The organism is Rufibacter sp. JT3400010, assembly GCF_054956755.1.
In genome coordinates this window covers 1-57,671 of sequence record NZ_JBUDXA010000006.1, presented here as the reverse complement: position 1 = coordinate 57,671, position 57,671 = coordinate 1, and the positions used below count along the sequence as shown (strand labels likewise).

Annotated in this window: 52 protein-coding genes; 23 read left to right on the top strand and 29 right to left on the bottom strand. The window is 49.2% G+C overall.

Features of this window, described 5'->3' with window-relative positions:
• The first annotated feature begins 78 nt into the window (after positions 1-78).
• The gene (locus tag ACY0JR_RS07965) at positions 79-576 is read left to right on the top strand and encodes a DUF4442 domain-containing protein (RefSeq protein ID WP_462633422.1); all 498 of its coding nucleotides are present in this window, start codon (positions 79-81) and stop codon (positions 574-576) included.
• 9 nt (positions 577-585) lie between these two features.
• On the opposite strand, the gene ACY0JR_RS07960 is transcribed toward ACY0JR_RS07965, so the two are convergent.
• Positions 586-1,530 carry an alpha/beta fold hydrolase gene (locus tag ACY0JR_RS07960; RefSeq protein WP_462633421.1) on the bottom strand — a complete coding sequence of 315 codons (945 nt, stop codon included), beginning with the start codon at positions 1,528-1,530 and terminating at the stop codon, positions 586-588.
• Positions 1,531-1,754: 224 nt separating this feature from the next.
• Between ACY0JR_RS07960 and ACY0JR_RS07955 the strand changes: the two genes are divergently transcribed.
• From ACY0JR_RS07955 to ACY0JR_RS07910, 10 genes are all read left to right on the top strand, one after another.
• Positions 1,755-2,315: an RNA polymerase sigma factor gene (locus tag ACY0JR_RS07955; protein WP_462633419.1), complete on the top strand. Its 561-nt coding sequence runs from the start codon at positions 1,755-1,757 to the stop codon at positions 2,313-2,315.
• Between the two features lie 43 nt (positions 2,316-2,358).
• Positions 2,359-2,946 (top strand): hypothetical protein, encoded by a 588-nt coding sequence (locus ACY0JR_RS07950; RefSeq protein WP_462633417.1) that lies wholly within the window; start codon positions 2,359-2,361, stop codon positions 2,944-2,946.
• Complete coding sequence (locus ACY0JR_RS07945; protein WP_462633416.1) at positions 2,927-4,282, top strand: hypothetical protein; 1,356 nt, start codon at positions 2,927-2,929, stop codon at positions 4,280-4,282. Before ACY0JR_RS07950 ends, ACY0JR_RS07945 begins: the two co-directional genes overlap by 20 nt.
• Before the next feature lie 111 nt (positions 4,283-4,393).
• Positions 4,394-4,819 carry a RidA family protein gene (locus tag ACY0JR_RS07940; protein WP_462633415.1) on the top strand — a complete coding sequence of 142 codons (426 nt, stop codon included), beginning with the start codon at positions 4,394-4,396 and terminating at the stop codon, positions 4,817-4,819.
• A gap of 412 nt (positions 4,820-5,231) precedes the next feature.
• Entirely contained in the window at positions 5,232-7,034 is a 1,803-nt protein-coding gene (locus ACY0JR_RS07935; RefSeq protein WP_462633414.1) for a MutS-related protein, read from the top strand.
• Between the two features lie 203 nt (positions 7,035-7,237).
• Complete coding sequence (locus tag ACY0JR_RS07930; RefSeq protein WP_462633413.1) at positions 7,238-7,483, top strand: hypothetical protein; 246 nt, start codon at positions 7,238-7,240, stop codon at positions 7,481-7,483.
• Positions 7,484-7,660: 177 nt separating this feature from the next.
• On the top strand, positions 7,661-8,095 hold the full coding sequence (locus ACY0JR_RS07925; RefSeq protein WP_462633412.1) for a hypothetical protein: 435 nt from the start codon (positions 7,661-7,663) through the stop codon (positions 8,093-8,095).
• A 277-nt stretch (positions 8,096-8,372) separates the two neighbouring features.
• Positions 8,373-9,245, top strand: coding sequence for an alpha/beta hydrolase (locus ACY0JR_RS07920; protein WP_462633411.1), 873 nt, complete (start codon positions 8,373-8,375; stop codon positions 9,243-9,245).
• A gap of 220 nt (positions 9,246-9,465) precedes the next feature.
• Positions 9,466-10,812: an NAD(P)/FAD-dependent oxidoreductase gene (locus ACY0JR_RS07915; protein ID WP_462633410.1), complete on the top strand. Its 1,347-nt coding sequence runs from the start codon at positions 9,466-9,468 to the stop codon at positions 10,810-10,812.
• Positions 10,813-11,536: 724 nt separating this feature from the next.
• The gene (locus tag ACY0JR_RS07910; protein ID WP_462633409.1) at positions 11,537-11,689 is read left to right on the top strand and encodes a hypothetical protein; all 153 of its coding nucleotides are present in this window, start codon (positions 11,537-11,539) and stop codon (positions 11,687-11,689) included.
• Positions 11,690-12,077: 388 nt separating this feature from the next.
• On the opposite strand, the gene tsf is transcribed toward ACY0JR_RS07910, so the two are convergent.
• The 11 genes from tsf to recA form a co-directional block, all read right to left on the bottom strand.
• Positions 12,078-12,911, bottom strand: coding sequence for a translation elongation factor Ts (tsf, locus tag ACY0JR_RS07905; RefSeq protein ID WP_462633408.1), 834 nt, complete (start codon positions 12,909-12,911; stop codon positions 12,078-12,080).
• A 152-nt stretch (positions 12,912-13,063) separates the two neighbouring features.
• Entirely contained in the window at positions 13,064-13,825 is a 762-nt protein-coding gene (rpsB, locus tag ACY0JR_RS07900) for a 30S ribosomal protein S2 (protein WP_462633407.1), read from the bottom strand.
• 24 nt (positions 13,826-13,849) lie between these two features.
• Positions 13,850-14,236, bottom strand: coding sequence for a 30S ribosomal protein S9 (rpsI, locus tag ACY0JR_RS07895; RefSeq protein WP_462633406.1), 387 nt, complete (start codon positions 14,234-14,236; stop codon positions 13,850-13,852).
• Between the two features lie 14 nt (positions 14,237-14,250).
• Complete coding sequence (rplM, locus tag ACY0JR_RS07890; protein ID WP_462633405.1) at positions 14,251-14,700, bottom strand: 50S ribosomal protein L13; 450 nt, start codon at positions 14,698-14,700, stop codon at positions 14,251-14,253.
• Between the two features lie 846 nt (positions 14,701-15,546).
• Positions 15,547-16,260: an RluA family pseudouridine synthase gene (locus tag ACY0JR_RS07885; protein ID WP_462633404.1), complete on the bottom strand. Its 714-nt coding sequence runs from the start codon at positions 16,258-16,260 to the stop codon at positions 15,547-15,549.
• Between the two features lie 211 nt (positions 16,261-16,471).
• Positions 16,472-17,119 (bottom strand): hypothetical protein, encoded by a 648-nt coding sequence (locus ACY0JR_RS07880; RefSeq protein WP_462633403.1) that lies wholly within the window; start codon positions 17,117-17,119, stop codon positions 16,472-16,474.
• A 137-nt stretch (positions 17,120-17,256) separates the two neighbouring features.
• Positions 17,257-18,375 carry a sensor histidine kinase gene (locus ACY0JR_RS07875; RefSeq protein WP_462633402.1) on the bottom strand — a complete coding sequence of 373 codons (1,119 nt, stop codon included), beginning with the start codon at positions 18,373-18,375 and terminating at the stop codon, positions 17,257-17,259.
• Positions 18,350-19,042 carry a response regulator transcription factor gene (locus ACY0JR_RS07870; protein ID WP_462633401.1) on the bottom strand — a complete coding sequence of 231 codons (693 nt, stop codon included), beginning with the start codon at positions 19,040-19,042 and terminating at the stop codon, positions 18,350-18,352. Before ACY0JR_RS07870 ends, ACY0JR_RS07875 begins: the two co-directional genes overlap by 26 nt.
• A gap of 291 nt (positions 19,043-19,333) precedes the next feature.
• On the bottom strand, positions 19,334-19,777 hold the full coding sequence (locus tag ACY0JR_RS07865) for a hypothetical protein (protein WP_462633400.1): 444 nt from the start codon (positions 19,775-19,777) through the stop codon (positions 19,334-19,336).
• A 53-nt stretch (positions 19,778-19,830) separates the two neighbouring features.
• Positions 19,831-20,640: a DUF3108 domain-containing protein gene (locus tag ACY0JR_RS07860; protein ID WP_462633399.1), complete on the bottom strand. Its 810-nt coding sequence runs from the start codon at positions 20,638-20,640 to the stop codon at positions 19,831-19,833.
• A 152-nt stretch (positions 20,641-20,792) separates the two neighbouring features.
• Positions 20,793-21,830 (bottom strand): recombinase RecA, encoded by a 1,038-nt coding sequence (gene recA, locus ACY0JR_RS07855; RefSeq protein ID WP_462633398.1) that lies wholly within the window; start codon positions 21,828-21,830, stop codon positions 20,793-20,795.
• 535 nt (positions 21,831-22,365) lie between these two features.
• Between recA and ACY0JR_RS07850 the strand changes: the two genes are divergently transcribed.
• The gene (locus ACY0JR_RS07850; protein ID WP_462633397.1) at positions 22,366-23,535 is read left to right on the top strand and encodes a hypothetical protein; all 1,170 of its coding nucleotides are present in this window, start codon (positions 22,366-22,368) and stop codon (positions 23,533-23,535) included.
• A 45-nt stretch (positions 23,536-23,580) separates the two neighbouring features.
• Here ACY0JR_RS07850 and ACY0JR_RS07845 read toward each other — a convergent pair whose 3' ends face one another.
• The 10 genes from ACY0JR_RS07845 to ACY0JR_RS07800 form a co-directional block, all read right to left on the bottom strand.
• The gene (locus ACY0JR_RS07845; RefSeq protein WP_462633396.1) at positions 23,581-24,177 is read right to left on the bottom strand and encodes a GNAT family N-acetyltransferase; all 597 of its coding nucleotides are present in this window, start codon (positions 24,175-24,177) and stop codon (positions 23,581-23,583) included.
• Between the two features lie 448 nt (positions 24,178-24,625).
• On the bottom strand, positions 24,626-25,054 hold the full coding sequence (locus ACY0JR_RS07840) for a hypothetical protein (protein WP_462633395.1): 429 nt from the start codon (positions 25,052-25,054) through the stop codon (positions 24,626-24,628).
• 528 nt (positions 25,055-25,582) lie between these two features.
• Positions 25,583-26,548 carry an AAA family ATPase gene (locus ACY0JR_RS07835; RefSeq protein WP_462633394.1) on the bottom strand — a complete coding sequence of 322 codons (966 nt, stop codon included), beginning with the start codon at positions 26,546-26,548 and terminating at the stop codon, positions 25,583-25,585.
• Between the two features lie 11 nt (positions 26,549-26,559).
• Entirely contained in the window at positions 26,560-27,906 is a 1,347-nt protein-coding gene (locus ACY0JR_RS07830) for a peptidylprolyl isomerase (RefSeq protein ID WP_462633393.1), read from the bottom strand.
• Positions 27,907-28,181: 275 nt separating this feature from the next.
• Positions 28,182-30,467: a peptidylprolyl isomerase gene (locus ACY0JR_RS07825; RefSeq protein WP_462633392.1), complete on the bottom strand. Its 2,286-nt coding sequence runs from the start codon at positions 30,465-30,467 to the stop codon at positions 28,182-28,184.
• A gap of 213 nt (positions 30,468-30,680) precedes the next feature.
• Positions 30,681-31,091, bottom strand: coding sequence for an ATP-binding protein (locus ACY0JR_RS07820; protein WP_462633391.1), 411 nt, complete (start codon positions 31,089-31,091; stop codon positions 30,681-30,683).
• Positions 31,084-31,422, bottom strand: a complete 339-nt coding sequence (locus ACY0JR_RS07815; protein WP_462633390.1) for an STAS domain-containing protein — start codon at positions 31,420-31,422, stop codon at positions 31,084-31,086. The genes ACY0JR_RS07820 and ACY0JR_RS07815 overlap by 8 nt, the downstream gene beginning before the upstream one ends.
• A 20-nt stretch (positions 31,423-31,442) precedes the next feature.
• Positions 31,443-33,539: a PP2C family protein-serine/threonine phosphatase gene (locus ACY0JR_RS07810; RefSeq protein ID WP_462633389.1), complete on the bottom strand. Its 2,097-nt coding sequence runs from the start codon at positions 33,537-33,539 to the stop codon at positions 31,443-31,445.
• Between the two features lie 727 nt (positions 33,540-34,266).
• Positions 34,267-35,736 (bottom strand): IMP dehydrogenase, encoded by a 1,470-nt coding sequence (guaB, locus tag ACY0JR_RS07805; RefSeq protein ID WP_462633388.1) that lies wholly within the window; start codon positions 35,734-35,736, stop codon positions 34,267-34,269.
• Positions 35,737-36,589: 853 nt separating this feature from the next.
• Entirely contained in the window at positions 36,590-36,910 is a 321-nt protein-coding gene (locus ACY0JR_RS07800; RefSeq protein ID WP_462633387.1) for a rhodanese-like domain-containing protein, read from the bottom strand.
• 158 nt (positions 36,911-37,068) lie between these two features.
• Between ACY0JR_RS07800 and pnuC the strand changes: the two genes are divergently transcribed.
• Positions 37,069-37,686: a nicotinamide riboside transporter PnuC gene (gene pnuC / locus ACY0JR_RS07795; protein WP_462633386.1), complete on the top strand. Its 618-nt coding sequence runs from the start codon at positions 37,069-37,071 to the stop codon at positions 37,684-37,686.
• A gap of 252 nt (positions 37,687-37,938) precedes the next feature.
• On the opposite strand, the gene ACY0JR_RS07790 is transcribed toward pnuC, so the two are convergent.
• Both ACY0JR_RS07790 and ACY0JR_RS07785 read right to left on the bottom strand, forming a co-directional pair.
• The gene (locus ACY0JR_RS07790) at positions 37,939-39,207 is read right to left on the bottom strand and encodes a sensor histidine kinase (protein WP_462633385.1); all 1,269 of its coding nucleotides are present in this window, start codon (positions 39,205-39,207) and stop codon (positions 37,939-37,941) included.
• Positions 39,204-39,881: a response regulator transcription factor gene (locus ACY0JR_RS07785; protein WP_462633384.1), complete on the bottom strand. Its 678-nt coding sequence runs from the start codon at positions 39,879-39,881 to the stop codon at positions 39,204-39,206. Before ACY0JR_RS07785 ends, ACY0JR_RS07790 begins: the two co-directional genes overlap by 4 nt.
• 392 nt (positions 39,882-40,273) lie before the next feature.
• Between ACY0JR_RS07785 and cmoA the strand changes: the two genes are divergently transcribed.
• From cmoA to ACY0JR_RS07750, 7 genes are all read left to right on the top strand, one after another.
• Entirely contained in the window at positions 40,274-41,035 is a 762-nt protein-coding gene (cmoA, locus tag ACY0JR_RS07780) for a carboxy-S-adenosyl-L-methionine synthase CmoA (protein WP_462633383.1), read from the top strand.
• Complete coding sequence (locus ACY0JR_RS07775) at positions 41,036-41,758, top strand: methyltransferase family protein (RefSeq protein WP_462633382.1); 723 nt, start codon at positions 41,036-41,038, stop codon at positions 41,756-41,758. It abuts the gene before it with no gap.
• Positions 41,759-41,961: 203 nt separating this feature from the next.
• Positions 41,962-42,825, top strand: coding sequence for a phosphatase PAP2 family protein (locus ACY0JR_RS07770; protein WP_462633381.1), 864 nt, complete (start codon positions 41,962-41,964; stop codon positions 42,823-42,825).
• Between the two features lie 205 nt (positions 42,826-43,030).
• On the top strand, positions 43,031-43,792 hold the full coding sequence (locus ACY0JR_RS07765; RefSeq protein ID WP_462633380.1) for a DUF2490 domain-containing protein: 762 nt from the start codon (positions 43,031-43,033) through the stop codon (positions 43,790-43,792).
• A 90-nt stretch (positions 43,793-43,882) separates the two neighbouring features.
• Positions 43,883-44,398, top strand: coding sequence for an AAA family ATPase (locus tag ACY0JR_RS07760; protein WP_462633379.1), 516 nt, complete (start codon positions 43,883-43,885; stop codon positions 44,396-44,398).
• Positions 44,399-44,406: 8 nt separating this feature from the next.
• Positions 44,407-45,288, top strand: a complete 882-nt coding sequence (locus ACY0JR_RS07755) for an aldose 1-epimerase family protein (RefSeq protein WP_462633378.1) — start codon at positions 44,407-44,409, stop codon at positions 45,286-45,288.
• A 118-nt stretch (positions 45,289-45,406) separates the two neighbouring features.
• Positions 45,407-45,616, top strand: coding sequence for an alkylphosphonate utilization protein (locus ACY0JR_RS07750; protein ID WP_462633377.1), 210 nt, complete (start codon positions 45,407-45,409; stop codon positions 45,614-45,616).
• Between the two features lie 283 nt (positions 45,617-45,899).
• Here the strand turns inward: ACY0JR_RS07750 and ACY0JR_RS07745 are convergent, their stop codons facing one another.
• Entirely contained in the window at positions 45,900-46,706 is an 807-nt protein-coding gene (locus ACY0JR_RS07745) for a penicillin-binding transpeptidase domain-containing protein (protein ID WP_462633376.1), read from the bottom strand.
• Positions 46,707-46,991: 285 nt separating this feature from the next.
• Between ACY0JR_RS07745 and ACY0JR_RS07740 the strand changes: the two genes are divergently transcribed.
• Positions 46,992-47,414, top strand: coding sequence for a hypothetical protein (locus ACY0JR_RS07740; RefSeq protein WP_462633375.1), 423 nt, complete (start codon positions 46,992-46,994; stop codon positions 47,412-47,414).
• A 164-nt stretch (positions 47,415-47,578) separates the two neighbouring features.
• Here the strand turns inward: ACY0JR_RS07740 and ACY0JR_RS07735 are convergent, their stop codons facing one another.
• From ACY0JR_RS07735 to ACY0JR_RS07720, 4 genes are all read right to left on the bottom strand, one after another.
• Positions 47,579-48,964: a hypothetical protein gene (locus ACY0JR_RS07735; protein ID WP_462633374.1), complete on the bottom strand. Its 1,386-nt coding sequence runs from the start codon at positions 48,962-48,964 to the stop codon at positions 47,579-47,581.
• 75 nt (positions 48,965-49,039) lie between these two features.
• Complete coding sequence (locus ACY0JR_RS07730; RefSeq protein ID WP_462633373.1) at positions 49,040-49,561, bottom strand: nuclear transport factor 2 family protein; 522 nt, start codon at positions 49,559-49,561, stop codon at positions 49,040-49,042.
• Positions 49,562-49,631: 70 nt separating this feature from the next.
• Positions 49,632-50,231 carry a hypothetical protein gene (locus ACY0JR_RS07725; protein ID WP_462633372.1) on the bottom strand — a complete coding sequence of 200 codons (600 nt, stop codon included), beginning with the start codon at positions 50,229-50,231 and terminating at the stop codon, positions 49,632-49,634.
• Between the two features lie 833 nt (positions 50,232-51,064).
• Positions 51,065-53,344 carry a T9SS type A sorting domain-containing protein gene (locus ACY0JR_RS07720; protein ID WP_462633371.1) on the bottom strand — a complete coding sequence of 760 codons (2,280 nt, stop codon included), beginning with the start codon at positions 53,342-53,344 and terminating at the stop codon, positions 51,065-51,067.
• A 406-nt stretch (positions 53,345-53,750) separates the two neighbouring features.
• Between ACY0JR_RS07720 and ACY0JR_RS07715 the strand changes: the two genes are divergently transcribed.
• Together ACY0JR_RS07715 and ACY0JR_RS07710 are read left to right on the top strand one after the other, a co-directional pair.
• A complete protein-coding gene (locus tag ACY0JR_RS07715) occupies positions 53,751-54,875 on the top strand; it encodes an N-acetylmuramoyl-L-alanine amidase (RefSeq protein ID WP_462633370.1) in 1,125 nt (374 codons plus the stop codon).
• Positions 54,876-55,300: 425 nt separating this feature from the next.
• Positions 55,301-57,671, top strand: a 2,371-nt coding sequence (locus ACY0JR_RS07710; protein WP_462633369.1) for a penicillin-binding protein 1A, incomplete at its 3' end; no start/stop codon positions are given.

The following is a 57,671-nucleotide window of genomic DNA, read 5'->3' as shown; positions in this document are numbered from 1 at the left end:
AACCCTAAGGTTTGCGCTTCATGGGTTTCATACCTCATGCAGAATGGCTATCTTTTCTAACTAACGCACCTCGGGCTTATGACAACTGTTTCTACCACCGCTTTCCGGCAATTGATTACCAACCCGGTAAAGCTGAAGCTTTTTCTGTTAAAGAACCTGCCTATGGCGTATCTGGCGGGCATCAGAATCAGGCATTTGTCTGACCAAGAGGCCAGGGTGGTGATCAGATACAAGTACCTCACCAAGAATCCGTTCAGGTCCATTTACTTTGCCTGCCTAGCCATGGCCGCCGAGATGGCTTCTGGGGTGCTGAGCATGATGTATCTGTACAAAGCGCAGCCTTCGGTGTCTATGTTGGTGGTGGGCATGGAGGCCGAGTTCAGCAAGAAAGCGGTGGGCACCATCACGTTTACCTGTTCAGACGGGGAGGCCATTGCGGCAGCGGTACAGGAAACCCAACGTACCGGACAGGGCAGTAGTCTCCAAACTCTCAGCATTGGACGGGACGAGAAAGGAGAAGAAGTGGCCCGTTTCCGGATTACCTGGTCCTACAAGGCCAGAGTTATGAAAGGCTAGATTCGCTTACTAGTTTTTTTTCATGAATTCTTTCACCACCTTCTGGAACCGGGCATTCTGCTCCAGATAGATCACGTGGCCGCCCGGCATTGACGTAGTAGTCTGGTTAGGGAATTTAAAGCTTTTGTAGTGGTCGGGTCCTACGGAGAAATCCTGCAGACCAGAAATTACCAGCACGGGCATCTTCAAATGCCGGCTGACCTCGGTGAAATCCTGAAAGTACTCTGGGTAGTTAGACCAGGACTGCCCAAAGCTATAGTTTGGCGGGCGTTTGGCATCTTCCTCGTCCATTTTCTTCAATCCCTCCGTAGTCGTGTACATCAATTGGTGGTATTGATTCTTTTCGTTTAGGGCCTGAATGATCATCATAAACCGGTCTATCACAGGCTTGCTCTGGTCCAGGAAAGGAGCGGGGTTTTCGGGTTTCAGAATCTCCAGCCCTTTATCTATCTGCACCTGAGCCGAGTAGTTAAGGTTTAAGGTGGCGCTCAGCAGAATCATGCGTGAGATGGTTTTTGGAAAGTAATAGGCATACTCGGTGGCTAGGATTCCGCCGAAGGAGTGGGCGAGTACGGTCCATTGTGCAATCTTCAACTGCTGACGAATTTCGTCAAAATCTTGGGCTACGCGCTGCAGGCTGTAATTGCCATCGGGCGCTTTGCCGGAACGGCCGCTGCCGCGCTGGTCTACATAAATCATCTGCAAAGAATCTTCCAGGGTATTGATGCCCAGAACTTCAAACGAATGACTCCAGGCACCGGGGCCGCCGTGAATGAAAAGGCATGGACGACCCTTGCCAGAGACTTTTACATAGAGTTCGGTGCCGTCGCTCACGGTGAGGCGCATCTCGTGCGGAGCAGTGATGGAAGTGTTGGCTAGTTTGGTGTGCGCCACGGCATTGGAAAGACTGATACCCAGCAGGCCAATCAGAATGAGAAGTACAAAGGGTTTCATGGTGGATGATTTTTGCGCAAAAATGGAAAATAATTTGAATAAATTCAGGAAGTGAAAAACACAGGATTTTTTTGGAGCAGGATGCAACCATGAGACTTTTGCCTAGTCTTTAGAGTAGAAGTTTGGAACAGAAGAGAGCCAAGAGGCTCAGCGAAAAGGGTGGGTGTTGTTCCGGGTTGCTGTTACTTAGATTACCGTCATGATGAGCACTAAAAGGTAACAATTTGGAAACGCTGGAATACACCGACGTAAACGCGCACGTGGTGGCCCGCTGTAAGGAGGGCGACCGGAAGGCGCAATATGAGCTGTACAAACTTTACAGTAAGTCCATGTTCAACGTGAGCATGCGCATTACCAATGACTATACGGAGGCCGAGGATGTCTTGCAGGAAGCATTTCTGAGCGCGTTCAGAGAGCTGCATGCCTTCAAGGGAGACTCTACCTTTGGCAGTTGGTTAAAGCGCATTGTCATCAATAAGTCCATCACCAAGGTGCGCAGCCGGCGGCTACAGGTGGTGCCCATGGAAGACCATCAGGATTTCATAGACGAAGGCCCCGAGGTAGACCAGGAGGAGATGGAATACAAAGTGGAGAGCATCAAGAAAGCCATTCAGTCCTTACCTGACGGCTACCGCGTGGTGCTCACGCTTTACTTACTGGAAGGATATGACCACGGCGAGATTGCGGAGATACTAAGCATCAGTGAAGCCACGTCAAAGTCACAGTACAGCCGGGCCCGCAAAAAATTGCTGAGCCTCATGCAGGAGCAGTCGTTCTTAAGCTGAAAAGGGAAAAAGAACTTAAAAACGAGTACAAGGAGCCAAAGCCATGAAAGATAGATTAAAAGATTTTGTACAAACCCACCGAGACGAGTTTGACTCTTTCACGCCCCGACCGGACCTGTGGCAAGACATTGCCGCCGAGTTGCAGACCGAGGAAAAGGAACGGTCCATTCCCGTTGCACCAGCACAGGAAGCCAAGATTATTTCCCTCAACTGGCACCACGCCTGGAAGTACGCCGCCGCCATTGCCTTGCTGGTGATGGTCGCGTTTTCGGCCCGCTACTACATGACGGCACAACCTGCGGGTACGCTGGCAAGCACCAAGTCGCCCGTGCCGCTGGAGAAAATAGCGCCTGAGGTACGCCAGATTGAAACCAAGTACGTGCAGGTAATTGAGAAAAAAGAATCTGAACTGAAAGCTCTGGGTGCCGGGAATGTGCAGTTTGCAGAGCTGGACTCGGCCTACAACGCTCTCAAAAAAGAACTGTACACCACCCCTAACAAAGAAGTGCTTCTGCAGGCCATGAGCGACAACCTGAAAATGAGGATTGCGCTGCTAAACCAGCAGTTAGAAGTACTGGAAAATAGAAGTAACGTAAAAAACCGCTCGCGTCATGAAACTACCAATATCTAAGCTGCTCACTTTTCTTTGCTTCTCTCTGGCGTGGTCTGCCGCGCAGGGGCAATCTGTCCCCTCTACCGGGCTCTGTAAGGAAACGTTGAAAGAAGAGATAAGAATTGAGATAACTGATCAGATTGTCAACGCACTGTCTTCTTTGAAAAGCCTGAAAGCAATAGAAGGAGCATCCTCCAACGGTGCCTGTGAAGCCTTAGCCCGTCTAGAGCATCTGGATTTGCCTTCGCTGCCCGCGCTGGACTTGCCCCCCCTGCCTAACCTGGGCCTGATCCTGGACACGCCTTCGGCCCCGCAACCAGACCCCATGGTAACAGACATACAGGGCGTTCCTTTCGCCTATACCAAGGTGAAAAAGATTGACCGCTCCTTTAAAGTAGACCGCTCAGACAAACTGAACATTGAAAACCAGTTTGGCCGGGTAGACGTGCAAACCTGGGCGAAGAACGAGATAGCTGTGGAGGTGACCATCATATCCCGCGCCATCTCTGAAGCCAAAGCGCAGGAGATCTTAGACAAAATACAGGTTAGAATAAACGAAGACCGGGCCAATAACCTGCTCTCCTTCGTAACCGAGCGCGAGCCCATGCAGATTAGAAGCAGCAGCGAGAAAGCGTTCGAGATTAATTACCTGGTACGCATGCCCAAAAGTAATCCGCTGCGAGTGAGCAACAAATACGGCCCAGTGCAGATACCAGATTTTGACGGACCTACTGAGTTAGACGTGAAATACGGGGTACTTAACGCCGGAAGTCTGAATAATGTGAAGAACAGTATTTCCGTAAGCTATAGCGGCGGGGAATGCCAACTGGCCTACGTGAAAGCCGGGGACCTCCTGTTCAAGTACTCCAACCTGCATCTGACCGCCGCAGATAACATCAACACGGTAACCGGTTACAGCAACATTGGCATTGGTAAAGTAGGGATGCTGACCATGGCTAGTAGGTATGATTCCAAGTTCCACATCGGCAGCGCCGGGCAAATCTCCGGTACCGGAAGTTACTCCGGTATTAAAATAGGAAGCCTGCGCGAATCTGCCAGCTTGGTAGTGAAGTATTGCTCCGGGTTTGAGATCAGCAACGTGTCTTCCAACTTCCGGAAACTGGAACTCACCGGCGGTTATACCGGTATGGCGGTTAGCTTCGCTGATAACTCAGCCTTCAACTTTGAGGTAGACACGCAATACGGAAACTTCAAACTAGACCAAGATTTGGCCAACTTCAGCTTCAAAGAAGTACGCAACACCTCCAGTACTTACAAAGGAAGTTACGGAAAAGCATCGCCCAAAGCCACGGTGAACGTGACCAGCAGATACGGCAGCATCGCGTTCCGCTAAGAATTTCCCGAACATGACTATTGATGAGGAGCGGACCTATAATAGGTCCGCTTCTTTTTTGCCCGGTTTTTACCTTATTTTAAGCAAAACACCGGTAAAACCCCGCGCACCATGGACAAAACACCGCCAGAAGTAACACACGCCTCCCAAGCCCCCGAACCCGTAGGCCTGTACCCGCACGCCCGACGCGTAGGAAACCTGTTATTTCTCTCGGGCGTGGGCCCACGGGAGAAAGGCACGAAACAGATTCCGGGCGTGACTTTAGACGAAGCCGGAAAAATCATTTCCTATGACATTGAAGCCCAGTGCCATTCGGTCTTCAAAAACGTAAAAACCATCTTAGAAGAGGCGGGTTCCAGTTGGCAGAACCTGGTAGATGTGACCGTGTTCCTCACCAACATGTCCGCCGATTTTCAGACCTACAACCGTCTGTACGCCCACTACTTCCAAGACTGCCAGCCCTGCCGCACCACGGTAGAAGTGAACGCCTTGCCCACACCCATCGCCATTGAGTTGAAATGCATTGCTACCATTTAGGTCTGCTTTCTGCATGATTTCTGTAAAACATTCCATAAACAAGGTTGCAAACGCTGGCGCGAGCCTCCGGCTCGTGTCCGCACGCATTCCCGGTCCTCTTTTGCCCTCCAATTAGAAAAAAAGCAACAATAGGTACGGACACGAGCCGGAGGCTCGCGCCAGCGTTCTGGTAAATAAATTAGAATAAACTCAATCCTTCTAGTAAAATGTAGCTTTGCAGAGGCAATATTCCAGGTGGGTTTTCCTTTTGAGAGAAGCGGGGCTTTAAGGCTAGTTTCACAAAAACGGACTCAAAACAAAGATTAATACCTGTTGTTTCCTATTTTGTGCCAAGGCCAGCAATAAACTCGGTCTGGCAAGAGAGCCTTGCGTTGAAACCCGCGGGTTCTTACGTGAACTGAATTCTTTTTTAATGATACAAACCTCTCCAGAAGCAGCGTTCGCAGAACGGGAACAACGCTTTTTCGCCGCCGAAGAGCGGCAAGCCACCAGGTACCGTTGGGTTGGCTGGCTACGCTTGGCTTTTTTTGTGGGTTCTGTGCTGGGCTGCGTGCTGCTGTTCTATTACGGGCGCAACGGGGCTGGCCTAAGTTTACTCATAAGCGGCTACTTTATTTTCACGGCGCTGATTTACTGGCACAACAAGATTGAATACGCCCGCAAGCACCAGCTCTACCTGGGCCTGATCAATAGAAGAGAAAACGAGCGCCTGCGTGGTGAGTTAAAGGAATTTCCTGGGGGCGAGGCGTTTCAGGAGCCTAATCATTACTATAGCGCAGACCTGGACGTTTTCGGGCAGAATTCCCTTTTTCAGCTCCTAAACCGAGGCGTAACGTTGCTGGGGCAACAGCGGCTAGCCGAGTGGTTAAAATCTCCGGCCCCGGCTGAGGAAATCATTGCCCGGCAAGAAACCGTGGCCGAATTGCTGCCCGATCTGGAGTGGCGGCAGAACCTTGAAGCCCGGGCCATGCACCACCACCGCAAAACCCAGCAATTACCGCAGCCCTTTTTGTTGTGGCTCAGAAGTCCCAATTTCTTCCAGGGCAAAAGTTGGCTGGTGGTATTAACCTTCTTGTTGCCAGTGCTCACTATTGCTGCCGGGGTCTACTGGGCGCAGGGGAATACGCATTATCCTTTTATTGGTCTGATCTTAGTACAGTTCCTGATCGCCTACAAATTCCAGCGTCAGCGCGATGAATACTATGAAGAAAGCACCGGTATGTATGAGACCTTGCGCAGCTACACAGATTTACTCGTGCATATTGAAGGCCGAACGTTCCAAAGCAAAAAAGCCCAGTCCCTGCAACAGCAATTGAAGATAGACGAGCGGCAAGCCTCTGAGCACGTGCGTAAGTTGGCCTCCATCATCCAGTTCTTATCGGCGCGGCTCAATACGTACCTCAATTTTATTCTGAACCACGCGCTCATGTGGGACTTTATCTGGATGTGGCGCCTGGAGAGTTGGAAGAAGACCATGTCGGGCAATATTGGGCAGGTGTTGGATGCCGCCGCCGAGTTTGAGGCGCTGTCCAGTCTGGCGGCTTTTCAGTACGCCAACCCCACGTACGCCGTGCCGCACATCAGCGCCAAGCCATTTGAGTTTGATGCCGAAGAACTGAGCCATCCGCTTATTTTTAGTCCCAGCCGCACGGCCAACAGCATTGCTTTTCAGGGGGCCGGGCACACGGCGCTTATCACGGGTTCCAACATGTCTGGCAAGAGTACGTTTCTGCGGGCGGTGGGTGTGAACATGGTGCTGGCGTTCACCGGCACGGCCGTCTGCGCGAAGCGGCTCTCCGTTTTTCCGGCCCAGGTGTACACCAGCATGCGCACCGAAGACAACCTAGCCGAGAACACTTCCTCGTTCTACGCAGAATTGAAACGCCTCAAAATCCTGCTGGATTTAACGCAGACCGGCCAACCCGTGTACTTCTTCCTGGACGAGATTCTGAAAGGCACCAACTCCCATGACCGCCACCAAGGTGCCATGGCTTTGATAAGGCAATTGCACCAGCGGCAGGCGGCAGGCTTTGTTTCTACCCATGACCTGGAACTGGGCAACATGGAACAGGAGTTGCCGGGATCGGTGCAGAACTTCAGCTTCAACAGTTATTTTGAAGACGGTCAGCTGCGTTTTGATTACACGCTGCGTCCCGGCATCTGCCAGAGCTTCAACGCCAGCCAACTCATGCGACAGATGGGAATTGAGCTGTAGTTTTGTGTAATTCTGAGAAAATCAGCCTGTAAACCTCCATTCCTGCTTTTTTCTGAAAAATACTATCTGTTAAGCCCTTCTTCCGCTTTTTAAAGCGGAAGAAGCCTGAATTGTTAAAGGTGCGGTAACAATGGAGAAATCCTGCCGGTTACCTTTGCGTACAGTACTTTTGAACTGAATGTATTATTTTTTACTTTTTGCCCATGCGCGTTGTAGCTGACATTCCTCATCCCGATATCAAGATTACCTTACTGGCCTGGAACGGGAAGTACTTGCTTAAGTTGGAGTTAGGCCCATTTGAGCAAACCTATAAAGTGAGCGAAATGGATGTGACCGGCGGCGACGAAGAAATCAAAAGCTGGTTAGATGAGCCATTTCTGCAAAACAGCATAGAACTATTTCTTTCTATGCGTAAAAACCTGCACGAAGCTCGTAGTCGTCACGAGTAGTAGGAATATTCTTCGTATTTCTACTTGTTTTTTGCAATATTCGGGCAAAATGTTAAGTGAGGCTTGCAATTGCCAAAAGCTTCTCCTATTTTCAATTCAAGACAGACGACAATTAACTAAGAATGAATTAGTTTAAACCAAAGCGCCACAAAATAGCGTGTAAGTCCCCCTTGCGCCATGAAGATAGGATTTAGCAAACATATTAAGATTTCCTATCGGGCAGATATGCAGACGGTTATTATCCGTTGGCAGCAGCCTGTCACTTTCACTGAGTTCAAGATGAACTGCCTGGCCCTTCTCTCCGTGGCCAAAGAAAACCCCTCCGCCTCCTGGCTTATTGACTGTCGTTCTAAAGGCGAAATGACCCAGAACGAGAATGATTGGCTTAACAATGAGTTTTACCCTAAAGTGCTGGAGCAAGTAGCTTCGCACGTGTTAGTGGCCTGGTTGCTGGCCCCCCGGCAAATGCAACGGCTTCAGGAAGGAGCAACCCTATCTGCCATTTCCTCAGACAACTCAGACGTACAACGGAAAGCATTCCTCACCGAGCACGAGGCGGTAAAATGGTTAGAAGAGTCTGTGGCGCACCTGGAGCACCGCAACAACCAATAACTTCTTCGTCTTTCCCATTTTCAACTCATTATCCTAAAATCTCACTGCAAATTAGCGAAGAAGGCTAGAAGAACTGCCGTCTACAGGAGATTGCACTAGTGCTATCATAAGCATTGAAAACCGGCGTTCAGGTTCTTCCACCTATTAAAATGTAATTGAATCCATCCGGTTTGTTGCCACTGCAAATAGCGGAAATCCGGCAGAAAGACACTATACTTGGAGCATGTAAACGACGGCCACAGATGCCGGAGCCTTTCCTTACCCCAAGAAACGTGTTATGCGCAAACTTCTCTTTTCTCTTTTCCTGCTGCTTTCCTGGCAGGCCATGGCCCAACAAGGTACGTTGAAAGAAAGCCTGAAAGCCAAAAGCAAAATTCTTGACCAAGACGTCAACTATTCCATCTATCTCCCCGCTGACTACGAGAAATCTAACCGTCGCTACCCGGTATTGTACCTGCTGCACGGTTACACCGATGACGAAACTGGCTGGTCCCAGTTTGGAGAGGCCCACCTCATTGCCGACCGCTTGATGCAGGCTGGCCAGATTCCACCCATGCTCATTGTCATGCCAGACGCGGGGGTGACCTGGTACGTGAACAGTGCCGATGGAAAGGTGAAGTTTGAGGATTTCTTCGTAAAAGAATTTATTCCCTATGTAGACAAAGTATACCGGACCCGCAGCAGCAAAGAATCCAGAGCCGTAGCTGGTCTTTCTATGGGTGGCTATGGCACACTTATCATGGCCATGAAACACCCTGAGTTGTTTTCAGCTGCCGCTCCCTTGAGTTCGGCCGTCTTCACCAATGAAGAATTCCAGAACATGGCGGATGATAATTACAATAGAACCTTCGCCAGTATCTACGGGCAACACCCCAAAGGCCCAGAACGCCTGAGTGCTCACTGGAACCAGAACTCCATCCTGAAAATAGTGGAAACAGCCTCAGCAGACTCGCTCAAAAAAGTAAAGTACTACATTGACTGCGGTGATGACGACTTTCTCATCAAAGGGAACATGGCCCTGCATGCCGCTATGCTGGACCGCCGAATTCCGCATGAATTCAGAGTACGGGATGGCGGACATACCTGGACTTACTGGCGTACGGCATTGCCAGAGGTGTTAAAGTTTGTGGGTGATAGCTTCCATAGATAAGCGTTAAAGCACAAATCTTATCTGCTAGGGCGTTTAGAGGTTGTTTTATCTAAAACAGCCTCTAAACGCCTTTTGGTTTTCAGGAACAAACTAAAAGCGTCTGGTTCTAAACTTCTCCCTAAATAGAAAATCTTATATACTGGAAATGGAGTATAAGTCTATTGATAAAACAAGGCTTCAAAGCGTTACTCAGCTTTGAATAAACTTCTACTGATGGACTATGCTTCATATAAACGAGCTTTCACTTAATATTCCAGACACCAGAAAACCACGTGTGGTCATCATTGGGGGCGGATTTGGAGGCGTGAATCTGGCGAAGAAACTCTCTGGGAAAGAGTTTCAGATTGTCATGTTTGACCGGCAGAATTACCACGGTTTCTGGCCGTTGTTGTACCAGGTAGCCACCGCCGGTCTGGAGCCAGATGCCATTGCCGAGCCGCTCCGCAAGATGTTTGATGAAGATTACGAAGACTTCCACTTCCGGCAGGTGAAGGTGACCGGCATTAACCCCGCCACTAAAACTGTTTCTACCCTGGTGGGGGAACTGCCCTATGATTTTGTGGTCATTGCCACGGGAACCAAGTCCAACTACTTCGGGAACGAGCAAATCAAAAAGTACTCTTTCCCGCTCAAGCAGGTGCCAGACGCGCTTAATCTGCGCAGCCAGCTTCTGCAGTCTTTTGAGCAGGCCAACATGATCAAAGACCCGGTAGTGCGGCAAAGCCTCCTCAACATTGTGATTGTGGGTGGTGGTCCCACAGGCGTGGAACTAGCCGGTGCATTAGCCGAGATGCGGAAACACGTCCTTCCGGGCGATTACCCAGGTATGGACTTCCGGCAGATGAATATCTATCTGGTGGAAGGACTGGACCGTGTCTTACCACCCATGTCACCCGAGTCTAGTGCCACCACTAAGCGCTACCTGGAAGATGTAGGCATCAACATCAAATTGAACACGCTGGTAGAGTCTTATGACGGACAGGTGGTAACCTTTAAAGGCGGAGAGCAGATCAGAACCCAAACTTTGATCTGGGCGGCTGGGGTATCTGGTGCTCAGATTGCAGGGCTGCCGCCCGAAGTAAGCGATAGAGGGCGTTATCTGGTGAACACCTTTAATCAGGTAAACGGCTTTAAAGATATCTTTGCCATAGGCGATATCGCTTTCATGAAGACCGAAAAATACCCCAGAGGGCACCCGGGCGTAGCGCAACCAGCTATTCAGCAAGGACAACACCTGGCCAAAAACCTTCGTCATATTATCCGAAATGAGCCTTTGGTTCCCTTTGAGTATTTTGACAAAGGCTCTCTGGCCATTATAGGTAGAAACCGGGCAGTAGCTGATTTGCCCAAAAACATGCACCTGAAAGGTTTTATTGCCTGGATGGCTTGGCTCTTCGTGCACATCTATTACCTGATCGGGTTTAGAAATAAGCTGATTGTCTTAGCCAACTGGGTGTACAAGTTCTTTACTTATGAGAACGGTACACGTCTGATCATCAGGCCATTCATCCGTAAAGAAGATATTGCCGGGCAGGAGTTTGTGAGAAAGCAAGCTGATTTAGACTAAAGGTTTTTTATTGTTCAGAGAGCTTACTGCTTCTCAGTAAAGGCCTGCGTAAGAGCAGGCCTTTACTGTTTTCTGATCATTTAGCTGCTCAAAATATCTGGTTTGTGAAGGCAGCTTGCAAAACTGTTTAGTAGACGTTCTTCAGCCTACTTTCCCAGGTTGATGGTATTGCGCCATGAACGACCTAAGGAGTGGAATAGAAGTATTTTCTACATCTAACTATAACTACTGTAGTGTAACTATATTGGTCTTTTCTTTACTGTTCCACAATTTAAGACTTAAAACAAAGGTAAGAAAGCACCAGAAGTATGATGGCTAGATGTTAGATACTATCACTATTTTAATTATAAAGTTACTTACTTTTAAGTATTATCCATAAATTTATGGAAATTTGTAAAGAATGTTTTGGAGACTCTGATTTTTGCATTATATTCGAAGAACAAAACGACATCTAAAACGCAGGTTTGTGGAAGGTGCACGAACTAAGGGGCTGAGGATATTGCACTTAAGCTCTACTATATAGTTTGTGTGAAGTAAATAGGTTATATTTTTTATAATATTTTTTCTATTCCTGTGAACGTTTAGCTGTTTCTTTCAGTTACGTAAAAAAATGAAAGGAAAACAGGTTGGCTTTAGCAGGTCAGGCGTTACAGGCTGTTATTGGGGTTTGTACCATATTTTATCTAAAAGTTATATAATTTTTCAAAACAGAAACCTTTAAATTATGAAAGCAAAAGCTACCTTTTTGAGCTACATCTCTGCTGAAAAGAGATTGAGAAAAGAGCAATTAAAATCAAATAGTGCTAAAAACGGCAATGCCTCTGGAGAGCAGTCTTCTCAACTTGAGAAAAGAGCGGTATTATCTTCGGCTAATTAAGAGCCTTAGAACAGCAGAAAACAGGTTATAAAATCATAAGAATAGTTTTATCAAATATTATAATTATACGCTATAGCTAAAATCTATACCATCTAAGTTAGAGTTTTACTTTTCAATTGTAAGTGCAAAAGCTATGCTTGAAAGGTACTCTTATATTCCATTCAATATTCTAAAGACTTATAATGGAGAAGCCCCGCAGATAGTATCAGTGGGGCTTTCATTTTGTATAGTAGTGTGAGAACAACGGCTGCTAAGATAGTATCCTGCAAGAGATGTTGCCATCTAGATCTAAATAACTGTAGCTTCCATAACAATAGAGAGTATAAAAGAAAAGGCCCACTGGTATGTACCAGTGGGCCTTTTCTTTTAATGAGCGTGTACGCAGCTATTATCCGATGGCAACGCGTTTGAATTCAGTAACAGTCATGCCTTTAGAGGTGTTATCCAATAATTTGGCGATGGTAACAGAAGGGTCTTTCACAAACTCCTGGTTCAGCAATGTGCTTTCTTTGTAGAATTTGTTCAGTTTACCTTGGGCAATTTTCTCCAGCATTTCTTCTGGTTTGCCTTCGGCACGGGCCTGCTCTTTTCCAATTTCAATTTCACGTTGGATAGTAGCGGCATCAACACCGTCTTTGTCTACTGCGATAGGACGCATAGCGGCAATTTGCATGGCTACGTCTTTTCCAATCTCAGTTACTTCGTTACCACCAGTGTTGGTTAAGCCAACCAATACACCTAATTTACCATTAGAGTGGTTGTAGGCAACTACTTTCTCAGCAGAAACAGTCTCGTAAGAAACTACGTCAATTTTCTCGCCAATTTTACCCATCAGATCTGTGATGTGGTCTTGCAGAGAACGGCCATCGGCCTGTGGGGTAGCTAACAAATCTTCTTTGGTGCCAGAAGTGTTAGAAACGGCAGCTGCCAATACAGTTTGGGCCAGGTTTTTGAAATCTTCTACTTTGGAAACTGGCTCAGTCTCGCAAGCCAATGCGATTACGGTACCTACAGTGCCTTCAGCGTTTACCTGAGTCAATACTGCTCCTTCAGAAGTAGCGTTGTCAGCGCGTTTGCTGGCAATTTTCTGACCTTGTTTGCGAAGGATATCTTTGGCTGTTTCAAAATCGCCGTTGGCTTCTGTCAACGCTTTTTTGCAGTCCATCATACCTGCGCCAGTTTCCTGACGAAGTCTGTTTACATCTTGTGCTGTAATAGCCATTGTTCTTTTATTAAGAAATACGGTTAATAAGTTTTACTAGAAGGAGGGAGCCCTAGAGAAAGGCACCCAATTGGTTAAAAAGAAACTGAACATCAGTGGCTACGCTTCCTAATGTTCAGTTTCTTTTACACGTTTATAAAGAGATCAGAAGCTTATTCAGCGTCAATTTTCTCCTGGATACCTTCGTCTTCGGTACGTTTCTTCTCCGTCTCGTCTTTGTCAACTTTGCGCTCAGAAAGACCTTCTTCAATGGCACGTCCAATCAGGGAAGTGATCAAAGAGATAGACTTAGAGGCGTCATCATTGGCTGGGATTGGGAAGTCTACAATCTCTGGGTTAGAGTTAGTATCTACAATCGCGAATACTGGCAAGTTCAGTTTCTGCGCTTCTTTGATGGCAATGCCTTCACGCTTCACGTCTACAATGAACAACGCGGCTGGGAGACGTGACAAGTCAGCGATACCGCCCAATACACGGTCCAGTTTCTCGCGCTCACGAGACAACATCAAACGCTCACGTTTCGCCATAGCAGCGTACGCCGTGTTTTCTTTCACCATTTTGTCAATGGTAGACATTTTCTTCAAAGACTTACGAACAGTCTGGAAGTTAGTCAACATACCACCTAACCAACGGTCAGTCACATACGGCATTTTCAGGCGTTTTGCCTCTTCTGCTACTATGTCCTGCGCTTGTTTCTTGGTAGCGACAAACAAAATCTTGCGTCCTGATTTAGCAATCTGCTTGATAGCGTTGGTTGCCTCATCAAGAGCCACTAAGGTTTTGTTCAGGTCAATGATGTGGATGCCGTTTTTCTCCATGAAAATGTACGGAGCCATTTTAGGATCCCATTTTCTGGTAAGGTGACCAAAGTGGACACCAGCGTCCAATAAATCTTTATATGTGGTATTAGCCATGATATTGTTACAGCTGATGATATATTAACGTTTAGAGAACTGGAAGGAACGACGGGCTTTACGCTTACCGAATTTCTTACGCTCCACCATACGTGGGTCACGAGTTAAGAATCCTTCTTTTTTCAGGGCTGGACGGGTCTCAGCGTTTTCATCTACCAATGCTTTGGTAATGGCCAAACGAAGGGCTTCTGCCTGACCGGCAACGCCACCGCCTTTGATATTCGCCTTGATGTCGTATTTGCCAACCGCGTCAATCAGCGACAATGGCTGCTGCACGATGGTTTGCAATACTTCACTAGGAAAATATTCCTTAATATCTCTATCGTTAATAGTGATATTCCCTTGCCCTGACGTCATGTAGATGCGCGCCACCGAGGTTTTTCTTCTACCAGATGTATTGAGAATTTCCATTAAATATGACTAGGTTATTTTGTAAGTTTTACTGTAACAGGCTGTTGTGCTTCATGCGGATGCTCTGCACCGGCGTACACAAACAGGTTTCTGAATTGCTCACGGCCCAAACGGGTTCTAGGCAACATACCTTTCACGGCGCGCTCTACCAACAGAGTAGAAGATTTAGCCTTCAACTCACGGGGAGTGAACGTGCGCTGACCACCTGGGTACCCAGTGTGTGTCACGAAAGTTTTCTTGTCCCACTTCTTACCGGTCATACGAACTTTATCCGCATTGATCACGATCACGCTATCACCGCAGTCAGCGTTAGGAGTGAAAGAAGGTTTGTTTTTGCCGCGAAGGATCATCGCGATTTGAGAGGCCACACGGCCAAGAGTTGAGTCTCCGGCGTCTATCACTACCCAGCCTTTGTTCGCGGCCGCCTTATTAACTGATAGCGTCTTATAACTTAAATGGTCCATTGTAAATGGTTAACGAGTGAAAAAATATTCTGCTTTTTCTTGAAAATGGTCACAAAGATACAAGCTTTCTTTTTGGCATGCAACTGTCGCTCAGTTTATTCCCTTGAAAATCAATGTAATTTGTCCAAGAAAGCACAGTTAAGCGGTAGGGATGAAGGGGTTAGCGAAAATGGAGACTATCGTTTTACATCTGTTTCAGGTAAAGTAAGCCTGAAATGATCTCGGTTGAAAGTCTTTCTACTGTGTTATTGTGCGGAATTCTCATTAAGACTAGCCAAGCGCTGAAATGAGCTATGGTGCGGAAGTTACTTCTGAGTCTTGTGGAATCAACCTATTAACAAGGGCACGGAAGTAACTTCCGCACCATAGAGGGCATAGAAAACATGGATAATCAGCATCCTCAATTTCGCTGCTCTGCAGCGAGGATAGTCAGAGACTATCCCACATCAGTAGGCACGAGTCAGAGACTCGCGCCAGCGGCTCTTTAGTTCTTTCAAACCTGCTTCTAACTTATTGACAAATTATAGAAAAGGTCAAAGAACCGCTTTCCTGCTACTTTCCCCAGTTCCAGTCTTTCCTACGAGCGCCTCGCTTTTGGCCTCAGACAGGCAGAACTAAGGGAGACAAACGGTGCAGGCCGAAAGGGCAGTGTGAGAGGGGAAGACGGGGCCTCGCGGCCGTGAGCGCTTAGCGGAACAAATGAAACAATACAGCACTTGCACCCACGCAGAAGGCAGACAATCCAAGGGAACAGCGTAAGGCATGCACATCAACCTACATCAAATTTCTAAACGTACTCAACTGGAGAAACTCATCATTACTGTAAAGGCCTGCCTTAAACCTTCCCTATCCATTCTTGCGAAGCAACTTCAACAACACGTCAAAGTCTTTGGGGTACTCTGCGGTTACCGTAATAGCCTCACCATTCAGCAGAGTAAAGCCTAACTGGTAAGAGTGCAGCGCGAACCGTTTGATCACCGGCTGTTCCTCCGTGTCTTTCGCCAGGTTGAATTTGCGTTTAAGGCTGGAGAGGTAAAGCGGCTCACCGCCGTAGAGCTCATCCTGCACAATAGAGGCTTTCAAAAAAGCCAGGTGCAAACGAATCTGGTGCATACGGCCCGTAATGGGTTTACATTCCACCAACGTATGACGACCAAATTTCTCTAACGTGGTGAAATACGTTTGCGCGGGCTTGCCCTTGAACGCCAACTTGGCAATTCCTTTCAGGCCCGGCTGAATGGCACGGTCCACCAACAGATTGTCAAACTCATGGCTTCCCCAGGCTACCGCGTGGTAGGTTTTCTGGACTTGCCGGTTCTCAAACTGCATGGAAAGATGGCGGTACGCTTCAGGGTTTTTGGCGATGGCCAGACAGCCCGAAGTTTCCTTGTCCAGGCGGTGGCAGGCCTGGGCATCGTCGTGGTACTGGCGGGCCAGGGTAAGTAAGTTGGTGGCGTTGAAAGACCGGTCCTCCAGCGTAGATAGAAACGGTGGTTTGTTGACAATGATGAAATCGTCGTTCTCAAATATGATAAGATCGCGGAAAGCGGGTAACTTCATAGAAATGGGTGTGTGGTGGCAGGCCGAGGCGTTTTCTGGTCTGCTTTTACGAAAACAAGGCAAAAACGGCGTCTACTGCTCTAAAGCCACAAAGGTACCTATAATTTCCGTCTTCAGGATTGCTCTGTTTAGAGCTTGATTTCAGAAAAATAACCTTGAAATACAGGACGGTTACTGCTTTGTCCTGAAGTACCTGAAGTAATGAAAGAGGTTACAGGCAACTCTCCAGCAGCTTCTTCACGCCTTTGGTCATCGCTTTCTGAATAGCCATAGAGACGGTGGAAAGATTGACCGAGTGGAGGTCGCCGTCATTCTCAGCAATGGGCAAGGTGCGCATCTCGGTTTTGGTCACGAGGGTGTAGACCAATCTTCGTTCATCAGTGGTGTACAACGAAAACGTCAGTTGTGCTTTGGTAACGTCATCGTCTTTGCTGAAGCTGGCGGGAAGAGGAGAAGCCTCGGCTTCCCTTCTTTCTTCTGCAGAGGTGTGGGTATAGCTTTCCGTGGCTTCTTTGCCGGCTACCTGCACGCGCAGATAATAGGCGTACCCCAGTTTCTGCAACGCGGCCAGGCTGGCGGTATCTGCGGTAGGCTTTACCTGGTGCAAGCGTAAGTCCATTTCCTGTTCTGCCGCGTAAGCGGGCGTTACACCAGCTGCAAGGGCTTCTTTCTCCAGAATCTGGTACAACGCCGCTGACTCATACGAAGAAGAACCCGGCACTTCGGCCATCAGCAGTTTTTCGCCCGCTTTCAGGTTGACCAGACAGCCGCCCAACGGAGTGGTATGTTTGGTGCTGACACAACTGGTAAGCAAAGCCAAAGCGATCATGACAAAACCAGATACAGAAGAAGAGCGCATGGCAGAAACTAGACTTTAAAAGAAGTAAGATGAAGGGAAAACATCCCCTTCCACGGGAAATTGGACCCATGTTTCTCAAAGATATCAAACGCGCTTGTTTTAAAGCTATTTTCAGGAAACCGGGCTCTAAATACAGATTACTCCAGCTTGGCTTTGGTGAGTTTGAAGTGCAGCGTGGTGCCCTGGCCTATTTCACTGAACACCGCAATGGTGGATTTGTGCGCTTCCACAATGTGTTTGGAAATGGCCAGACCCAGGCCGGAACCTCCGCCGCCCGAGGTATCTCTGGTGCGGCTTTTGTCTATGCGGTAGAAACGTTCAAAAATGCGGACGTGGTGCTGTTTGGACATGCCGGGTCCGTCATCGCGCACGGTGACCAGTGTTTTTTTCTTGCCATCCTGAAAAGAAAGCCAGATGTTGCCGTTCTCCAGCCCGTATTTGATGGCGTTGTCCATGAGGTTGATGAGCACTTGCTTGATGCGGCCTCGGTCGCCTATGACCATGAAGATTTCCTCGGGGGCGTTCAGCAGGTGAATGGTGATGTTCTTGGCTTTGGCCTTGCTTTCCAGTTGCTCCCATACTTCCTGGCCCAGTTCATTCAGGTCGAAGGTTTTTTTCTTCATCTGAATCACCCCTTTCTCTAGCTGCGAAATGGTGATGAGGTCCTGCACCAGCGTGTCTAGCCCGTCTAAGCTTTTGGCGGCTTTCTGGAGGAATTTGTCGCGTACGCGCTCATCATCCATGGCCCCGTCCAGCAGGGTATGAATAAAGCCCTGCGCGGCGAAAATGGGGGTTTTGAGTTCGTGCGAAACATCGGCTAAGAACTCGCGGCGCATGGCTTGCAGGCGTTTCAGTTCCTCAATCTCCTTCTGGTTACGCTCCGCCAAATGGTAAATCTCATCTTTGATGCGCTGCAAGGGATCTGGCCTAAAGAGGAATTTGGTGCTCATCTGCTTGAACTCCTTGCGCTTGAACTTCTCCAGACTGGCGTAAATGTTGTTGATTTCCCGGAAAATGAGCGCCTCATAGGAGAAATACACCAGCAAAAAGCAAGCGGAAAAGGTCAATGCCAGCGCCAACACCCGCTGTTTGAATTCCAGGTACGGCGAGATGCCCAGATAAATGGTGATGATGCCTGCTACCAGCACCGAGATGAGGATGGCAATTCGCTGCGAACTCAGCTTTGGCCCCTTTTTAGGGGAAGGCGGAATAGGGGCAGGAGTAGTGGAATTAGTCGGTGTTGAATTTGTAGCCAACGCCTTTAATGGTTTTAATCTGGTCTTCGCCTATCTTCTCCCGCACTTTCCTGATGTGCACATCTACGGTGCGGGCAATCACAAACACATCGTTCCCCCAAACGTTATTCAACAGTTCATCACGGCTGAATACTTTGTTGGGCGTAGTCGCCAGGAAAGCCAGCAGCTCGAATTCCTTTTTGGGTAACGTGATTTTCTGCTCGCCTTTGTGCACGATAAAGCTGGTACGGTCAATCTTGAACTCGCCAATCTCTATGACCTGAACCTGTTCTGTTCCCTGACTGGTATCGCGGCGCTTGTAGGCCGCCAACCGGCTGATGAGGGCCCGCGGCTTGATGGGTTTCACAATAAAATCATCGGCCCCGGCGTCAAAAGCGGCTACCTCAGAGAATTCCTCAGAGCGGGCGGTCAGGAACAGGATGTGCGTGTCTTTGAACTTCGGGTTGTCGCGGAGTTGGCGGCAGGTGGTGATTCCGTCCATGACGGGCATCATGACGTCCAGCAGAATGATGTCTGGGGCAAATTTCCGGGCCACTTCCAGCGCCACTTGGCCATTGGGGGCTTGCCCTACTTCGTAGCCTTCTTTTTCCAGGTTGTACTGCAACAGTTCTATGATGTCTGGATCATCATCTACTACTAGAATCTTGTATTTAGCCGGCGTTTGCATAGGATGCGGTTAGTGGAACCAAAGCTATCTCCCAGGAAGGTCAGAGGAGTGACATAGCGCGTAAGATGCAGTTGCCCTACTCTGAATTTCTATACAAATATAAGGATAAGTAATTGCTTGTGTTTTTTTTAACCAGCTTAGATGGATTGGTAACAATTTGATAATATCTGGGCAGATGGTGAGTCGCTTACATAAGCTGTTTCCTGCGTGTTTTTTGGAAAACAGGCCGAAAAACAGGAAAGTCCCTTTATATGCCATTGGCCAATAAAGGGACTTTAAAGAAGCGTAGGGCTATCGGTCTTTAATGCTTTCAATGTTACCAGTATTGAACCGATAAGAAATTTCTGTCTGACCTATTTTGATTACCCTGCCAGAAAGATCATAGTCTATCTCATCCTGGCCTATTTTATCTATCCGGCCATGAATGTCATAGGAAATTTCCGTTTTACCAATCTCATCAATCCTGTCATGGATATCATATGAAATCTCCATCTTCCCAATTTGGTCAATCCGGTTGTGAATATCATAAGAAATCTCACCGCTTGCATTGATGGAAAGATTGGTGATCTGGCCTTTCTGAGAAAGCAAAACGGAAACGTTAGATTTTGTTATCGTGAACGCTACCTTCCCGTCATTTGACAAGATGGTGGAGATTTGGCTCTGAGCGCGTAAATCTATACCTAAGAATAGAAAGCTTACCAGTAGGGCAAAGGCAAAAAAGTATCTGGTTTTCATATAGGTTAGGTGGTTAGAGACAGTTGCTGCAGGATCTAAAACAATCTCTAATACTACCTTACCACATTCAATCTACTTTGCAGTCCGTTGTATTTGTAAAGATCCACCTTCACAGAACCCACAAACATTTCGGCCTGGAACATGACCGGGATTTTGTTTTCATCATCAGAAAAGAAGACAGAAATGGCGTCTTCGCCGCTGAATAGCTTGTTTTTAGGCATTTTAGGCACTAAACGGTGCGCCCGTATCTTTCCGGCTTTAGTTTCTACAGTGGTTTTGCCACGGTACGTGACGGTCATGTCAAATACTTCATCGCCTAGGAACCCCTGCATTCTGATGGTCTGCCCCGGCTTAAAACTGCTGAGATCAAGCGTGCGCAGGTAGTAGAAACCACTGATCATGTCTTGGGCGTTGTCTGGCACCTTGAAGACCTGGTTTTTCTTCTCGTCGCGGCTGTCGTTCACTACCACGGTGTTGTTGGCGTGGTTGAAATCGGTGGTTTCTTTGCGGCGGTAACGGCCTTCTTCTATGTTGCGGTGAAACCGCATAGGCAGCATGGAGGAGGTGTCAATGAAAGACGTCCATGTATCGCGTACGCGGTGGAAGAAGTCAAAAGAACCAATGGTTTTGCCGCTTACCGTAGTCTGGTAACACGGACGGTTGTTAATGCGCTGAATAGTGGGAGCCACGTTGATGGTAGCCTCGCCGGCATTGATAACTCCGTAGTGGACTTTGTATTGCAGGTTTTCGCCGGGGGCGAAAGAGTCATTTTTCACGGTACGCATGGTGTCATTCAAAGCGAAGCCACTCAAAACTAAGCCCAACAGCGGCACGATAAGTAGTAGTTGATGTTTTACACGCATAAGCCAATCTTTCCTGTATGCCTGAAGCTATTCAAATGTCGTACCAAACCGCAACGAGTTCAATGGTAGACAAAGGTATATATTTTCAGATGCAAACCATTTAAACAGAAACGGCACCTAAAAAGGTGCCGTTTTGTGAAGAATATAAGAAATTATTCAGGAGTGTCTGCTAAGGCCGCCGCCACTTTCTCGGGCTCGCCTTTTACAATCGCTCTGATTTTGCCTTCTATGTCCTGCATCAGCTCTTCGTTGTCTAACAAGAACTGCTTCACGGCGTCGCGGCCCTGGCCTAAGCGGTCGCCGTTGTAAGAGAACCAGGAACCTGATTTCTGTACCACGCTCAGCTCAACCCCTAAGTCAAGGATCTCGCCTACTTTGGAAATACCTTCGCCGTACATGATGTCAAACTCCACTACTTTGAACGGAGGTGCCACCTTGTTTTTCACCACTTTCACCTTGGTGCGGTTACCGGTAATATTGTCTGGACCTTCTTTGATCTGACCAATACGACGGATATCCAGACGTACCGAGGCGTAGAACTTCAGGGCGTTACCACCAGTAGTGGTCTCGGGGTTCCCGAACATCACGCCAATCTTCTCACGCAACTGGTTAATGAAGATACAGCAGCAGCCAGTTTTGTTGATGGTACCAGTCAGCTTTCTTAAGGCTTGGGACATCAAACGCGCCTGAAGGCCCATTTTGCTGTCACCCATGTCGCCTTCCAGTTCGCCTTTAGGCACCAGAGCGGCCACAGAGTCAATAACAATGATATCAATAGCACCGGAGCTAATCAAGTGGTCGGCAATCTCCAGGGCCTGCTCACCGTTGTCTGGCTGCGCAATGAGGAGGTTTTCGGTGTCAATGCCTAGCTTCTCGGCGTATGCTTTGTCAAAAGCGTGCTCAGCGTCAATAAACGCGGCAATACCACCTTTTTTCTGCGCTTCTGCAATGCAGTGCATGGTGAGGGTAGTTTTACCGGACGATTCTGGCCCGTAAATCTCTACCACCCTTCCGCGCGGAAGACCACCAATTCCCAAGGCAATGTCTAAGCCCAGTGAGCCGGTAGAAATAGCTGGGATGTCCTCCACCTGGGTATCGTTCAGCTTCATAACCGTACCTTTCCCGTAGGTTTTGTCCAGCTTGTCGATGGTGAGTTGGAGCGCTTTTAATTTCTCGCTTTGTACACTCATGTTTGTGTTTTCTATGCTTAAGTTTTGATGAATTTACAACTTCCTGAGGCAATCTGCAAACGCTAGCCGCGGCGTTTTCCTGCTTTCCAGACATATTCCGGAGGTGTATAAAGGAAACACCCAAAGTACCGGATTTGTGCCAAGATTTACTACTTTTTTTAGTTATTTTTTATAGCGTTTTGCTATTTAAAATAGCAAACAGCAACTCACAAAGCACCAGAGACTTAGCGAGCAAGGCTAAAGTTAGTGCTTTCTCTGGCTTCTTTGAAACAACTGTACCCGCATTTTAGTTACAGGCAGAGCAGTAATTTTAAGGGTAAAACCTGAAAGAAGAGCGGAGAGGGTAAGGTCTTGTTTTCTGCCCGTTTAGCAGAAAGTAGCCCAGAATCTAGCCGTTGAAAGGAATACCGGCGTAACCTTTCTGATTCTGTTTCTTCAAGTTTTTAAGTACCTTTCAGGGGGAGGGTAGAGCAGTGGTGGTAGTGGGTTCCTGGCCTGTTTTGTTTTTGCATGTACCTCGCGTAACCGTATTCTTATGTCTCACAAATGGCTTCTAGTAGCCGCCGCTGCTGTTTTAGCAGGTCAAACCGCCTTTGCGCAGCTAAACAACAAAGCCCTTGAGTTCAGGCAACCTGTTAAACCAGATCAGGCCGGTGAGCTGCAGTTGGGCATCAATGCCTTTGGCTACCAGAAGAACAATGAGTATTTCAATGACATCGCCGAAGGTTACACGCTCTTCGGTTACCATCTGAACCCGCGGTTCATTTACTTTCCGTCTTCTAACGTGCGCATAGACGCGGGCGTGCAGGTGCAGAAAGATTTCGGCTCGCGCCGATATTCCCTGTTGCAGCCTACCTTCACCATCCGGTACGAGGAAAACGGCATGGCCCTGCTGTTAGGGACGCTGGAGGGAAACCTGAACCACGGCTACATAGAACCTCTCTATGACTTTGAGCGCGTCATCACCAACCGCCTGGAGAACGGCCTGCAGTTCCTGCTAAACAAACCCGGCGTTAAGCTGGACGTCTGGATTGACTGGCAACGCTACCTCAGACGCATGGACCCGTTTCAGGAAGAAGTGGCCGGAGGAGCCTCGGCGGAACTCACGCTTTACCGAACCCCGGTTCCCGTGGATTCTCCGGAAAACACCCCTGGATCGGAAACTTACATCGGCTTGCCGCTCCAGTTCACGGCTCAGCACCGGGGCGGGCAGATTGACGTCACCGATTTACCTTTGGTGACCTTAACCAACGTGGCGGCGGGTTTGGTCATCAGGAAAAACTATGATAAGAAAGTTCTGAAGGCGCTGCATTTTCAGCCGTACGTGGTAGGCTGGAAAGATTTCTCCAATACCAAGGAACAGCCGTTTGAGCAGGGCGGCGGCATGTACCTGAATGCGGGGGTAGATACCAAATACCAGAACGTGATGCTGAGTTACTGGCGGGGCAGCGGGTATTACTCTGAACTGGGCGGTAAGCTGTTTCCTTCGGTCTCCTCCAACTTCAAAACGCCAGACTTTACGCAAAAGAACCGGCAACTTTTGATTGTGCGCTTCATGCATGACCTGGAACTCACCGAGGGGCTCACCCTAACCCTGCGGTTGGAGCCGTACATTGACTTTGATTACCCTAAACTGGAGTTCTCCAACAGCCTGTACCTGCACTTTAATTCTGACTTCTTTCTGGCTAAACTCAAGAAAAGATAAGTGCCGTTTTAAGTTCTGTTTTCTGAAAACAAGCCCAAAAAGAGGTTACCACAGCAGCGCAGCGTTTGTGTCATTTTTATGCAGGCGGTACACGTGAATGGGTGAAGCTGGTTTGTCTCCTGAATCTTGCAGTACCGGCGTATAGGTTTTGAGATAGGTGAAGCCGCTCCGTTCGGCTACCCGTTTGCTGCGTTCATTGTCTACGGTGCAGCGCAGGTTGATGCTCTCCATTCTAAGGTCCTGGAACGCATAACGAGCAATGCCCTGGAGCGCCTCCGTGGCATAACCGCGGCCTTCAGCCTGGTCGCTCAGATAATAACCCACCTCGGCATACGGTTTCCCGCGCGACAACCGGCGCAGGGTAATGTCGCCCAAGCATTCGCCGGTTTCTTTACTCCAAATCCCAAAGCTGTATAAATCACCAACCTTGTGCTGTGACATAAACACCCTGATTCGGTTTTGGGCATCTGAAAGAGTAACCACGGCCGAGGTCCGATCCGGGAAGTCGGGCATAAGACGGGCTCGGTTCTGGTCCAGCAGCTTCCAGAAGGCAGGCGCCATCTCCAGCGTGTACGGCAGCAGCCGAAGCCTTTCGGTGGAAAGCGCGACGCTTGTATCAGAAGTGGTGCTGGGTGACTGCATGGAAAGTGCCTAGTTTTGTTTGGTGTACGAGACTGCTTTTCTGCAGATTCCAAAAAGCAGAACTTTGTAAGGAATTGATGGTTGGCGGCTGTTTTACCACTCAGAATTTAGAGTGACTTCAGGCATAAAAATAGAGACAACCCACTTTCTCCTCTGTATCCTATACACGCATTCCGTCCCCCCTTCGAAGGGGGTAGGGGGATGACAAGGACGGAAGAAGAACCTTTGGCAACAGCCATAAACGATTCATAATGAATCTCGGCAAAGCCATCATCAGCACGAGTACTCATTCCCTAACTCCTTCAAAGGGGGGACGGAATGCGTGCCACCTCCTTAAACCTGAACTGCCTGGTAAGTTCATCTCAATAGAGACAGACTTGCCAGGCAGTTTGTGTTGTGTTTTTATAAAAGTGAAGGTAATCCGGTGAACCGGAATGCTCCCGTTTATTTATTGGTTCAGGAAAGGATAGTTGTATTGCAGCGGGCTGCCTAATTGCTGCAGGCGCGCAATCACTTCCATGGAGTGGGCAATCTCGTTGAAATACTCTAAACGCCTGATGAGTTGCTCTTTCAATAACACCGTGCCGTCTGGCGTGCGGATGTACGCGCGTTTGTCTTCCAATATGCGGTGCATCACATCTGAAATGCGCTGGCCTTCCTGCATGTACAAGTCATGGAACTCAATTAACGCCTCAAAACCGTCTTTAGTCACGCGGCAGGGGAAACCGGCGTTGGTCAAAACATCGCACAGCAGGTTCAACTCTAAGGGCATAGAGATGTTGTAGGGTGTGGTGCGGACATCCAGACCTCTCTTAAGGTAGGAGAAGATCGTTTCCAGGTTATTTTCAAAGCGTTCGTAAAGAGCAGCTGCTTCCATGCGGAGTTAAGTTTATGAATCTGGGCAAAAGTACACAATGCGTTACTCTTTTTCACCACTTCCTGTTGCCTCACCTTTGGGCAAATTCTGTTTTGACACTGTTTTCTGAAAAGGAGCTGGAATTGAAGTATCCCTGTGGTTAGTTTCTGTCTTATTGGTATTTGGCTAGAATTAGCTGCTTTTGTATAGGTACACACATTGGTGGTTTAATGCGGTGCCCTTATGCTTTGTTGTTGCATGGTTTCTCTCCGTGCGCTCACGGCCGCGAGGCCCCGTCTTCCCCTCGCGCACTGCCCTTTCGGCCTGAGGTGTCCTTTGCGCTTAGTTTTGCCTTTCCAGGGCCAAAAGCGAGGCGCGCTCGGGAAAGACTGGAAAGGGGGAAAGTAGCGAATATTGTAATCAGATAATGTAGAGAGCAGGCACTGCCTTGTCTCTGCCACGCATTGCTTGTATGCCGCGGGAAGGTAAGAAAAGGAAAGGAACGAACTTCTGATTTAGGTTTTCTTTTCAGAAAACAGACCTAAAACACTATAGCAGACCCTTGATGATTTGTTCCACGGTAATGCCTTCTGCTTCGGCTTTGAAGTTACGAACCAGGCGGTGACGCAGAATAGGAACGGCTACAGCCTGCACGTCCTCAATGTCTGGCGAGTATTTTCCTCTGATGAGGGCGTTGCATTTAGCGCCCATGATGAGGTGCTGTGAGGCGCGCGGACCGGCACCCCATTCCAGGTACTGGTCGGTTTGGGCTCCGGCTAATGAGGTGTTGGGACGGGTTTTGTGCACCAGCTTCACGGCGTATTCCACCACGTTGTCGGTGACCGGAACGCGGCGCACCAGTTGCTGGAAAGCGGTGATTTCATCGGCGTGCAAAATTACGTTGGGCGTGTGCTTGCGGTCACCGGTGGTATTTTTGACAATCTGCAGTTCGGCCTCGTAGCTGGGGTAGGCGAGGGCTATGTGGAACATGAAACGGTCTAGCTGTGCCTCTGGCAAGGGGTACGTTCCTTCCTGCTCAATGGGGTTCTGGGTGGCCAACACGAAGAACGGACGGGGCAGGTTGTAATGGTGGCCTGCTACGGTCACCGAGTATTCCTGCATGGCCTCCAGCAACGCGGCCTGGGTTTTAGGCGGCGTCCGGTTAATCTCATCTGCCAGTACAATGTTGGCAAACACCGGGCCTTTCACAAACTGAAATTGCCGGTTATTGTCCAAAGTCTCGGAACCCAGAATATCTGAGGGCATCAAATCTGGGGTAAACTGCACCCGGTTAAACGACAAATCCAGGGAATTGGAAATAGTCTGAATCAGCAAGGTTTTAGCCAGGCCCGGTACTCCCACCAAAAGACAATGCCCCTGACAAAAAACGGCAGTCAGCACCAGTTTCACCACTTCTTCCTGACCAATGATGGTTTGGGATATTTCAGCGGTCAGACGTTTATAGGCATGGTGAAGCGCATCTGCAGCTTCTTTGTCAGAGGCAAAGGGAGGCATAGAAGGGGAGGTTAGTCGTCTAAACTACAGGTTTTGAATTCTGGTACGATGTCTACAAACACCGTGTCTTTGTTTTTTTCGAACCACTCAGAAATGGCCCGGTTGCGTTTGTCGGCGAGGGCCGCAGCGGCAATTTTCTGGTAATCTTCCCGCATGTTGGCTTGGTGCGGAGCTGCTTTAGATTTAAGGTAAAGAATGCGCATGGCTTCTTTGCCGTCTTCGGTACGGTACGGAAGCGGAGCACTTACGGAACCTACTTGCATGGTATCAATCACGAAGAAGATGGAAGGGTCTACCTTGTCAACGGGAATGTAGGTGGTGGGACTGCCGGGCATTGTGATCATACCGCCGTTTCCTTTGGTAGCCATATCATCTGAAAAGTCTTTGGCCGCTTTGGCAAACGAAACGCTGTCATTCTGCACCAACGTACGGATGCTGTCCAGCAGGTGCGCTGTTTGCTGCATGTCTGCCTGAGCCGTGGCTGGCTTGATGAGGATGTGGCGGGTGTTGAACTCTTCGCCGCGGCGCTCCAATAACTGAATAATGTGGAAACCGAACATAGACTCAATGACCGGTGAGGTTTCGCCGGGCTGCAGTTTTAGGGCGGCTGCTTCGTATTCGGGCACCAGTTCACGTTTCTTGAAGAAGCCCAGCTCTCCGCCTGCGGCCCCAGAACCAGGGTCTTGCGAATATTGACGGGCCAGCGCTGCGAAGTCTTCGCCCGCTATAATGCGCTTGCGTATTCCCTCCAATTGCTCACGGGCAGCCTGTTTCTGGGCGGTACCAATCTGCGCAATTTTTACAATCTGACCTACTTCCACCTCCGTAGAGAAATACGGTAAGCTGTCTTTGGGAATGCGGTTAAAGTATTGCTGCACCTCTTTGGGAGTCACTTTAATCTTACCGGAAATTTCCCGTTCCATTTGCTGTATGGTCAACTGCTCTTTGATGCTGCGGCGCAGATCACTTCTGATCTCACTCATAGACTTGTTGAAGTAGCTTTCCAGTTTCTCGGCTCCGCCAATCTGGGAAATCATGGTATTAAGTCTACCGTCCAGTTCACCGGTAATCCGGCTGTCTTCCACAATCACAGAATCTACTTCGGCGCGGGCCAGCAATAGTTTGTTCTGTACCAATGACTGTAAAATCTGGCATTTTAGATCTGGGGTTTTGTAGCCTTGGGAAACGGCGTTGGCGTGCTGGAACTCCAGTTCAGAGCGTAAGATAATATGACCTCCTACCTTGGCTACTATGTTATCTACCAATGTGGCTTGCTGAGCTTCGGCGCGAGGCGCCATAGCACCCAAAACACAGAGTAGGAGAAGGCTTTTAAAGAAAGAAGAAATTCTGATTTTCATGGTATTCTGTATAGCGGTTGCTTTCTATAGAACCGCTTCTCTTGCAAAATAGTATAGTGGGAAACAAACAAAGCTAGGCAAACGGCTTCATTAAAAGAAACTTCGGGCCTGCTTAGAGCATGTTTAAATTTGAGTTTTGCGCTGCAAATGCCCATAGAGAGTACCTGCGTTCACCTTTTTCTCGCTCCGTAGCGCTGCTACGCTGCTCAAAAAATGCTTCCTCAGAACCTTTCTCTGGTCATTTTCGCCTGCAAACCTCAAATTCAAGCAAGCTCTTACTTCTTAATAAGCTTCTGCACCTCTGTCTGGTTCACACTTACCGGGTATTTCTGGCGAAGTTCTTTGATCCACTCCTGTTCCAGATACGTCTGGTAATCTGAGATAGCCACGCCTCTGGTTTCATTGAGTTTTTTGGGAGCAGGAGCTTCTACCCGGTCAATCTTGATCCAGATGGAACGGCCGTCTTGCGTCACGTTGTACGTGCCCGGCTTCCAGGTTACGCCATCTAATACCTTGTTGTCACCGCGCTGGAACTTACGGGAGGTCACTTGTAGGGCCAGAGGGTTACCTTGGTTCAGTTGCTCGGCTATGGCTTGCACATCTGAGGTGTACACGCGCAATGATGCCCGGCGGGTGCCAATAGATTCACTGGTGGCTGGCACCAGTTTGATGTTCTCTCCGGTAACACCTTTCTTTTGCAGGTAATTCTTAACGGCTGTGGTACGGCGGGCGGGCAAGGTTGAGTTCTTGCGGTTTGCGCTTTCACGAGCATCTTGGTAGCCAGTCAACTCTAAGGACAAAGTGGTGTCTGCTACCAGCGCGGCGGCCAGTTGGTCTAGTTGCGTTGTGGCGGCTTTGGAAAGAGTTGTACTGTTTGACGTGAAAAGCACATCTACGGGTTTGATTCTGGCAGACGGATATTTACCGGCCCTCAGCAATGACTGAGCCTCGGCTAAAACGGTTGGGTTGGCGGCGCTCAGGATAGTGGCCTGTGCACGCTCTCCCCACATGTACTTGTCCTGGTTGGCGGCAAAGAAAGCTTTCAGCCCTACGGTGTCTTCTACGGCTTTGGCCCATACTTTCTCTTCCATGAGCTGGAACAGCAAAATACCGTCATGGTACTCGTTTACCAGCATTTTGTAGTCGGGGTGCTTTTCTTCCAGGTGTTCACGCTCATAGTCCAACAGGCTGGTCTCCACGAACTTGTCATACAGCAGGTTCATGGCGTGGGCCGGGGACACATTCTGTCTGGGGCGTTGGTTCGCATCAATGTACGTGGCGAAATTACCCACCGTGTACGGCTGGCTGTTGATGGTGAAAAGCGTGGCCGTTGGTAAGTTCTTCGGCTCTGCCGGAACATTGAACTGCCATTTGCCCGTGAGTAGGGTAGAGTCAGCCAGACGCAGAGTTGCTTCCTTAATGGCTGAATTCTCCTGGAATTTGTTTTCGGTTTTGATGCGGCGCAGGAACGCGGCCTTGTTCAGCTCTGAACGGGAGTCTTTGGCAATACGGTTACGAAGCGACGTTTCCATCTCTTCATACGTAGGCAGTTCTTTGCGCTCTAGCAATTTAATGATGTGCCACCCGTAAACGGTTTGCACCGGAGGTGTAATGGCCCCCGGCTGGGCCAGAGCAAAAGCAGCTTCTTCAAACGAAGGAATCATGCGGCCCGTCCCGAACCACGGCAACTCGCCCCCATTATCCGCGGAAGCGGCGTCTTCTGAGAACTGGGAGGTGAGTTTGTTCCAGTCTTCTTTGCGCAGTACGCGGCTGTAAATCTCGTCTATCTTCTTTTTGGCGGCCAGTGAATCTGCTTTAGGCAGGCCCTGCTGCGCCCGCACCATGATGTGCGCCACTTTGATCTCGCCCTGGGCCGGGCGTACCTCGTTCACTTTGATGAGATGGTACCCGAAACGGGTTCTTACCGGTTGCGAGATCTGGCCTACTGGCGTGTTGAAGGCGGCGTTCTCAAACGGGTACACCATCTGCAAGGCCGTGAAATAACCCAGATTACCGCCGTTCTCCCTAGCCGATGGGTCTTCTGAGAAGCGTTGGGCTAAGGACTCAAACGGCGTGCCGTTTACCGCCTGGTTTCGCAAATCCATGATCTTTTGGTAAGCCGCCAGCGTATCTTTGGGGTCGGCCTCCATGTCAACGGTAATGAGCAGGTGCGTGGCGTTTACTTCTTTCTTCAGGCGCTCATAGGCTTCGCGTACTAATTGGTCGGTCACGCTTTTCTCGGTGAGAAAAGGTTGGGCTAACTGCTCTTTATATCCGCCCAGTTCTGTCTTAAACGCCTGCGTAGTGTCTAGACCCCGGCTTTTGGCCTCGGCCACTTTCAGTTTGAAGTTGGTATACAGATTCAGGTACTCGTTGACACTGGCGCTGGAAAAGGCGCTGTCTGAGCTGGTATTGTTTTTCTCATACACATAGGCGAACTCAGAAACCGGGACGGTCTCCGGGCCAATGGTGAGTAAAACAGGTTCAGCTGCCTTTTTAGGGGAAGTACACTGGAAAAGGAGCAGGGCACCCAGGCCCACATACAAAGAAGAAACTCGCATAGATGTCAGCAAAATGCGGAAGGTCTGGCAGATAGGCTTCCCTTCCATTATGCAATTTTACTCATTTTTTTGGAGAGAACAGGCTAGTATTGAAAAACATAGTGCCAACGGAGCAGGTAAGGGGAAAACCTGCTCCGTTTCTGGCATCTTTTGCTCAAAACATGCCAGAAACGGTTTTTATTGTATGCAGGAGAAAAATTATACGGTAGTAGTTTACGCAATGCGTTTGTGCAGGCGGCAAAGGTTGGTAGAGCCCTTTACGCTGTATTCTACTTTGTCCATGATTCTATTTACCAGTGCCACGCCCACGCCTCCTTTTTTGCCTTCCTTGATGTTGCCATGGATGTCAGGCTCTTTGTAATCAGCCTTTACAAAGGGAGTACCGGTATCTTCCAGCTCAAAAATGATTTCCCGGTTGTCATACTTAATGGTAAGACAAAGGTTCTTCTGGCTGTCTTCCTTGTTGGAGTGGATGATCAGGTTGGCGCAGATCTCGTCTACGGCCAAAATGATCTGGTTTAACATGATCTCAGACAAATGGACAGGCAATAAAGTCTCCGTCACAAACGCGCGGATAACTTTCAGATTTTTCCTGTCACAACTGACCCGGATCTTGTTAGTCATTGGCAATGGTCACAGCTTCTTCATAGGAAGAGACAATGGTCATGAGCAGATCCAGCCCCAGAATCTCAAATACATTGCGCACTTTCTCTTGCATGTTGAAGAAAATAAGCTTGATCTGGGCGTCTTCAAAGCGTTGCAAATGCGAGATGAATACGCCTAAACCCGCTGAGGAAATGTAGTTGAGGTTCTTGCAGTCAACCAAGATCTTTCCAAACATCATAATGCTGGGGTTGGAGAGTTCTTCATCCAGCAGCACAGAAGAGCTGGCGTCTAATTCACCATCTAAACTGATGGTGATGGTGTTGTCGGTTACGGTCTGTTTTATTTTCATCGTGCTTCTTTACGAATCCTCTATTTGTTAGGTTGGCGGTGTTTGAACTTGATCACGAGCAAGGTTTGGTCATCATGCAGAATGTCACTGCTGAAATTATTGACATCATTGATGATCGCGCTTTTGATATCCTCGGCCTCTAAGTGATAGGTTTGGGAAAGCATGTATTTCAAACGATCCTCGCCGTACTCGTCCTGCCGGGTGTTACGGGCTTCCACAATCCCATCGGTGTAAATGACCATCACATCATTGGGGTTGTAGTCATAGTGCAGCCGGTGAATGCGCTTGGCGTAAGACGGGTCCCGTACAATGCCCAAACCTAGTCCCTCTGTCTGGAAATAGAACGTATCTTCCATCATAGAGTTATAGTAAAGTGTATGGCAATGGCCCGCCCGGGCAAAAGAAACCCCTTGCATCTCATAGTCAATGATGTACAGGGCCGAGGTGATGAAAGACGTGCGTTCCAGACACCGGCTGAGGGCACTGTTGGCCTGTACCATGAAGGCATCTGGCATCAAATCCTGCTGCATAAGCCCATGGAAAATGCCTTTCATCTGTGCCATGTGAAAAGCCGCCGAAATCCCTTTCCCAGACACATCGCCTATAATAATGGCAATGCGCGACTTGCTTAGTTGCAAGTAATCATAAAAATCGCCGCCCACTTCTTTGGCCGCCTGCGAGTAGGTACTGATGTCAAACCAGGTATCTGTGGGGAAGGTTTTAGGGTTGAGGCGATCCTGTACCAGCGTCGCGATCTTGAGTTCCTCTTTGTAGCGCTCGTTCTGCAAAGATTCCTGCATGAGCCGCAGGTTTTCAATGGTAAGCACCGTCTGGTTCACGAAAGACTGCACCACACTAATGGTATCAGCGTCAAATCCTTGCTCTATCTCCAGCAGCAGGTACAGGTAACCGTAGCGGCGCTTGGCAGAAACCAGCGGCACCAGCAGAAGCGAGTTAAAAGGGCTATGGTGATTTTTAAACTCGGGAAGCAGACCCAGATCGCCGTTCACGTACACGTTGTTCAACAGGGACTTATCCTGCTCCTGCACCTGTTTTACCAGCGCCTTCACCAAGGCCTGGGTTTCTGCATCAATTGGGCTGCCGGTAGTCTGGGACGTATCTACGTGCGTGGTCTCTGCCACTTCCAGCCAGGCGGCATCTGCCCCCGTGGCTTTGATGGCACTTTCAAACAATATGTTGTAGACTTCCTCTTCGCTTTGCCCCTGCTGAATGGAATGGCTTAAACGCTGGAAACTCAGAAGATCGGCGTTCCGCTGCTCAAAAACCCGGGTAGTAGGCAAACTGAAAAGCGCTACCAGTAAAGAAGCCAGCGCGTAAATAAGCACAAAGCTCAAGGCCAGCAGAATGAACGGGTTGTCTGTGTAATCTATCTTCAGTTCAGGAGAATCATGGTAGATATACAGGAAATTAGCAAACAGCACGCCCGAGGCCATGACCGCCGTAAGCAGGAAAATACAGCCCCACTTTTTGTCCAGCGTCAAAAATGCAATCCAGCGCTGGTGCACACTCATGTAAAGGCCATACAAGAACAAAAGGCCTAGGTCCAGGAGAATGAAAAAATGTTCTGTGTAGTTGGGCTTCTGCGAAAGCAAAGGCACTAACAAAGGCACCAACAAAGGAAGGGACATCAGAATCTCAAACCATTTCCACTGATTCTGAATGTCTTTGGTTTTATGGTACAGAATGAGCTGTCGCCACGAGTAGAACGCCTTGGCCAAAAAGTAAATCAATAACCCGAAAAGAACCTGATAGGCAATATCCAGCAGATATGGACTGTTGAGGGCATTCTTGCTCAGGTTGGGGTAGCTTAAGTGAAAAACCAACCAGGCATACGCTCCCAGGCCGCCTTTTACAAAAAGGCCCCAAAGGGGAGAGGTGAACTCGGCGCTGCGCTGAATGGGAACATAGTGCCGCTGGTAAATGAACACCGAAAGGATGAACACCACAGACAGCAGGTTGCTCAGGTACGGGAAAGCGGCATTGGCTTCGCCTAGCTGCTCTTGGCGGGCCAGAAACAAAACGTTCACCAATAGCAGCACCCAGCTCACACTTCCGGTTAGTAGGCTTATCTGTTTGATGGTTTTGTCTTGGGGCATTGGAGCGATTGCCTGCGGTGGTTGGTTAGGTGATAGATGTGGGTGAATACGAGAATTTCTTAAAAGTAATTAAAAAAAAGTTATGTTCTTCAAACCAGACCCTGCTGGCGGCCCTTGCGGGTTGCTAAGTTATTTGACTTGTGAACGATAGCTCTCCTTATTAAAAAGGAGGCCCTTCGTAATAGAAGAGGTCTATATAGAAAACGCGAAATCTTTTACAATGATTCATAGAAAACAGCTTAAAAGCACGTGAATGCCTTATGAAAAAACCTGGAGGAAGCTAAGTATTTGTAACAAAGCTATTTATCCGGAATCCGCATCAAGGAGAAGTGAGCTATCCCAAACCGTAAAACGATCTTTCATAAAGGCCAGGGAGAACCCCGCAGATGCGTTTAAAGGCTGTTTTGTGGAGAATGAGCTTGGAACGGCATCGGCACAGACGTTACGAGGACTTTGGAACGGGCGGTATTGCGGACGCAAGCAGTTCTAAAAATCAACTGGCGCGAGACTACAGTCTCGTGACTGAGGATGAAGCGAGTCTCCAGACTCGCCGGGAACCACCGGCAGAATTGCGTAGCGTCCGTATTTCGTCTCCATGGTTGGTTGGTGTTATTTTGCAGGTACTTTAAAGAAATACCCCTAAAACGAATTTTGCTCTGCCCAAGACCTTCCTTGAGCAGAGCAAAACAGAATGGCAATAGAAAACGACAGTCTTCTTAATTTACTATTAACGGCTGTAGTTAGGCGCCTCACGGGTAATCTGTACGTCATGCGGATGGCTCTCGCGCAAACCTGCCCCGGTTATTTTTACCATTTTGGCTTTCTTGAGGGTGTCAATATCCGGGGCGCCGCAGTAGCCCATGCCGGCTTTGAGGCCACCTACCAGTTGGTACAGCACTTCGCCGGCCAGGCCTTTGTAGGGCACGCGGCCCACAATGCCTTCAGGCACCAGTTTCTTTACATCATCCTCTGCATCCTGGAAATAGCGGTCTTTAGAACCTTCGCCCATGGCTTCAATGGAGCCCATGCCGCGGTAGGTCTTAAATTTACGGCCTTCGTAGATCTGCATGTCGCCGGGAGCTTCCTCGGTACCGGCCAGCAGAGAACCGATCATGATGGTGCTGGCGCCACCCGCGATGGCTTTCACCAGGTCACCGGAGAATTTGATTCCGCCATCGGCGATCACCGGTACGCCGGTTCCTTCCAGCCCTTTCACCGCTTCAATTACAGCCGACAACTGCGGAACGCCAATACCGGCAATAATACGGGTGGTACAGATAGAGCCCGGACCTACGCCTACTTTCACGGCATCGGCCCCGGAGTCTGCCAGTGCTTTGGCCCCTTCGGCGGTAGCCACGTTTCCGGCAATCAGGTCCACGTTAGGGAACGCAGTCTTAATTCTGCGCACCGCGTCCATCACGCCTTTGGAATGTCCGTGGGCAGTGTCTACGCTGATTACGTCTACACCGGCTTCCACCAACGCACCTACACGGTCCAGCACATCGGGCGTTACGCCCACGGCGGCTCCTACACGCAAACGCCCGAACTCGTCTTTGCAGGCGTATGGGCGGTGTTTTCTTTTGAGAATGTCTTTGTAGGTAATCAATCCGGCCAGCACACCGTTTTCGTCAATGACCGGTAGTTTCTCGATTTTGTATTCCTGGAGAATGTCTTCGGCCTTGTCTAACTCAATGCCTTTGGGGGCGGTGATGAGCCGGTCTTTGGTCATGATCTCCGACACTTTCACCGAGAAGTTTTTCTCGAACCGAAGGTCGCGGTTGGTGATGATGCCCACCAGTTTCTTGTCAGAGGACACCACCGGAATTCCCCCGATTTTGTGTTCCTTCATGATCTGGATGGCCTCGCCCAGTGTGGCGTGCTCATCTAACGTAACCGGGTCCAGGATCATGCCACTCTCAGAGCGTTTCACCTTGCGCACCTGTTCGGCTTGCTGCTTGATGCTCATGTTTTTGTGGATGAACCCCAGGCCACCTTCCTGCGCCATGGCAATGGCCATGTCTGCCTCGGTCACAGTGTCCATGGCCGCCGACACGATAGGAATGTTCACCCGAATGTTGCGGGTTAGTTGGGTAGATGTATTTGTATCTTTGGGAAGTACCTCTGAATAGGCGGGTAATAGCAGAACGTCGTCGTAAGTCAGGGCTTCGAACAACAGATTGGGAGCGTGAGACTGCATAGCAAATAGCGTATATGGTATTTGCCACGTAAAGTTAAGGGAAAAGTTGAGTATCCTAGTGTTTGCGGGAAAACTTTTTCAGGATAGAACTCCGTTTTAGAGGAGCTTTTGAAAAACGGGCTTGGAAGGCTTTGCCTTCTTTCAAAAGTCATCCTGAGCGCAGTTGAAGGATATACCGGAGATTGCTTTCTGTGCATGCAGTTTGCTGTTGCCTTAGTTTGGGTGCTGTTGCATGGGTAGAAGTAGGGGAATGCCTTTTGCCTGTTGCTGGCGTGGCGGGTGGTGGATGCGGTGCCCTTATGCTGGGCTGTTGCATGGTTACCCTCCGTGCGCTCACGGCCGCGAGGCCCCGTCTTCCCCTCGCGCACTGCCCTTCCGGCCTGCCTTGTCCTTTGCGTTTAGCTAGAGCCTTTCCAGGGCCAAAAGCGAGGCGCGCTCGGGAAAGACTGGAAAGGGAAAGTTGCAGAAGACGTTATCAGGTATCGTAGAGACCAGGCACTGCCTTGTCTTTAGTACGCATTGCTATCTCTTGTGGAGAAATACCTCTCTAAAGCGAAGACTCCCCCTTTGAAGGGGGCGAAGGGGGATGTTTACACCTGCTGGTCACACGCATTTCTTTCTCTACCAAAACGTGTTCTCTTTTAACAAAAAGGCTGATTTATTCCCAAGAAAATCATGGTAGGTTCAAGTCTGTGACTTGGACCTACCATGATTGGAAGTTTGCAAATCCGTGAGGCGAGAGCCTCAAATTGATATTGCTGCATTATGGATTGCGTTCCTAACCCGTTTTCTGCAAAATAGCGCCAAAGGCCTCGTAGTGCGCGCAACTCCTACGAGTGTCTGCGCCAGGGAATCAATACACCGGAAACGCGGGGTCTACCTCTTGGGCCCAGGCGTGCACGCCGCCTTTGAGGTTGAGCAGGTGGGTAAAGCCATGGCGTTGTTGTAGGAACATTAAGGCTTGGGCGCTTCTGAAACCGTGGTGGCAGATGAGGACGGTGGTTTTTTCTTTGTCCAGGTCGGCGGCTTTTTTGGGGAGTTCAGAGAGCGGGATCAGTTCGCCGCCCAGGTTACAGATGGCCCATTCCTGGGGTTCGCGCACGTCAATGAGTTGCAGCGGTTCGTGGGCGTCTAGGCGTTCTTTGAGTTGGGCGGGCGTGATTTCTGGCAGCATGCGGCAAAGATAATCCAAAAATTTGGCCGAAACGGTGACAGTAGCGCACAAGCTGTGTAGAAGCTTCTATTTTTGTGGCGTTTACGTGCGCGCTTTTCCGTTTAGGGGCCGTTTTCTGAGGAATGGCTCTGAAACGATAAAACGCCAACTTCTGCTCTATGGATTTACTTTCCCCCGGCCAATGGAATTTGGCTACCGTCACCGAGGTGGTGGGCGTGATTACCGGTTTGCTGTGCGTCTGGCTGGCGGCCAGACAGAATATCTGGACGTTCCCCATCGCGCTCATCAGCGTGTTGCTGTACATCATCATTTTTTATGACGCCCGCCTTTACGCCGACATGGGCCTGCAGGTCATGTTCGCCGGGCTCAACTTCTACGGTTGGTACATGTGGCTACACAAAGGAAACCAGCGCGTAGAGCGGCCCGTCTCCAGAATGACCTCTCAACAATGGGTCTGGCTGCTGGCGTTTGTGCCGCTTTTTACCGTGGCATTAGGCACCTACCTGCACCACAATACAGATGCCGATCTTGCCTATTGGGACGCGGCCACCACTGCCGTAAGTTTAGGGGCGCAATGGCTCATGAGCCGAAAAAAACTGGAAAACTGGCTTATCTGGCTTGTGGTAGATGCCGTGTACGTACCCATTTATATCTACAAGGGACTTTACCCAACGGCAGTTCTGTACTTCCTGTACCTCGCGCTGGCGTGGTGGGGATATGTTGACTGGAAGAAGAGCCTGCAACAGAACCAGCAAAGCCAACCCGTTGTGGTGTAGAAGAGTTATGCATTGATGTTACGCAATCCTACCGGTGGTCCCCGGCGAGTCTGGAGACTCGCTTCATCCCTAGTCACGAGACTGGAGTCTCGCGCTAGTACTTTTTATACCTGCGAGGGCTTAGAGACCTCACAGGTTTTCGCGTTTCTAGCCTGTTTTCAGTAATACCGCCCGCTCTAAAGACCTCATAGAGTGCGCAGCTCCTAAGCGTGTCTTCGCCAATGCTGTTTATTCTGGCAAACAAAACCTGAACTACGCCAGTTGAGTCGCCCCGGCAAAATTGATCTCCAGCGTGTGTTGCTCTTTTTCGACCTGATATTGGACCTGCCAGTTGTAGAGGTGGCAGATAGTGCGCACAATGGCTAGGCCCAACCCCAAAGACGAGGAGGAGGCATCTGCTTTGCTGAAACGCTCAAACAGAAAGGCCGGAGAAGAAGACAGGGGCTTTCCTGAGTTGCTTACCTGTAAGGTGTTTTGTTTTACCGCAATGGAGATGAACCCTTTAGGCACGTTGTGCTTAATGGCGTTGCTGAGTAGGTTGGTGAGCAGCGCGTCTACCAGCGCCGGATTGGCAGATACCTCCACACTTTCAGGCTTTTGAAAGGTCACGTCCAGTTCTTTTTCCTGAATGAAGTCTTCCAGTTCGGCTACTTGTTTACGGACCAGTTCTGGAATGTTAAGCTGCTGGGTGTAAATAAACTGCCGGTTTTCAATCTTAGTCAATAGTAACAGGGTCTGGTTCAGCTTAGAGAGTTTCTGAACAGCGGTGCCGGCGGTTTGAATGTGCCTGGCCTGGGTCTCTGTTAAGGCAGGGTCTTGCAGAAGTTCGTCTAGTTTGGTTTGCACCACCGCTAAAGGGGTCTGCATCTCATGCGAGGCGTTTTCAGAAAACTCTTTGAGGGCCATGAAATCTGTGCGCGCCTTTTCAGTGAGACGGCGCAGGGCCGCGTTCATTTCCTTGAATTCTATGATGCTGGTGTCTTGCAAGGACAAAGGACTTGGCTGGTGCAGGGAAAAATTCTTAAGCGCATCCAGGGTTTGGTAATATGGATTCCAGACAGTGCGGTAAATGCTTCGGTTCATGAGGGACAGGCAGATGAGCAGACATCCCATGATCAAGGCCAATACGCCGCCAATGGTGATCACGTAATCAGCGTGTTCCACAATCATTTGCCGGAGCACAATGGAGTAGGAGTGACCGTTTATGTTTCTGATGGAAGTCACTTGCCTAAATGTTTCTTCTTCGCCCTCCACATTGTCAAACATGACGGTATCTGTCACCCAGAGACGTTCAGGTAGGTGCGTAGGCAGTTGGGTAACCTCCAGCACCGGCGGAATTTTAGCCGGGGTTTGGCCGCGCTCCAGTTGTTTGGCAATTCTGCGTTCGGTGTTTAAAAGCTGCTCATTGGCTTCATGGTCAATGTTGGCGGTCATGAAGAAGTAAAGCAGTACGCCCGCCGCCAAAAACAGCAAAGAAGAGAAAATAATATAGGTTCGGCTGGTTTTCTGGAGGAGTCTCATGGTGCCGCAAATTTATAACCTACGCCGTACACGGTCTGTAAATAATCTGTACCCCCGGCTTGCAAGATCTTGCGGCGCAGGTTCTTGATGTGGGTGTAAATAAAGTCGAAGTTATCGGCGGAGCCGGAGTGGTCACCCCAGATGTGTTCGGCAATGTTCTCGCGGGAAAGGACGCGTTGTTTGTTCGTGATAAAGTAGAGTAGCAGGTCGTATTCCTTCTTGGTGAGGTCCAGGGGTTGGCCATGCACCTGGGCCAGCATGGCATGCGGCACCACTTCAATCTCCTGAAAAACCACTGAGGTATTGCCGTTGAATTTCCTTCGGCGCAGAATGGCGTTTATTCTGGAGTTCAGTTCAGCCAGAAAGAAAGGCTTCGTCAGGTAATCATCGGCACCCAGGTCCAGGCCGTTCAGTTTGTCGTCTAGAGAATTTTTGGCCGAGATAATGAGAATACCAGTGTCTGGTTGCTGCTTTTTGAGCGTGTGCACCAACTGCAGGCCGTTGCCGTCTGGCAGGGTAATGTCTAAGATAACCAGATCATACTGGAACAACACTATTTTCTCCTCCGCCTCTTTGTAGGTTGGCGCTTCTTCACACACAAAGCCTTCTTTTTGTAGGTAGCTGGAAGTAGTGCTCAGTAAGTTGGCTTCGTCTTCTACTAGAAGTATTTTCATGGTGCGTCAAAGTAACGAACTATATTCCACATCAGAGGTACTCCTGGCGTTGGGCGCTTCCGCCGTTTTGCCCTGTTTTTCAGATTTCGGGGTGAAAATAAGATAAGTGCGACTAAAGTCTTGCCTCAGAAGCCTGCGTATTTAAAGGCTTCAGACAAAACACGTTAAAACATGAGCAGATGTGCAACTTTGCTGAATGTTTATTGCTATATTTTGTAAATATCAGATGGTACTATGTGAGGAAGGCGGGAGTACAGGATTTCTACAGAATTTGTTTCTTCCTTTAACCTTTAGGGTTTATTGCCTTAGCCAGGAGTACCCCGCTCTGCTAGGTTTTCTACCTGTTTTGCCAAGGGGTATGTGTGTAGGATCAATTAAAAGAGAAGTAGAAAATGGACTATTTAGAAAAAGCTGGCACGGCCGAAGAGAACCGGGACGAAGTTTTCAAAGATGACATCAAAGAGGCCTCTGATTTTGCTTTCAGCTCTAAAGTAGCGAAAGTGTTTGATGACATGGTGAGCCGCTCAGTGCCGTTTTACGGCGAGATGCAACGCATGATTGCCGAACTAGCCGCCGACCACGCCCAGCCTAACACCAACGTCTATGACCTGGGTTGTTCCACCGGTACCACCATGATTGGCATGGACACCATGATGGCCCCAGACATAAGGTTTGTGGGCGTAGACGATTCCGCCGATATGCTCACCAAGTGCGATGCCAAGTTGAAAGAAGCCGGTGTGGTGCGCCCGTATTCCCTGGAACTGGCCAACCTGCAGGAGCAGGTAGAAATCAAGAATGCCTCTGTGGTGGTGCTTTGCCTCACGTTGCAGTTCATACGGCCTATTCACCGCGAGAAACTGCTGAAAAAGATAGTAGACGGACTGGTACCCAATGGCGTGCTCATTCTGGTGGAGAAAATCCTGACGGAAGACAGCGTGTACAACCGTGACTTCATTAAGTACTACTACAACTACAAACGCCGCAACCAGTACAGTGAGATGGAAATCTCCCAAAAGCGCGAAGCTCTGGAAAACGTGCTCATTCCTTATAAACTAAGCGAAAACATCATGCTGCTACGCGAGGCGGGCCTTGAGCAGTGTGAAGTGTTTTTCAAGTGGTACAATTTCTCTGGGCTTATCGCAATTAAGAAGTAGATGATTTCTATTGGTAATTTCTTTTTCAAGTACAGAAATGTACTTTTCATTTTTCTCTATTTAGCGCTTTTTATTCCCTCACCAGATATCTTCAGACCAGAGCAGTTTGGAGAGAAGTATTACCTCTGGCCCATTGTGCTGGGGCTGGTGGTGACCATTACCGGGCAGGCCATCAGGGGGGCTACTATTGGGTTGGCCTACATTATCAGGGGCGGCAAAGACAAGAAAGTGTACGCCGAGGAACTAGTGACCCAGGGCATTTTCAACCATTGCCGCAACCCCTTGTACGTGGGCAATATTCTCATGCTGGTAGGCGTGGGTATTCTCTCCAACTCTTTGCTGTACATGGCGGTACTCATTCCATTGTTTCTGTTCATTTACCAGGCCATTGTACTAGCCGAGGAGAATTTTCTCAGGGGTAAGTTTGGGGCTTCTTTTGACGCGTACTGTGCCCGTGTGAACCGTTGGCTCATTAATCCCAGCGGCTTAGGGGAGACCTTCCAGAGCATGGAGTTCAAGCCCAAACGGTGGATTTTGAAAGAGTACAACACGCAGTTTGTGTGGCTGGCCGGTATCACGCTCATCCTGTTGTTGTACTATCCGCAACTCACGCATCATGATGGCCAACTCAGAAATATGCTACTTGTCTCTATCATTCTAATGCTGGCTGTGATTTACTTTACGGTGCGTTATCTGAAGAAATCTGGCAAGTGGGTAGCCTAGTGAAGCAAGAAAAGCAAACTTTTAAAGTAAGCGTTTCTCAATCCTGAAGCAATTCTGAAGGTGGGGCACATTGGTAGGGGTAAGAACCTGTTTTAACGCAAAATCAGCCATAAACTGAAAAAAAAGAGGATATAGGGGCAACCCTTTACTTTTTTTTAACGATTAAGCAGATACTACTTTCTCACCTACTAATTGTCGGTTTTATGAAAAACATAGTACGTATCTGGTTTGTTCTTACTTTCTGTTTTGGAATCTGCACTCCAGAACTTAGAGCACAGGAAGCAGACTCTCTTAAAAAGTACCAGGAACCCGTTGCGGTAGATACCTTAAAAAAGTACCAGGATTCCGTTGTAACGCCAACCAAAGCTCCGTTTTTTAAATCGAAGGCATTCAAGGCCACCATCATTCCTGCTATTTTGATAGGGTATGGCTTAAGCACCATTGGTGACCGCGGTATTTACAGTAGCAAAGATGCCCAACGCGATATCCAAAAACATTTTCCTAATTTCCATACCTCCATTGACAACCCGTTGCTCATAGCGCCCTATGTAGAGTTAGCGGCGGCCAACCTCTTCAATATAAAGTCAAACAATGACTTCCTGAACACGTCCATCTTGATAGTAAAAGCCGAGGCCATTTTTGCCGTCACGGTATTTGGGATAAAAAGCGTGTCAAACCAGTTGCGGCCAAACGGAGAGAACTATGAATCTATGCCCTCTGGCCATACGGCCCAGGCGTTCCTGGCGGCGTCTATCCTCAACTCAGAGCTGAAACACAAAAGCCCCTGGTACGGCATTGGCGCTTATACCATTGCCACCAGCGTGGGCGCGTTCAGGATGCTGAACAACAAGCACTGGCAGTCTGATGTGTTTGTGGGCGCAGGTATTGGCATGCTGTCTTCCCACTTAGCCTACCTGTCGCACCGGAATCGTTGGGGACGTAAGCCATCTTTTGTTATGTCACCTACTTATATCTACGGAGTGCCGGGTTTTGCCCTGTCCGTAAACCTGGATGATCACCGTAACCGGAAGAAGAACCCCATTTATTACCAGACGGCCCTGAACTAACCATCTGCATAGACTCTCTGCTTGAAAATATGTTTCTAACCCGCAGCTTCGGCTGCGGGTTTTTGGTTTGTGGGTGGTTCTGGTGTGTAGGACACGTTTTTAGAAAAAGAAGCATAAAACAGGCAGTTTCAAGTTGGGCTTGCTATTTTTGGCATTCCTGCTGCGCTGGTGGCGTAACAGGAACGCCATCTCCAACTTCTCACCTATGAAAAAACTTTTTCTTTTGTGCCTCCTGCTGACTGATTTCGTCTTGCCCGAGGAAGTGAAAGCGCAGAACAACCGGCGGCATGATTCCAATTTCAACGGCTGGTACATGTACTTCGGGACGCACCGCTTCACTGATAAGTGGAGTCTACACACCGAGTTCCAGTTGCGCCGCTACAAAGTAATCACAGAGCCGCAGCAGTTTATGCCCCGTGTGGCAGCCGTCTACAATCTCTCAGACCGGGCCTCTTTAGCGGCAGGCTACGCCTACGTACACACCTACCCCTACGGCGACAACCCCGCCAGCGAAGATTTTCCCGAGCAGCGTACCTACCAGCAACTACAGTTCAGAGACAACCAAGGCCGGTTTATTTTGCAACACCGGTTTAGGCTGGAGCAGCGCTGGGTTCAATTTGCCGGGACAGAAAACTACACGTATCTCAACCGCGCCCGCTACCAGTTCAGAACCACCCTGCCGCTGCAAGGCGCTACCCTGGAAGACCAAGAGTTTTACCTAGGGCTCTATGACGAGGTGTTCGTGAACTTCGGGTCTAACGTGACCAACAACATCTTTGACCAGAACCGCGCCTATGCCGCCGTGGGCTACCGTTTCCACAAAGACGCTGCGCTGGAGGTGGGGTACCTGCACCAGCACGTGGCCCAGCGCAACGGCACCTGGTTTGAAAGCAACCACACCCTGCAGGTGGGGCTCACCTATAACCTGGACTTCCGGAAGAAAACGGCCGCCGTTCCCGCTCCGTAAATTTGAGTACCTTGCCCTTGCAACCCACCTGTTTCGGGACCGATTCCCAAAAAACGGCCCCGAAACAGGCAAGCCCTAAACGTCAATCTTTTGCTTAAAATAGCGATCACTGGCCCTGAGAGTACCGGAAAGTCTACCTTGGCGGCAGCGCTGGCCCAGCACTACGGCGCGCCCTGGGTGCCGGAATACGCCCGCACGTTTCTGGACGGCTTAGGTCGGCCGTACGAAGCCCCCGATCTGGAAACCATTGCCAAAGGGCAACTGGCGCTCTGGCAAGCCGAAGCCGACAAGAACCCTCCGCTACTTTTTCTGGACACTGAACTGCTGGTGCTCAAAATCTGGTCTGAACACGCGTACGGCTTCTGCTCAGATTTCATCCTGTCCCAACTCAGGAAACAGAACTGCGACCTGTACTTGCTCCTGAACGTAGACTTACCTTGGCAGCCTGACCCGCAGCGCGAGCATCCGCATTTGCGGCAGTTTTTCTATGACTGGTACAAGCGCGAACTGGAACAGATGGGCGTGCCCTTCGTAGAGATTTCCGGCTCCGCTGAAACAAGATTCCGCAACGCGGTGCAGGCCGTGGAGCAAGTGCGTCAACGTTAATATGTGATATGAAAGCAACTTACCTAGAGAATGAATACGTGCGCGTAGGCGTGAAAAGCGCCGGTGCCGAACTGTGCAGTTTCCTCAAAAAAGAGGGCAACCGCGAGTACCTTTGGCAAGCCGATGGCACTTTCTGGAACCGCCACGCGCCGGTGCTGTTCCCCATTGTAGGCCGTTTGCCCCAGGACCAGTACCTGCACCAGGGGCAAACCTACTCGCTGCCGCAGCATGGCTTCGCCCGAGATAAGGAATTTGAACTGGTGGAAGAGCAGGAAAACCGTCTGGTTTTTGAACTGAAAGCCACGGAGGAAACCAGAAAGATTTATCCGTTTGAATTCGCGCTGCGCATCATCTATATCTTGCAGGGCCAGACGCTGGAGGTGACTTGGCAGGTGCAGCACTTGGGCGAAGGCGAGATGCTGTTTTCCATTGGCGCACATCCGGCTTTCAACGTGCCTATGCAGCCCGGCGGCAAATTTGAAGACTATTATCTGGAGTTCTCCCAACCCGAAACCCTGTCGCGCTACCTGCTGGAAGACGGGACCGGCCTGCAGAACGACCAAACCGAACCCGTGCTGGACAATATGGCCATTCTGCCGCTGCGCTATGAGCACTATGAGAAAGATGCCATCGTGTTCAAAAGCTTCCGCTCAGACCGCGTGACCCTCAAGAGCGACCAACACCCGCATTTCGTGCAGATGCAATTCGCCAACTTTCCGTACCTGGGCATCTGGACTAAACGCGTGGGCGCGCCGTTCCTGTGCATTGAACCGTGGTATGGCATTGCGGGCAGTGCCGGTGAACCCATCGAGCTCCGCGATAAAGAAGGAATGCAGTCCCTGGGCACCAACGAAACGTTTGAAGCCGCTTATTCCATCACCATCGGCTAGCTGCGTTTAGAGGTTGTTTTTTGGGAAACAGGTCCGCTTTGTTTCAGGTTGAATACTGTAGCTTTGCGCAACGGCTGAACACCAGAAGAAAGGCCGATTTTTAGCAACTGAAACCATCATGGAAGTAAGAGACAGCAACGGAAACCTGCTCAACGAGGGCGACTCGGTAACGGTAATCAAAGATTTAAAGGTGAAGGGCTCCTCTACCACCATCAAACGGGGAACGGTGGTCAAAAACATCAGGCTAACTGATGACGAAGCGGAGATTGAAGGCCGCGTGGAAAGAACCGTCATGGTTTTGAAAACCGCCTTCCTGAAGAAAGTTTAATCATGAAAAAGGCGCTCTCCAGCGCCTTTTCTTTTTAGGAAAGCCAATGTGATTCCCTCGCCCTTGCTGCGTGTTTTCACCAGCAAGCAGGAAAGGTCCATTCCCTCGGCAGAAGTACCTCGTTACAGGGTAACGAGGCTACACTAATGTTCTGTAACGTCGTACGCGTTCCTTCTTTGCCGGACGCCTCTGGCGAGCACACCAACAATGTTTGTTTGTGTCTGAAGCATGTTCTGCGTTTAGAACCTGTTTTTCTGAAATGCGGTCTAAAACGGGAAAGAGGCTACAGCGCCGGTATAATGCCCAATTGCCGAAGAATTTGGGCGGTGATGGTTTTTCGGCAGGCCGCGAAGTTCTCGTTTTGGGTGTTCTGGTCTTTGTGCAACCGCGTCGCGAAGAAGTAGGCGTTGCCTTTGGTTTCCACGTAGCCAATCCACCAACCGCTGCTGGTGCCACCGTAGCTGGTCAGGCCGGTTTTGCCGCGCAAGGTGTACGCGGGTGTTTGTTGGGCCACCATCATCTGTTTCACTTTCTGGATGTTCTCTTTGGCGAAAGGCAGTTTCTCTTCGTAGAACTTTTGGAGGAACGCTATCTGGGCTTTGGGCGAAATGGCGAAATTGCCGTAATTCCAGAAATCGGCGCCTTGCGCGTTCGTGAATTTTCCGTTTCCGTAGCCGCAGCGTTTAAGCCAAGTCTGGTATTTCTTCTGCCCAATGCGTTCGGCGAGCCGCACGTAAAACCAAACCGTGGAATTGGCGAAGGCGTTCTTCATGTCCGTGTCGGCGTTCCAGGCAGGAATGCTGCGCTGTTGGCCGTCCCACTTCAAAACTTCGTTTTCGTCGCGCACCGCTTTCTCTTCCAGCAGAATCAAGGAGTTTAGGATTTTGAACGTGGAGGCGGGGAGAGAGGCACGGTTCGCGTCTTTTTCATCAGTATAAATCCAGCTTTTCTTCGCGTAGTCATAGATGGTGGTGCTGCCCTCCACGGCGCAGTCTTTAAAAGGCTTCTGTAGGCTCTGCCCCCAAGCCAGTTGCGGTAGTAACAGGCAGAGAAAAGAGATAATATTGAGCTTAAATGGGGTATGGAGCATAGCTAGCGAAAGAACTGGAATACTGGAACAGAGATTACGAAGGTAATCGGCTTGGCCGCAAATTGGGTACTCCGCTGTTTCTTAACAAAAAGATAATCTGGCAAACAAATGCGGTTGCCACCGGTTCTACAAAATAGAATACTGCCTTGGTTTGCCTATAAGCGCTAAATATCCTTGAAGTGAGCGCTCGCTATCCTAGGCAGCGTGCTGAAACCCAGATAAAAAGGCTTATCTTTCCTAAGCCTTTCGTTTTATCTCCTTAATTGCGTTATCATGCGGAAAGAATTGAAGAATTTATTTGACAGGACCTTCTACGTGATAGAGCACCGGCAAGACCTGAATTTCATTGACACCGTGTGGTTTGGATATGCGTCACAGAATGACCTCAAAAAGGCGTGTGAAGTAGGTTTGGAAGTGCTGGAGCAATCTAAGTGCGCTTATAAATTAAACGACAACAGTGCCTATACCGGCCCATGGGCAGACGCGGTTGCCTGGCTGGAAAAAGAGTGGTTGCCCAGGGCCATCAAAGCTGGCTTGCGCTATTTAGCCCATGTGGCTCACAAACATTCCTACGGTGAAACCGCCGGCGAAGTAATGCAGGTAAGCAAAATAGGCGAGTTGTTGGAGGTCTGTATTTTCACCTCACGGGAAGAGGCCATTGCCTGGCTTAAAAGCTGCCAAAGTAGGAAAGCAGAGGTAAGCGTTTAACGTCTTGCAGAGCTCTTTAGGGCCTGTTTTTGCTAAAACAGAGCGTAAACAAGACATTTCCCTGTTCAAGAGGCCGTTCTGCTTCGGTTTCTTCGCTTATGCCAAACCTGATGCGTGTAAGCGAACGTACTTCCTGTTTCCTGGGGCAATTACCCGTAAAAACGTTAAAGGGTGCGGGTTTTTATCTTCTGCAAATTCTGCTTAAATCTTTCAACGGGAGCATTTCCTTTGCCGGCCAAGCTGACGGCCTTCTGTTGCATGGCCTCGGCCTCAGCGTAAAGTTGCAGTTGGTAGAGCAGGTGCGCCAAGGTGTCATAATACGGAGCGAAAGGTTCTAGCGCAACAGCACGCTTGCTCCATAGCATGGCTTTGGTGAGATACGCAGTGTTTTTGGTGCCGGTCTCATAGATAGAATAAGCCGCGTTGTTCAGTTGCATCACAAAGGAAGAAGAACTGCTGGAAACAATGGCAGTTTCCTCCCGCACCACTTCCTTTGAGGTAGGAGCTCCAGAATTTCTTTTGGACGAAGGCGGCAATAAATTCTTACGGCGTTCTGCTTCCGCCGCCATTATTTTCTTCACAGAATCTGCCGAGAGCGCCATGTAGTAGCGTTCATAGAAATTGACGGCTTCTCTCAGGTAGTTGGCCGTGTCCTTCACCGATTTATAATAAGAGACCATGTTGGACTGGTACGCCCTTTGCCCCTGCACAAAATTGTTCCAGGTGGTTCGGGCAAATTGCGCGCCCTTCTGTGCCAAGGCCACGTCTTTGGTAACGGTGGCCTTGCGCATGGTATTACCAATGATGCTGTTGTTGATGTCTGACCGTTGGGTATATGGTAGCGACCGGTAAAGACTGTCCACAATGGTTTTGTTGGAACGGGAAAACACAAACGCCTTGCTGTCTACCACGGGACCCTGCTCCAGAATGAACTGCACGGTAGAGAATTTGTCGAATTCGCTTACCGGCAATTGGCTTACGTACGTTTCCAGTAATTCCAGATCGGGTGCCAGGCCCATCTTCTGGCGCAGTATCAGGTATTGTTCCAGAAAATCGGGGGTTCTTCTGCCTTGGTCAAACTCCTTTTGGAAATGACTGAGGTTGTGCGTGCTGGCCAGGTTCTCTCTAAAAGCCTTCAGGTCATCCAAGTATTTCCGGGGACCGCTGGAATTGCTGGTGCTTCGGTGAATCAAATTGCCGTCAGAGCTAAGATACAAGTAAGTAGGGTATTGCTTCACCTTATACTGGCGAATCAACTCGCTGCCTTTTGGCGTGTTCCGTCGCACCAATACGTTTAAAAATTGCGCATTGAACGCTTTCGCCACCTCGGGGCTCTCCAGGGCACTGGTAAAAGGTTTGCCTCCCGCAGGGTTCAGGCGCGGTCTGTCAGATAACATCAAGTGGATGAAAACGGGTTTGCCTTCTGTTTTGGCTTTGGCCAGAACTTCTTCCAGCGTTCCTTTTTCATAATTAATTTGCTGGGCCTGGGTTTTTACGGCAGAAAAAAGAAAACACAGGAAAAGGAAGAGTGAATAACCAGATACTTTCATTTGTTTAAAACAAGACGTAGGCGGGAGACAAGTTAATGTGGGTGTGCGCGGGCGACATAAAAATATGGACTTGCTTTACGGGGTAGATTTCCCTTTAGCGGCTTGGGCGGCTTTCAGGTCACAGTTTTCTTTGCGGCGGGTGTCTGTGATGGAGAAAATTTTCCAACCGTCTGCGCTACGGTAGAGCTGGAACGCATCTGCGCCGCAGTGGCTGAAGGTGTCGCCCAGGTAAAACGCATAATCGCACCACAGGGTAGCCAAATCGCCGTCAATGTTCACTTTCACGTTCCAGATGCGCTCATCCAACATTTTCTCATGTTTTTGACCAATACTCTTTATAAACGCATTCATGGGTGTCTCGCGCGGAAGCACAGTGCCGTCTTTGCCTGCGCCCACTGAAAACAGCCGGGTCGTTGGAGCCAGCACCGAACGGGCCATGGTACTGTCGCTCGCGCGCATGCCATCAAAGAAACGGATCACGGCGGCCTCTACAGCTTTGGCATCTGGGGAGAGCGTGGCGGGTGCCGCTTTTTTGGACTGGGCCATTGTGGCTCCGCCGAAGAACAAGCAGAAAGAAAGCAGGAGAAGTGTACGCATGCAGAAAAGGTTAAAATGGTTTATGACGATCAAATAAGTAGTCAGAGAAAATCAGCAGGGGTAGGCTTTCTTAGATAAGAATCATTCTGTCCTGCAGCAAAGCCCTGAGTTCGGGCGGAAGCCCAAAGTGAGTGTCCATGAAGTCATCCAGAATTTGACGGGTTTGCGGCGAGATAAGCCGCTGCATTTCTTCCATCGCCTCGGCGCAGATAAGATAGGGAATGTAGGTGTACAGCAAATTTTCACCTTGACACTGCGCGAAAATCTGGTATTCTGTGCAAGCTGTACGCGGCGTGCCCGTTACCATGCAGTGTGAGAGCCAATTGTCCAGCTGAAACGGATCTGGCAAGGAAAGCAGGGCCTCGCGTCGGGCAACTAAGTTCACACGTTCAGCAAAGTACGCCTCAATCCGCTCCTTTGAATCAGTGGATAGTTCTTCTCGTACTTGCTGGGCGCACCTCAGGCACATGGCGTATTCAAACACCACATAGTGTACCCTATCCATCGGGTAAAAACGAATCGATTTTTCTACCAGATAGTTCACATCATCTTTCAGTAAAGCGCGCTTGCAGGTAATACAGGACTGAAACGGCTTTCCTGAGGCCACAGAATGTAATTCACGCGGAAGGGGTTCAAATTCGTTTGAGAGGTGAATTGGAGGTAAATCCATGGGGAGCAGTAAAAGGCTAGGCAGGGCTAAGGTAAGATTTTGCTTGTATTTTGGGAAGGAAGTGTCTGGTTTTAACTCAATTTACGGAAAACAGGTTGGAAATACTTGGGCGTGTAGTTTGCCTGTTGCTGGCGTGGCGGTGGGTGGATGCGGGGCTCTTATGCTTTGTTGTTGCATGGTTTCCCTCCGTGCGCTCACGGCCGCGGGGCCCAGTCTTCCCCTCGCGCACTGCTCTTTCGGCCTGCACTGTTTGTCTCTCTTAGCAAGTGTCTGTTCAGGGCCAAAAGCGAGGCGCGCTCGGGAAAGACTGGAAAGGGGAAAGTAGCGGATGTACTTCTGCCTTTCTAAAGCGGAAACTCCCCCCTTTGAAGGGGTAGGGCCGTTAAGTTCTACATTGGAGGCTTAAACTGCGGTAAAGTCCATTGGCTTTCTTGCAGAGTTTGAGGCTAACGCCTCATTGAAGTTGCAAACTTCAGCTCATTTTAGGTCCAAGGTGAAAACTTGAACCATATCAATTTTTAGAACTTAACGGCCCTGCCCTTTGAAGGGGGCGAAGGGGGATGTTGACACAAGCAGATTACACGCATTCCTTTCTCCTCTGTACATGGTTCAAGTCTGTGCCTTGGACCATGTACAGAAGTTTGCAAATCCGTGAAGCGAGCGTGAGCCTCAAAAAAACGTTCACTGGTTTAGCAACATTGCCTACTCAAAAGACACTCGTAGTGTGCGCAGCTCTTATGGGTATCCTGATAGACATAAAAAAGAATCTCCCCGTGAAGGCCTTTTAACAGGCGCTCACGGGGAGTTTCTTTTCAATTGGTGAACTTCTCTGACTACCGGACTACCAGTCTTTGGGTCTTGGCACCAGCTTTGGAGTTTACGGTGACCAGGTAAGTGCCGGCTTTCAGGTCAGCGGTGGGCAGGATGTCTGTGCCGCCGGCTGGCAAGGTGCGCTGCAGTACGTTTCTTCCCGTCATGTCAGTGACCATGACTGTAGCTTCTTCGCCCGGGGTTAGGCCTTGCATCTGCAAGGTCACCTCAGTACCCTGCGCTGGGTTCGGGTAAAGGGTGAAGGAGAGAGCCTGCGTGCTTTTCGCGTTCACTGAGCGCACTGGGGAGTACTCGTGCTTGCCGTCAAAGTCTACCTGGCGCAGACGATAGTAAGACGTTCCGGCTACTGGGTTGTTGTCCGTGAAGGTGTAGTCAAGGAGCACGCTGCTGGTTCCGTTTCCTTTCACCTGACCAATTTGGATGAAGTTCTTGCCGTCTGCGCTGCGCTCTACCGCGAAGAAATCATTCTCCTTCTCAGAGGCTGTAGTCCAGGTTAGGTCTACCGCGTTGGTTTTTGCTTTTGCAATAAAGTTTACTAGTTCTACTGGCAGAACAACTGGCCCTGTTCCGCTAGGGGCTGCTGAGGAAAATGCTTCATCGTTGGCAACGGTGAAAGGCGAGAAGGACTTTATGCCGGTGCGGGTGATGGAGTAGGTAAGGGTGAGTGGGTCTAATATGGCGGCGGTAGAGGGGGCGGTGTCCCAGGCACCGTTCTCAAAGTGTTTGATGTGGCATTTAAGCGGGTTAAAGCCAGTTAAGATTTCAAGGGCGCTCCAAGTAAGGGTTATGGAAAGGTCTGATCCACCTTTTACATCTTCGCTTACTACCCAGGTTCTGTTCACTACACTGCTTCCTAATACTTTAAGGGGGTCAGGTAGGTCGTTGGAGTATGATCCGTACACTCCCTCTATGATGCTCACACTGAACACATCTTCCTTAGAGCCGGAAGCCAATTTTAACTTTACTGGGTTGTAAGTGGCATTTCCTACTGGCAGTACAATCTCTTCGCCTGCTTTCAAAGCTTTGCGCACGCGGCCTTTTCCGTTTACAACCACGTAATTTGCAGCAGATCCTAGTACCTTGGAATTATAATCTAATTCTAAATCATTGTCGCCAAGCTCCAGTTTGGAATCACGCAGCTCAAGGGAACCTTTGATTTTAACTTTCTTGGAGAACTTGTTTGTTTTGGCGGTGTTGAAGATCACTCTGCCAAACTCAACTCCTTCCAAGATTTCAGTTGGTGCATTTTTTTCAAAAACAACGGTGCTTTTAGCGCTTAACTGGCCTAATGTAGGAATTTTTGGAGTATTAACCACTAAAGTTGCGTTGTCACGGATGTCAATAGGCACTTTGAAATTCTGGGCGCCAGTGGTAGACAACTCAAGTGCTGTTATGCCATTCCCTAAAACTACTTTGGAGTTGATTCCTTCAACAGCCCATTGCGCAGGCAACGTAAAAGATGAACTTGCAGTTGGCGAGTTTACGATATTGAATACCTGATCAGCATCAGTGAAGCTAGTAGGTTGAATAACTTGCCCTAAGAAATCTGCTTGCCAAGTAGCTAAACTAGTAAGGGCTCCCCCGGCTTTGTTATAGTATTCAATCGCACTTACCGGTTCAATCACTACATCATCAATAGATACTCCCCAAAAACCAGGCATATCCCATGAAAGCAGAATTGTGCCGCCAACTGCTAGTTGAACGTCCTTTATGAGAAAGCTTTTCTGTACAAAATATTGGTTTCCGTTGTAAGCTCCTCTTCCACCGGAATTGTAAACGTCTGCTTTGGCTGCATCAACAGAGGTGTAAGTGCTATTGTTGGTGCTAAAGCTAAATTTTACCGGAAAGACATTGCCAGTTGTTTTACGCCATAATTCTGCTTTGTAGCTAACTTTCAAATGCTTGATAGTGCTGCCTGTCAAGTTCTTCATAGCTAAGTTGTAGATAGCTGGAGTTCTGGAGCCAATAGATCTGTCAGCAGTTCCAATGCTTCCATAATTATAGAGAGCATTGTTGTTATTAGAACCATTGTCAGCTATCAAACTAGGAGTTGTAGCAGTAGGCATGTACCAACCAGGTAATGTTGAAAGCGGAAGTGAAACACTGCCAGTAGTTGGCAGGGAGTTGAAGTCCTGCTTATATACATATCCATCTACTGATGTAATGGGCACCGGAGTTTGGGATTGGGCCACCAAGGGAACCAAAGTCATCACTGCACCCGACACTAAAGCCTTCAGGCTTTTCTTAGAATGTTGAAGGAAAGGTAAGTAGAAGTTTCTCATACACTTTTTTACATTCTGGTCGGGGGATTACCAGGGGTTGTTAGATTGAATTATGTAATATGTTATACTGTTTTCTTATTTCTGTTACAAATGTATAGTGCTAGATTTGATTATGCAAATAAAAAGTACGTAAAAACTTTAACTATCTGTATGATGTGTTATATGTTTTTATTAGATAAGTGATATTAATAATTGTGAAATAATGTATTTAAAGCCATAATGCTGAATTTTATCATACTATTTAAAGTGTATAAAATCATAATAATTTTTAGTCAAATTTTATTAAAAATGGCCTAGATCAGCAAAAAACCACAGTTAATTGTCCTAGTTAATAGTGGTGGTGAGCATTTGAAGGGTTGCAAGAGGTAAGAAGTACCTGCTATCAGGTACTTCTTGCCGAAGGGGAATGGCGCAGATCAGAGGGCTGAAACTCTATACATATAATAGAGTGCCTGCCATGATGATGTTTGGGAAGGTAACCCAGCGGGAAGAGGGAGATGCAGCAGATTTCCGGTTGTTCTGGAAGGAGGTGTCATCGCCAACCGAAAATTTCCCATATTTGGCGGAGTTAATGACCACTTCTATGAAACAATTCAGACGCCCGTTCCTTTTTCCGTTAGCCTTTGGCCTGGTGTTGGCTTCGTGTACCAGCAATCCGTACGCCACTACTAACAAAGACTACAAGAAAAAGGTGAAAACCTACGCCAAAACGCTGCGCGAAACGCCAGTCACCAACCCCGGCGAAGACAGCCTCCTACAGGGCGATCAGTGGGTGGGTACCACTAATTTCAACATGCGCAAGCCCAACTACGTGGTTATTCACCATACGGCGCAGAACTCTACAGAACAGACGCTTAAAACCTTCACCATGCCCAAGACGCAGGTGAGTGCCCATTACGTAATTGGCCGCGATGGCAAAGTGTACCACATGCTGAGTGACTATCTGCGGGCCTGGCACGGCGGAGCGGGCAAATGGGGTAATAATACCGACCTTAACTCTTCCTCCATCGGCATTGAACTGGACAACAACGGGGCAGAGCCTTTCGCCGAAGTGCAGATCAACAGCTTACTACAAGTATTGGCCATTCTGAAGAAAACGCACGGTATTCCGGCCGCCAACTTCATCGGGCATTCAGACATAGCCCCCAGCCGAAAGGTAGACCCCAACCCCACGTTCCCCTGGAAGAAACTGGCAGACGCCGGGTTCGGGATCTGGTATGATGAGGAAGCCGTCCGGAATTCAGTTTTTGAATCAGTAATCCCGCTCTACCAAGATTCTACCACTGCGGCAGTTACAGACAATACAGCTCAAACAGCGCCAGTAATGGCTCCGGCTGCGGTAGTGGTGGTAGATACCATTCCGGCTTCGTTTCAGCCCAGAGACGCACTACGCATAATTGGCTATGACGTCAAGAACCTGGATGCCGCCACCAAAGCTTTCAAACTGCATTTCATTCAGAAAGAAGTAAACGGCATTCTTACCGATGAAGACAAGAAGGTTTTGTATCACCTTTACAAAAAGAGCCTGTAAATAGGAAAAAGCAGCTTTCTTGTTCGTTCAAACCATAAATATGGCGCGGAAATTACAGGGCATGGTTCAAGTTTTCAACTTGGACCTAAGATGACCGGAATTTTGAAACTTCCGTGAGGCGAAAGCCTCAAAGACGTTCGCTGAATTTCAGGTTCAACAATGCGCATTTTGAGGCTTTCGCCTCATTGCAGTTACAAACTGCAAGCTATTGTAGGTCCAAGTTGAAAACTTGAACCATGTTCTTTGGAAAATGAATTCGGAAAATGCTTTTGATGGTTCAGCCCTAGCGTAAACCTCAGGAAAGCTGCTTCAATCTGCGGGCTTCTGTACTTATCACCGGCATCTTTCCGTTTTTAACCTGTTTCTTGGAAAAGAAGCGGTAAACCGGAACACAACTTCGGGAAAGCCAACACTTTCCCGTAACTTTGATCGTTTTTGAGAAAGCGGGTTCGGTGCCCGTGAATAGCCGCATGCCAGAAATACAGACGAGTAAACCCCCGCATACCAAATACCATACATGGATTAGGAATCTCTGGAGACTTTTCATCTTCGGAACCCTGTTCATTGTCCTTTATTTTGTCTCCGTTGACCTCAACCTGCTGTACTTGTTTGGGGAGTCGCCGGGGCTAGACGACCTGGAAAACCCCAGAAACAACCTACCCTCTGAGATCTACACCTCAGATGGTTTGCTGGTGGGCCGGTATTTCAGGGAGAACCGCGACTTGGTGCCCTATGACAGCATTGCGCCCATCATGGTCAAAGCCTTGGTAGCCACGGAGGATGAACGTTTCTACGAACACCAAGGCATTGACCCCATCTCGGTGCTGGCAGCCATCAAAGACAACCTGAAGGGAGATTCCCGCGGAGCCTCTACGCTTACCCAGCAGTTAGCCAAAAATCTCTATAAAACCCGTACCAAAAACACCAAGGGCATGCTGGGCCACGTACCTCTGGTGTCTACGGTGGTAGCCAAAACCAAAGAGTGGAACACCTCCATTAAGCTGGAGCAGCGCTACACCAAAGACGAGATTCTGGGCATGTACCTCAATACCGTTGATTTCGGGAGCAACGCCTTCGGGATAAAGGTGGCGTCCAAGACCTTTTTCAGCACCACGCCAGACAAACTGAAGCCCCAGGAAGCCGCCATGCTGGTGGGTGTTTTGAAAGCCCCAACCACGTACAACCCCCGGTTTAACCCCAAGAATGCCTTGGTGCGCCGCAATGTGGTGTTGCAGCAGATGGCCCGTAACAAAGTCATCACTTCGGCTGAAGCCGATTCCCTTTCTGCACTTCCTATTGAACTGAAGTACCACGTAGAACAGCACCTGGACGGCGTACCGGCCTATTACCGACAAGCGGTGAATGAGTTTGTGCGCAACTGGGCCGAAGAACGCGAACTGGATATCTACGCCGATGGCCTCAAGATTTACCTCACCATTGACTCGCGCATGCAGCAACTAGCTGAGGAAGCCTTGCAGGAGAGAATGAAAAGCCTGCAGAGTCGGTTTGAAAACCATTGGCGCGGCAAGAACCCGTGGGTAGACGACCAGAACAAAGAGATTCCGGGTTTCATTGAGAATGCCATCAAACGCACGGGTGTCTACCAGTCGCTCAAGAACAAGTACGGCGATGATACGGCTGCCATCAACGCCGCCCTCAACGAGCCCAAGAAGATGACGGTATTCAGTTGGAAAGGACCCAAAGAAATGACCATGAGCTCCATGGATTCCCTGCGGTACTACAAGAAATTCCTGCGGGCGGGCATGATGACCATGGACCCTTTTTCAGGGCACATCAAGGCGTGGGTAGGCGGCATTGACTACGAGAACTTCAAGTATGACCACGTAAAGCAAGCCAAACGCCAGCCGGGTTCTACCTTTAAACCCTTCGTGTACGGGGCCGCCATTGACGGAGGCTACTCGCCCTGCGACAAAATCCAGGACCAGCGCGTGACCATTAAATACGTAGAGAACGGCAAGCCGATGGAGTGGACCCCGCACAACGCCAGTTACGAAATATCTGGCCGCAACATGACGCTGCGCCACGCCATGGGCCGCTCCATTAATACCGTTACCGCGCAGTTAACCGAGGCCATTGGTTGGGACACCGTGCGTAAGTTCGCCCGCCGTTTGGGAATCACCAGCCCTATTGAGTCGGTGCCGTCCATTGGTCTGGGTTCCTCAGACGTGAGCATTTACGAGATGGTGAATGCCTACAGCACGTTTGTGAACAACGGTTTCCTGAACAAGCCCATGCTGGTCATGCGCATAGAAGACCGCAACGGCAACGTGGTGGAGCAGTTCAATCCGCAGCAAAAACGGGTTATCTCTGAAGAAACCGCGTTCCTGATGGTGCACATGCTCAAAGGCACCATGGAAGAACCCGGCGGCACCTCGCAGGCTTTATGGGAGTACGACCTCTGGAAAAAAGGCAACCAGGTTGGTGGCAAAACCGGAACCACCTCTAACCACTCAGATGGCTGGTACATGGGCGTGACCAAAGATTTAGTGACGGGCGTTTGGGTAGGCGGCGAAGACCGTAGTATCCACTTTAGAACCTCCTCTACCGGCGAAGGTTCCAAAACCGCCCTGCCTATTTTCGGCCGCTTTATGGAGAAAGTGTACCGCGAACCAAGCCTGGGCATCAAGTTAGGCCCTTTCCCTAAACCCAAGGTGAAGATCAACAAGCCCTACAACTGCATCACGCCCGCCCCTCCGCGCCGCCGTGCCGTCATAGACACCATCGCCGTAGATAACTTGTTAGATAAGTTGAACGACAGCCTCTCGTCCCAGTTCT

Coding starts and splice junctions, on each gene's coding strand:
- rpsI (WP_462633406.1), bottom strand. CDS start 14,236: ATGGAAATTCTCAATACATCTGGTAGAAGAAAAACCTCGGTGGCGCGC.
- ACY0JR_RS07840 (WP_462633395.1), bottom strand. CDS start 25,054: ATGGAAGCAGCTGCTCTTTACGAACGCTTTGAAAATAACCTGGAAACG.
- ACY0JR_RS07860 (WP_462633399.1), bottom strand. CDS start 20,640: ATGCGTGTAAAACATCAACTACTACTTATCGTGCCGCTGTTGGGCTTA.
- ACY0JR_RS07870 (WP_462633401.1), bottom strand. CDS start 19,042: ATGCAAACGCCGGCTAAATACAAGATTCTAGTAGTAGATGATGATCCA.
- ACY0JR_RS07850 (WP_462633397.1), top strand. CDS start 22,366: ATGTCTCACAAATGGCTTCTAGTAGCCGCCGCTGCTGTTTTAGCAGGT.
- ACY0JR_RS07810 (WP_462633389.1), bottom strand. CDS start 33,539: ATGCCCCAAGACAAAACCATCAAACAGATAAGCCTACTAACCGGAAGT.
- ACY0JR_RS07820 (WP_462633391.1), bottom strand. CDS start 31,091: ATGACTAACAAGATCCGGGTCAGTTGTGACAGGAAAAATCTGAAAGTT.
- ACY0JR_RS07865 (WP_462633400.1), bottom strand. CDS start 19,777: ATGAAAACCAGATACTTTTTTGCCTTTGCCCTACTGGTAAGCTTTCTA.
- ACY0JR_RS07945 (WP_462633416.1), top strand. CDS start 2,927: ATGAAACTACCAATATCTAAGCTGCTCACTTTTCTTTGCTTCTCTCTG.
- ACY0JR_RS07745 (WP_462633376.1), bottom strand. CDS start 46,706: ATGCTCCATACCCCATTTAAGCTCAATATTATCTCTTTTCTCTGCCTG.
- ACY0JR_RS07770 (WP_462633381.1), top strand. CDS start 41,962: ATGAAAAACATAGTACGTATCTGGTTTGTTCTTACTTTCTGTTTTGGA.
- ACY0JR_RS07785 (WP_462633384.1), bottom strand. CDS start 39,881: ATGAAAATACTTCTAGTAGAAGACGAAGCCAACTTACTGAGCACTACT.
- pnuC (WP_462633386.1), top strand. CDS start 37,069: ATGGATTTACTTTCCCCCGGCCAATGGAATTTGGCTACCGTCACCGAG.
- ACY0JR_RS07930 (WP_462633413.1), top strand. CDS start 7,238: ATGCGCGTTGTAGCTGACATTCCTCATCCCGATATCAAGATTACCTTA.
- ACY0JR_RS07790 (WP_462633385.1), bottom strand. CDS start 39,207: ATGAGACTCCTCCAGAAAACCAGCCGAACCTATATTATTTTCTCTTCT.
- ACY0JR_RS07755 (WP_462633378.1), top strand. CDS start 44,407: ATGAAAGCAACTTACCTAGAGAATGAATACGTGCGCGTAGGCGTGAAA.
- ACY0JR_RS07730 (WP_462633373.1), bottom strand. CDS start 49,561: ATGCGTACACTTCTCCTGCTTTCTTTCTGCTTGTTCTTCGGCGGAGCC.
- ACY0JR_RS07775 (WP_462633382.1), top strand. CDS start 41,036: ATGATTTCTATTGGTAATTTCTTTTTCAAGTACAGAAATGTACTTTTC.
- tsf (WP_462633408.1), bottom strand. CDS start 12,911: ATGGCTATTACAGCACAAGATGTAAACAGACTTCGTCAGGAAACTGGC.
- ACY0JR_RS07830 (WP_462633393.1), bottom strand. CDS start 27,906: ATGAAAATCAGAATTTCTTCTTTCTTTAAAAGCCTTCTCCTACTCTGT.
- ACY0JR_RS07935 (WP_462633414.1), top strand. CDS start 5,232: ATGATACAAACCTCTCCAGAAGCAGCGTTCGCAGAACGGGAACAACGC.
- ACY0JR_RS07845 (WP_462633396.1), bottom strand. CDS start 24,177: ATGCAGTCACCCAGCACCACTTCTGATACAAGCGTCGCGCTTTCCACC.
- ACY0JR_RS07920 (WP_462633411.1), top strand. CDS start 8,373: ATGCGCAAACTTCTCTTTTCTCTTTTCCTGCTGCTTTCCTGGCAGGCC.
- ACY0JR_RS07885 (WP_462633404.1), bottom strand. CDS start 16,260: ATGAAGTTACCCGCTTTCCGCGATCTTATCATATTTGAGAACGACGAT.
- rpsB (WP_462633407.1), bottom strand. CDS start 13,825: ATGGCTAATACCACATATAAAGATTTATTGGACGCTGGTGTCCACTTT.
- guaB (WP_462633388.1), bottom strand. CDS start 35,736: ATGCAGTCTCACGCTCCCAATCTGTTGTTCGAAGCCCTGACTTACGAC.
- ACY0JR_RS07965 (WP_462633422.1), top strand. CDS start 79: ATGACAACTGTTTCTACCACCGCTTTCCGGCAATTGATTACCAACCCG.
- ACY0JR_RS07960 (WP_462633421.1), bottom strand. CDS start 1,530: ATGAAACCCTTTGTACTTCTCATTCTGATTGGCCTGCTGGGTATCAGT.
- ACY0JR_RS07720 (WP_462633371.1), bottom strand. CDS start 53,344: ATGAGAAACTTCTACTTACCTTTCCTTCAACATTCTAAGAAAAGCCTG.
- ACY0JR_RS07750 (WP_462633377.1), top strand. CDS start 45,407: ATGGAAGTAAGAGACAGCAACGGAAACCTGCTCAACGAGGGCGACTCG.
- ACY0JR_RS07925 (WP_462633412.1), top strand. CDS start 7,661: ATGAAGATAGGATTTAGCAAACATATTAAGATTTCCTATCGGGCAGAT.
- ACY0JR_RS07800 (WP_462633387.1), bottom strand. CDS start 36,910: ATGCTGCCAGAAATCACGCCCGCCCAACTCAAAGAACGCCTAGACGCC.
- ACY0JR_RS07880 (WP_462633403.1), bottom strand. CDS start 17,119: ATGCGCTCTTCTTCTGTATCTGGTTTTGTCATGATCGCTTTGGCTTTG.
- ACY0JR_RS07725 (WP_462633372.1), bottom strand. CDS start 50,231: ATGGATTTACCTCCAATTCACCTCTCAAACGAATTTGAACCCCTTCCG.
- ACY0JR_RS07825 (WP_462633392.1), bottom strand. CDS start 30,467: ATGCGAGTTTCTTCTTTGTATGTGGGCCTGGGTGCCCTGCTCCTTTTC.
- ACY0JR_RS07735 (WP_462633374.1), bottom strand. CDS start 48,964: ATGAAAGTATCTGGTTATTCACTCTTCCTTTTCCTGTGTTTTCTTTTT.
- ACY0JR_RS07940 (WP_462633415.1), top strand. CDS start 4,394: ATGGACAAAACACCGCCAGAAGTAACACACGCCTCCCAAGCCCCCGAA.
- ACY0JR_RS07765 (WP_462633380.1), top strand. CDS start 43,031: ATGAAAAAACTTTTTCTTTTGTGCCTCCTGCTGACTGATTTCGTCTTG.
- ACY0JR_RS07835 (WP_462633394.1), bottom strand. CDS start 26,548: ATGCCTCCCTTTGCCTCTGACAAAGAAGCTGCAGATGCGCTTCACCAT.
- ACY0JR_RS07915 (WP_462633410.1), top strand. CDS start 9,466: ATGCTTCATATAAACGAGCTTTCACTTAATATTCCAGACACCAGAAAA.
- ACY0JR_RS07715 (WP_462633370.1), top strand. CDS start 53,751: ATGGCGCAGATCAGAGGGCTGAAACTCTATACATATAATAGAGTGCCT.
- ACY0JR_RS07950 (WP_462633417.1), top strand. CDS start 2,359: ATGAAAGATAGATTAAAAGATTTTGTACAAACCCACCGAGACGAGTTT.
- ACY0JR_RS07910 (WP_462633409.1), top strand. CDS start 11,537: ATGAAAGCAAAAGCTACCTTTTTGAGCTACATCTCTGCTGAAAAGAGA.
- rplM (WP_462633405.1), bottom strand. CDS start 14,700: ATGGACCATTTAAGTTATAAGACGCTATCAGTTAATAAGGCGGCCGCG.
- recA (WP_462633398.1), bottom strand. CDS start 21,830: ATGAGTGTACAAAGCGAGAAATTAAAAGCGCTCCAACTCACCATCGAC.
- cmoA (WP_462633383.1), top strand. CDS start 40,274: ATGGACTATTTAGAAAAAGCTGGCACGGCCGAAGAGAACCGGGACGAA.
- ACY0JR_RS07815 (WP_462633390.1), bottom strand. CDS start 31,422: ATGAAAATAAAACAGACCGTAACCGACAACACCATCACCATCAGTTTA.